Origin of the sequence: Streptomyces sp. H39-S7 (genome assembly GCF_027158205.1) — a bacterium.
In the GTDB taxonomy this organism is placed as follows: domain Bacteria; phylum Actinomycetota; class Actinomycetes; order Streptomycetales; family Streptomycetaceae; genus Actinacidiphila.
Genome location: NZ_JAPVLU010000033.1, coordinates 2,222 through 59,892 on the forward strand (window position 1 = coordinate 2,222; position 57,671 = coordinate 59,892).

The 57,671-nt window shown below is 74.0% G+C and carries 31 protein-coding genes and 2 pseudogenes (1 of these 33 cut by a window edge); 11 read left to right on the plus strand and 22 right to left on the minus strand.

Going from position 1 to position 57,671, the window contains the following annotated elements:
• The 11 genes and pseudogenes from O3X23_RS28035 to O3X23_RS28095 all read right to left on the minus strand — a co-directional run.
• Positions 1-657, minus strand: a 657-nt coding sequence (locus O3X23_RS28035; protein ID WP_269274367.1) for an ABC transporter ATP-binding protein, incomplete at its 3' end; no start/stop codon positions are given.
• 1 nt (position 658) lies between these two features.
• Positions 659-1,522 (minus strand): hypothetical protein, encoded by an 864-nt coding sequence (locus O3X23_RS28040; RefSeq protein WP_269274368.1) that lies wholly within the window; start codon positions 1,520-1,522, stop codon positions 659-661.
• Positions 1,523-1,679: 157 nt separating this feature from the next.
• Positions 1,680-4,808: pseudogene (locus tag O3X23_RS28045) on the minus strand (type I polyketide synthase); the annotation flags it as partial.
• Positions 4,809-4,873: 65 nt separating this feature from the next.
• On the minus strand, positions 4,874-10,300 hold the full coding sequence (locus O3X23_RS28050) for a type I polyketide synthase (protein ID WP_269274370.1): 5,427 nt from the start codon (positions 10,298-10,300) through the stop codon (positions 4,874-4,876).
• A 38-nt stretch (positions 10,301-10,338) separates the two neighbouring features.
• Positions 10,339-22,260 (minus strand): annotated as a pseudogene (locus O3X23_RS28065) (SDR family NAD(P)-dependent oxidoreductase).
• A gap of 192 nt (positions 22,261-22,452) precedes the next feature.
• On the minus strand, positions 22,453-22,701 hold the full coding sequence (locus O3X23_RS28070; protein WP_138350835.1) for a phosphopantetheine-binding protein: 249 nt from the start codon (positions 22,699-22,701) through the stop codon (positions 22,453-22,455).
• Between the two features lie 31 nt (positions 22,702-22,732).
• Positions 22,733-23,761 (minus strand): methyltransferase, encoded by a 1,029-nt coding sequence (locus O3X23_RS28075; protein WP_269274371.1) that lies wholly within the window; start codon positions 23,759-23,761, stop codon positions 22,733-22,735.
• 80 nt (positions 23,762-23,841) lie between these two features.
• On the minus strand, positions 23,842-25,674 hold the full coding sequence (locus O3X23_RS28080) for a non-ribosomal peptide synthetase (RefSeq protein WP_269274372.1): 1,833 nt from the start codon (positions 25,672-25,674) through the stop codon (positions 23,842-23,844).
• Between the two features lie 3 nt (positions 25,675-25,677).
• The gene (locus O3X23_RS28085) at positions 25,678-26,484 is read right to left on the minus strand and encodes a hypothetical protein (RefSeq protein WP_269274373.1); all 807 of its coding nucleotides are present in this window, start codon (positions 26,482-26,484) and stop codon (positions 25,678-25,680) included.
• 113 nt (positions 26,485-26,597) lie between these two features.
• A complete protein-coding gene (locus tag O3X23_RS28090; RefSeq protein ID WP_269274374.1) occupies positions 26,598-27,368 on the minus strand; it encodes a thioesterase II family protein in 771 nt (256 codons plus the stop codon).
• Positions 27,369-27,377: 9 nt separating this feature from the next.
• A complete protein-coding gene (locus O3X23_RS28095) occupies positions 27,378-28,901 on the minus strand; it encodes an amidase (RefSeq protein WP_269274375.1) in 1,524 nt (507 codons plus the stop codon).
• A gap of 236 nt (positions 28,902-29,137) precedes the next feature.
• Between O3X23_RS28095 and hypE the strand changes: the two genes are divergently transcribed.
• Complete coding sequence (gene hypE / locus O3X23_RS28100) at positions 29,138-30,145, plus strand: hydrogenase expression/formation protein HypE (protein WP_269274376.1); 1,008 nt, start codon at positions 29,138-29,140, stop codon at positions 30,143-30,145.
• 11 nt (positions 30,146-30,156) lie between these two features.
• Here hypE and O3X23_RS28105 read toward each other — a convergent pair whose 3' ends face one another.
• A complete protein-coding gene (locus O3X23_RS28105; RefSeq protein WP_269274377.1) occupies positions 30,157-31,524 on the minus strand; it encodes an MFS transporter in 1,368 nt (455 codons plus the stop codon).
• Between the two features lie 109 nt (positions 31,525-31,633).
• Here O3X23_RS28105 and O3X23_RS28110 point away from each other — a divergent pair, with 109 nt between their 5' ends.
• The 5 genes from O3X23_RS28110 (at position 31,634) to O3X23_RS28130 (ending at position 41,406) form a co-directional block, all read left to right on the plus strand.
• Positions 31,634-33,169: a helix-turn-helix transcriptional regulator gene (locus tag O3X23_RS28110; RefSeq protein WP_269274378.1), complete on the plus strand. Its 1,536-nt coding sequence runs from the start codon at positions 31,634-31,636 to the stop codon at positions 33,167-33,169.
• A 294-nt stretch (positions 33,170-33,463) separates the two neighbouring features.
• On the plus strand, positions 33,464-34,465 hold the full coding sequence (locus O3X23_RS28115; protein ID WP_269274379.1) for an AfsA-related hotdog domain-containing protein: 1,002 nt from the start codon (positions 33,464-33,466) through the stop codon (positions 34,463-34,465).
• An 80-nt stretch (positions 34,466-34,545) separates the two neighbouring features.
• Positions 34,546-37,290, plus strand: a complete 2,745-nt coding sequence (locus O3X23_RS28120) for an AfsR/SARP family transcriptional regulator (RefSeq protein ID WP_269274380.1) — start codon at positions 34,546-34,548, stop codon at positions 37,288-37,290.
• Positions 37,291-37,372: 82 nt separating this feature from the next.
• Complete coding sequence (locus O3X23_RS28125) at positions 37,373-39,637, plus strand: ATP-binding protein (RefSeq protein ID WP_269274381.1); 2,265 nt, start codon at positions 37,373-37,375, stop codon at positions 39,635-39,637.
• The gene (locus O3X23_RS28130) at positions 39,628-41,406 is read left to right on the plus strand and encodes an AMP-binding protein (protein WP_269274382.1); all 1,779 of its coding nucleotides are present in this window, start codon (positions 39,628-39,630) and stop codon (positions 41,404-41,406) included. Before O3X23_RS28125 ends, O3X23_RS28130 begins: the two co-directional genes overlap by 10 nt.
• A gap of 14 nt (positions 41,407-41,420) precedes the next feature.
• On the opposite strand, the gene O3X23_RS28135 is transcribed toward O3X23_RS28130, so the two are convergent.
• Positions 41,421-42,374 (minus strand): polyprenyl synthetase family protein, encoded by a 954-nt coding sequence (locus O3X23_RS28135; protein ID WP_269274383.1) that lies wholly within the window; start codon positions 42,372-42,374, stop codon positions 41,421-41,423.
• A 327-nt stretch (positions 42,375-42,701) separates the two neighbouring features.
• On the opposite strand from O3X23_RS28135, the gene O3X23_RS28140 reads away from it, so the two are divergent.
• The 3 genes from O3X23_RS28140 (at position 42,702) to O3X23_RS28150 (ending at position 44,747) form a co-directional block, all read left to right on the plus strand.
• The gene (locus tag O3X23_RS28140; RefSeq protein ID WP_269274384.1) at positions 42,702-42,950 is read left to right on the plus strand and encodes a hypothetical protein; all 249 of its coding nucleotides are present in this window, start codon (positions 42,702-42,704) and stop codon (positions 42,948-42,950) included.
• 126 nt (positions 42,951-43,076) lie between these two features.
• A complete protein-coding gene (locus tag O3X23_RS28145; protein ID WP_269274385.1) occupies positions 43,077-43,838 on the plus strand; it encodes an SAM-dependent methyltransferase in 762 nt (253 codons plus the stop codon).
• A complete protein-coding gene (locus O3X23_RS28150; RefSeq protein WP_269274386.1) occupies positions 43,839-44,747 on the plus strand; it encodes a hypothetical protein in 909 nt (302 codons plus the stop codon). It begins immediately after the preceding gene.
• On the opposite strand, the gene O3X23_RS28155 is transcribed toward O3X23_RS28150, so the two are convergent.
• From O3X23_RS28155 to O3X23_RS28165, 3 genes are all read right to left on the minus strand, one after another.
• The gene (locus tag O3X23_RS28155; RefSeq protein ID WP_269274387.1) at positions 44,712-44,933 is read right to left on the minus strand and encodes an MbtH family protein; all 222 of its coding nucleotides are present in this window, start codon (positions 44,931-44,933) and stop codon (positions 44,712-44,714) included. The two genes, O3X23_RS28150 and O3X23_RS28155, sit on opposite strands and share 36 nt — an antisense overlap.
• 47 nt (positions 44,934-44,980) lie before the next feature.
• On the minus strand, positions 44,981-47,830 hold the full coding sequence (locus tag O3X23_RS28160) for a helix-turn-helix transcriptional regulator (protein ID WP_269274388.1): 2,850 nt from the start codon (positions 47,828-47,830) through the stop codon (positions 44,981-44,983).
• Between the two features lie 240 nt (positions 47,831-48,070).
• Positions 48,071-48,916 (minus strand): metallophosphoesterase family protein, encoded by an 846-nt coding sequence (locus O3X23_RS28165; protein ID WP_269274389.1) that lies wholly within the window; start codon positions 48,914-48,916, stop codon positions 48,071-48,073.
• Between the two features lie 350 nt (positions 48,917-49,266).
• Here O3X23_RS28165 and O3X23_RS28170 point away from each other — a divergent pair, with 350 nt between their 5' ends.
• On the plus strand, positions 49,267-49,989 hold the full coding sequence (locus O3X23_RS28170) for a 4'-phosphopantetheinyl transferase family protein (RefSeq protein ID WP_269274390.1): 723 nt from the start codon (positions 49,267-49,269) through the stop codon (positions 49,987-49,989).
• Between the two features lie 41 nt (positions 49,990-50,030).
• On the opposite strand, the gene O3X23_RS28175 is transcribed toward O3X23_RS28170, so the two are convergent.
• The gene (locus O3X23_RS28175; RefSeq protein ID WP_269274391.1) at positions 50,031-50,180 is read right to left on the minus strand and encodes a hypothetical protein; all 150 of its coding nucleotides are present in this window, start codon (positions 50,178-50,180) and stop codon (positions 50,031-50,033) included.
• Positions 50,181-50,401: 221 nt separating this feature from the next.
• On the opposite strand from O3X23_RS28175, the gene O3X23_RS28180 reads away from it, so the two are divergent.
• Positions 50,402-51,433, plus strand: a complete 1,032-nt coding sequence (locus O3X23_RS28180; protein WP_269274392.1) for a LuxR C-terminal-related transcriptional regulator — start codon at positions 50,402-50,404, stop codon at positions 51,431-51,433.
• A gap of 30 nt (positions 51,434-51,463) precedes the next feature.
• Here O3X23_RS28180 and O3X23_RS28185 read toward each other — a convergent pair whose 3' ends face one another.
• The 5 genes from O3X23_RS28185 to O3X23_RS28205 all read right to left on the minus strand — a co-directional run.
• Positions 51,464-52,312 (minus strand): 4'-phosphopantetheinyl transferase family protein, encoded by an 849-nt coding sequence (locus O3X23_RS28185; protein WP_269274393.1) that lies wholly within the window; start codon positions 52,310-52,312, stop codon positions 51,464-51,466.
• Between the two features lie 63 nt (positions 52,313-52,375).
• Positions 52,376-52,636, minus strand: a complete 261-nt coding sequence (locus O3X23_RS28190; RefSeq protein WP_269274394.1) for a phosphopantetheine-binding protein — start codon at positions 52,634-52,636, stop codon at positions 52,376-52,378.
• Positions 52,633-54,570 (minus strand): HAD-IIIC family phosphatase, encoded by a 1,938-nt coding sequence (locus tag O3X23_RS28195; protein ID WP_269274395.1) that lies wholly within the window; start codon positions 54,568-54,570, stop codon positions 52,633-52,635. The genes O3X23_RS28190 and O3X23_RS28195 overlap by 4 nt, the downstream gene beginning before the upstream one ends.
• Positions 54,571-54,682: 112 nt before the next feature.
• A complete protein-coding gene (locus O3X23_RS28200; protein WP_269274396.1) occupies positions 54,683-55,702 on the minus strand; it encodes a 3-oxoacyl-ACP synthase III family protein in 1,020 nt (339 codons plus the stop codon).
• Positions 55,699-57,671, minus strand: the 3' portion of a protein-coding gene (locus tag O3X23_RS28205) for a type I polyketide synthase (RefSeq protein WP_269274397.1). 1,069 nt of this gene lie beyond the right edge of the window; 1,973 of the gene's 3,042 nt are visible here — the last part of the coding sequence; the start codon falls outside the window, past its right edge; its stop codon occupies positions 55,699-55,701. The genes O3X23_RS28200 and O3X23_RS28205 overlap by 4 nt, the downstream gene beginning before the upstream one ends.

The window sequence follows — 57,671 nt, forward strand, 5'->3', positions numbered from 1 at the left end:
GGAGTCGGTGAACGTCCGCAAGGACTCCCAGAACGTGCGCCGGCTGCCGACGTCCATGGCGGAGGTCGGCTCGTCGAGCACCAGGAGCTGCGGGTTGCCGATCAGCGCGCACGCGAAACGGGCGCGCTGGCGCTGGCCGCCGGAGAGCTTGGTGCCGCGGCGGTCGACGATGTCCTCGATGTTGGCGCGGCGCAGCACCTCGTCGAGGGGCAGCGGCTTCTTGTAGAGGGAGGAGATCATCTCCAGCGTCTCGCGGACGGAGATGTCGTCGATCAGCGAGCCCTCCTGGAGGACGGCGCTGACCAGTCCTTCCCGTACCGCGAGGTAGGGGGCCCGGCCGAAGATGCTGATGTCACCCGAGGTGGGGTGGGACAGGCCGAGGACCATGTCGATGGTGGTGGACTTGCCCGCGCCGTTGGGGCCGAGGAGTGCGACGACCTCGCCGGGGGCGATGGTCAGGTCGATGCCCTTGACCGCCTGGACCTCGCCGTAGACCTTGCGCAGCCCGGTGACGCGGATGGCCGGTTCGGCCGCGGACTTCGGGTCGACGGCGGCGTCGGCGGGGGTCTCGGCGGCGTCGGCGGCTACCAGGACCGGTGCCGCCGCCGGAACGGTCCCCTCTGCCCGGGCGGCGGTGGTCTTCTCTGTGGTCTTCATGTCACATCCGGATCTGTCGGGAGAGGTCCTGTGCGGTCAGCAGCTCGGCCAGCGCCGTGGCGGCGCCTTCGTCACGCAGCAGGTCGGTGTGATCGCAGTCGAACCGGAGTTCACGGGCCACGGCTCCGGCCGCGCCGTCCGGGTCGGTGGAACGCAGCCGGTTGAGTCCGCTGAGCGGGCTTCCGGAGCTGAAGGCGACGGCGTCGGTCCATGCGGTGGCGGCCGAGGAGTTGAGCTGGCCGGCCGCGACGACGTAGGCGACGAAGGAGGTGAAGGACTCGGTGAACTCGGTCCTGCTCTCGGGTTCCAGCTCGATCTCGTCGAAGGCGGCTTCGCTGATCTGCCGGAAGAGCCCGACGAGCACCGGGCCGATGTGCCCGAGGTTCTCGGGGTCGGCCTCCAGCGTCCGCCGGGCGGTCTCCTGGGCCTCGGCGACCGGTTCGGCGCCGATGATTCCGGCGAACAGCTCGACGGAGTTGTGGAACTGCCACAGCAGACCGAACGCGTTCGCCGGCTCCGGGTCGAACAGGACGAGCTGGGGCGCTCGTTCCTGCCACTGCGCTATCCGGCCGGCCAGGGCGGCGGCGTACACCGCTCCGGCGCAGAAGCCGAGTACGGCACCGACCGGCCGGCCGCTCGCGCGGACGTCCTCGAACCAGCGGTCGAGGTACTCCTCGCCCGACGGGCCGATGTCGGTGGCGATGGCCTGCGGCATCGTCTCCCAGACCGGGTGGCTGGTGGCGGTGAGGCCGACGATGTCGGCGAATCGCGCATCGGGTCGCCCGGTGGCTGTGAAGTCGACGGCGAGCACCAGGTCTCCTGGGCCCTTGCCGCCGATTTCCCACCATGCATCGGATTTCTCCACCAACCGCCCCTTCCGTTCCCTGCTGCTGTCCCGTGCACCCGCATGGGGAGTGCTTCCGATGCTAGAAGCGGGCAATTGCACTGAGATCCCCTAGCGGAACCCCTAGCGCCCCCTACTCGTCGGGGGCACCCGCCGCGACCGCTTCCACGATCTCCAGGAGGTGCTCGGCCAGCTCGTCGGGCGTCTCGTACTCGTAGATCACGGCGGCGGACAGCCGGGCGCCGACGGCCGCGCCGATCCGGTCGCGGAACTCCACGGCGAGCAGCGAGGAGAAGCCGAGGTCGATGAACTCGCTGTCGGCCTCCACCTCCTCGGCGGACGCGTGGCCGAGCACGGAGGCGGTGACCGTACGCACCAGGTCCAGCAGGAGTGCTTCGCGGGCCGTTCCTTCGGCGGCGTGCAGTCGCCGCTGGAACTCCAGCGGGTCGTCGGCGGGTTCTCCCCCGGCTACCGCTGGGAGGTGCCCCCAGGTGGTGTCCGGAACGTCCACCGGGTTGCTCGGCGCTCCGGGTCCCGCCGAGGCGCGGCCGGCGGCCGCCAGCCAGTAGTGCTGGTGCGGGAAGGCGTAGGTGGGCAGGGGGACACGACGGGCACCGGTGCCCTCGAAGAGCGCGGCCCGGTCCACGGCGGCGCCGCGCATCCGCAGCCGGGCGGCGGCCTCGGTGACCGCTTGCGGCTCGGTGCGGTCCCTGCGCAGTACGGGGAGGACGGCGGCGGTCGCGGGCGCGGTCAGGCAGTCGCGGACCAGCGCGGACAGGACGGCGTCCGGGCCCAGCTCGACGAAGGTGGTGGCGCCCTCGGCCTCCAGGCTGCCCACGGCGTCGGCGAAGCGCACAGTCTCGCGGACGTGCCGCACCCAGTGGTCGGGACTGCGCAGTTCCTGCGCGGTGACGGGCTTGCCGGTGAGGGACGACACGATCGCGATCGTCGGCTCGAGGTACGTCAGCCCTGCGGCCACCCGTCGGAACCCGTCGAGCATCGGCTCCATCAGCGCGGAGTGGAAGGCGTGGCTGACGGTGAGGTGCTTGGTCCTGCGGCCCAGCTCGCGGAAGTGCCCGGTGACCGCCTCGACCGCCGCCTCGTCACCCGAGATCACGACGGAGTGCGGGCCGTTGATCGCCGCGATCCCGACTCCCGGCGTCAGGTGCTGCGCCAGCACCTCCGCCTCGGTGGCATGGAGGGCCGCCATCGCGCCGCCTTCAGGCAGCGCCTGCATCAGCCGGCCGCGGGCGGCGACGAGCGCAGCCGCGTCCTCCAGCGACCAGAGGCCCGCGACGTGCGCGGCGGCCAGTTCACCGATCGAGTGCCCGGCGAGCAGGTCGGGCCGCACCCCCCAGGACTCCAGCAGCCGGTAGAGGGCCACTTCGAGGGCGAAGAGCGCGGGCTGTGCGTAGCCGGTCGTGTCCAGCAGCGCCGCCGGCGCGCTGCCCGGCTCGGCGAACAGCACGTCCTTCAGGGGTGTTCCGAGGTGCGGGTCGAGTGCGGCGCACGCGGCGTCCAGGGCCCGCGCGAACGCCGGTTGTGCGGCGTGCAGTTCACGGCCCATCCGCGGCCTCTGGCTGCCCTGACCGGTGAAGAGGAAGGCGGTACGGCCGCTCCCCTGCGTCTCCTGGACCACGGCCGGGCCCTGGCCGCCCGCCGCGAGCGCGTCCAGCGCCGTCAGCAGGTCCGCCCGGCTGTCGGCGACGACCGCCGCCCGGTGGCCGAGCTGGGTGCGGGACGTGGCCAGGGACAGGCCGATGTCGGCGGCCGACAGTTCCGGGTGGTCGGTCGCCCAGGCGTGCAGCCGGGCCGCCTGCGCGCGCAGCCCCGCCGGACCCTTGGCGGAGAGCAGCCAGGGCACCGGACGCGGTGCACCAGCTTCCGGGGTCTCCCCGGTCTCGTCCGGCTCGTCCTGCGGTGCTTGCTCCAGGACGACATGGGCGTTGGTCCCGCTGATGCCGAACGCGGAGACCGCCGCGCGGCGCGGCCGGCCGCTGTCGGGCCAGGCGCGGGCCTCGGCGAGCAGTTCGACGGCGCCCGCCGACCAGTCGACGTGCGGGCTGGCCTCGTCGATGTGCAGCGACTTGGGCAGCACGGCGTGGCGCAGCGCCATCACCATCTTGATGACGCCGGCGGCGCCCGCGGCGGCCTGGGTGTGCCCGAGGTTGGACTTCACCGAGCCGAGCCACAGCGGCTGGTCGGCGGGCCGGTCCTGGCCGTAGGTCGCGATGAGCGCCTGCGCCTCGATGGGGTCGCCCAGGACGGTGCCGGTGCCGTGCGCCTCGACGGCGTCGATGTCGCCGGTGCTCAGCCCGGCGGCGGCCAGCGCCTCCAGGATCACCTGCTGCTGGGACGGGCCGCTGGGGGCGGTGAGGCCGTTGCTCGCGCCGTCCTGGTTGATGGAGCTGCCACGCACCAGGGCGAGGACGGGGTGGCCGTTGCGGCGCGCGTCGGAAAGCCGCTCCAGGAGCAGCACGCCGACGCCCTCGCCCCAGCCGGTGCCGTCGGCGGCCTTCGCGAACGGCTTGCAGCGGCCGTCGGGGGCCAGCCCGCGCTGGCGGCTGAAGTCGATGAACGTGTCGGGGGTGGCCATGACGGTGACGCCGCCGGCCAGCGCGAGCCCGCATTCGCCGTTGCGCAGCGCCTGCATCGCGAGGTGCAGCGTCACCAGCGACGACGAGCAGGCGGTGTCGACGGTGACGGCCGGGCCCTGCAACCCGAGCGCGTACGAGACGCGTCCGGACAGCACGCTGCCGGCCGTGCCGGTGCCGAGGAAGCCTTCGACGCCGTCGGGGATGGACGCCCGGTCCGAGCCGTAGTCGTGGTACATGACGCCCGCGTAGACGCCGGTCCGGGTGCCGCGCACGGTTGCCGGGTCGATCCCGGCGTGCTCGAACGCCTCCCAGGACGCTTCGAGCAGCAGCCGCTGCTGCGGGTCCATCGCCAGCGCCTCCCGCGGGCTGATGCCGAAGAACGCGGCGTCGAAGTCCCCGGCCCCGGCGAGGAAGCCGCCCTCCTTGGCGTAGCTCTTGCCGAGGGCGTTCGGGTCGGGGTCGTAGAGGTTCTCGACGTCCCAGCCCCGGTCGGTCGGGAAGCCGCGGGCGCCGTCGCCACCGGCGGCCAGCAGCTCCCACAGCTCCTCGGGCGAGGTGACCCCGCCCGGGTAGCGGCAGCTCATGCCGACGATGGCGACGGGTTCGCGGGTCCTGTCCTCCAGGTCCTGGATGCGGCGGCGGGCCTGGAGGAGGTCGGTGGTCGCCCGCTTCAGGTAGTCGCGGAGCTTCTGTTCGGTGTCCGTGGTCATGCGTGCTTCAGCTCCTTGGAGACGGCAGGCGGGCGAGCGGGAGGGGACGGGGTCGGTCGGAGCCGTCAGTCGGAGCCGATCTCGCCGTCGAGCAGGGCGAACAGCTCGTCGTCCGAGGCCTCGTCGACGGTCGCCGCCTCGTCCCGGCCGGCGGGCGCGGGCGCTGCCGCGTCGTGCCAGCGGGACATCAGCGCCTGGAGGCGCACGGTGACCTTGGAACGGGTCAGCTTGTCCAACCCGTCGGTGCTCAGCAGTGGTTCGAGCTGTTCCAGGCTCGCGAGCAGCGCGTGGGCGGGATCGTCGTCGGCGGGGGCCAGCGCTTGCAGCAGGTGGTCGGCCAGCTCCAGCGGCGTCGGGTGGTCGAAGACGAGCGTGGCGGGCAGCCGCACCCCGGTCTCGACGACGAGCCGGTTGCGGAACTCCACGGCCGTCAGCGAGTCGAAGCCGAAGTCCTTGAACGGCTTCTCCGCCTCGACCGGCTGGTCGGCGGCGAAGCCGAGGACGGCCGCGACCTGCTTGCGGACCAGCCCCAGCACCAGCTGCGGCCGTTCGCCGGCGGGCAGCGCCGCCAGCCGCGCGGTGAGGCCGCCGTCCGCACCCCCCGTCCCGCCGGCCGCCGCCGCGCGCCGTACCGGGCCGCGCACCAGCGACCGGAACATGCCGGGCACCTCGCCGCTCATCGCGCGGCCCAGGGCCCGGGTGTCCAGGCCGACCGGCACCAGGAGCGCCCGGTCCGCGGTGACCGCCGTGTCGAACAGCGCGAGGCCCTGCTCCCGGCCGAGGGCCAGGACACCGCCGCGCGCCATCCGCTCGACGTCGGCCCCGGTCAGGGCCGAGCCCATGCCGCCGGTCGCCGGGTCCCACAGGCCCCAGGCGAGCGCGGTGGCGGGCAGGCCGGCGGCCCGGCGCTGCGCGGCCAGGCCGTCCAGATAGGTGTTGGCGGCCGCGTAGTTGCCCTGCCCGGCGCCGCCGAAGACTCCGGCGGCGGAGGAGAACAGGACGAACGCGTCCAGGTCGAGGTGCGCCGTCAGCTCGTGGAGGTGGCCCGCGGCGTCGGCCTTCGGGCCGAGGACGGACGCGACGCGGGCGGGGGTCAGCTTGCCGATGACGCCGTCGTCCACGATGCCCGCGGTGTGCACGACCGCGCTGAGCCGCACGCCCGCCAGCAGCGTGGCCAGACTGTCGCGGTTCGCCACGTCGCAGGCGGCGACGGTCACCGCCGCCCCGGCCGCCTCCAGTTCCGCGACCAGGGCGTCCGCGCCGGGCGCCGCCGGGCCGCGCCGGCTGACCAGCAGCAGGTTCCGCACGCCCCGGGCGGTGACGAGGTGCCGCGCGATGAGCGCGCCCAGCCCGCCGGTGCCCCCGGTGATCAGTACGGTGCCGTCGGAGCGCCAGGGGGCGGCCGCGGACTCCTCGATGGTCGCGCGGACGAGTCGGGGAGCCCACAGCATGCCGTCGCGGACGGCGAGTTCGGACTCACCGGCCGCCAGAACTCCGTCCGGGACGGTCCCGCCGTCGCTGTCCAGGAGGACGATGCGGCCCGGGTTCTCCGCCTGGGCGGCCCGAACGAGGCCGGTCACCGCCGCTTGGCCCAGATCCGTCACACCCTCGCCGGGTGTCACGGCCGCCGCACCACGGGTCACGACGAGCAGCCGGCCGTCCTCGTTCGCCTCGTCGGCCAGCCACTCCTGCACTTCCGCCAGGACCGTGGCGACCGCGTCGGCCGCGGATCGACCGGCCGGTGCCGTCAGCACGACCGGCGCGGGTCCGTCGACCGGGGCAGCGGGGGTGAGCTGCTTCCACTCGACGGTGAACAGCGCGTCGTCCGTCGTGCCCGGCGCGCCCGGCTGGGCCGTGGACACCGGCCGCAGGGTGAGCGTGCCGATGGACGCGACCGCGCCGCCCTCGGCGTCCGCGACCCGCACCGAGACGCCACCGGGGGTGGCGGCCGGGGCGAGCCGTACCCGCAGCGCCTTGGCGCCCGAGGCGTGCAGGGTCACGTCCGACCAGGCGAAGGGCAGCCATGTGGCGTCGGGATCCGCGTCGGCCGGGCCGCCCATCAGGCCGGACCCGCCCAGCGCGACCGCGTGCAGGGCGGCGTCCAGCAGGGCCGGGTGCAGACCGAACAGCCCGGCCTGCGACTCCTCCTTCTCCGACAGCGCGACCTCGGCGAAGACCTCGTCGCCGCGCAGCCAGGCGGCCCGCAGACCCTGGAAGGCCGGACCGTACTCCAGGCCGCGACCGGCCAGCCCGGCGTAGAGCTCGTCCACCGCGACCGGCTCGGCGCCGGCCGGGGGCCACTGCGCCAGATCGAACCCGGCGGCGGGGGCGTGCTCGGTGAGCGTCCCGTCGGCGTGCCGCGTCCAGGCCCTGCCCTCCGGCGCGCCCTCCGGCCGCGAGAAGACGGTCACGGCCCGCTGCCCGTCACCGTTCAGCCGCACCCGCACCTGGACGGCGCCCGTGGCGGGAACGACCAGCGGCGCGTGCAGCGTCAGCTCCTCCAGCGTGCCGCAGCCCGCGAGGTCTCCGGCGTGCACGGCGATCTCGACGAGCGCGGTGCCGGGCACGAGCACGGTGCCGTTGACGGCGTGGTCGGCCAGCCACGGGTGGGTGGCGAGCGACAGCCGCCCGGTGAACAGCAGCCCGTCCGACTCCGGGATGCCGACGGCGGCGCCGAGCAGCGGATGGTCCGCCGCGTCCTGGCCGAAGTCGGCGGCGTCGCCGCTGGGCAGGGCGTTGGACGTGAACCAGTAGCCGCGGTGCTGGAAGGCGTACGTCGGCAGGTCCACGAGACCGGCGGCGGCCCGGCCCGCGAAGAACGCCCGCCAGTCGACGCCGACTCCGCGCAGGTGCAGGCGGGTGACGGCCTCCACCAGTGTCCGGGCCTCGTCACGGTCCCGGCGCAGCGCGGGGACCAGGACCGACGCGGCCGGGTCCGTCACGCTCTCGGCGCCCATCGCGCTCAGCACGGCGTCGGGCCCCAGCTCCAGGAACGCGGTGACGCCCCGCTCCTCCAGCGTCGTGACGGCATCGGCGACGCGCACGGTCTCCCGGACGTGCCGGACCCAGTACGCAGGGTCCGTCAGTTCCTCGGCGGTGGCGGCCCGGCCGGTCAGGGTCGACACGATGGGGATGGCGGGCGCGTTGTAGGTGAGGCCGGCGGCGACGGCACCGAACGCTTCGAGCATCGGCTCCATGTGGACGGAGTGGAAGGCGTGGCTGACGGTGAGGCGCTTGGTCTTGCGCCCCAGCTCGTCGAAGTATGTGACGACCTGCCCGACCGCGTCCTCGTCGCCGGAGACGACGACGGATGTCGGGCCGTTGACGGCCGCGAGGCCGACACGGTCGGAGAGCTGCGGCAGCACCTCGGCCTCCGTGGCCTGGATCGCCGCCATCGCACCGCCGGACGGCAGTTGCTGCATCAGCCGGCCGCGCGCGGCGACCAGCAGCGCCGCGTCCGCCAGCGACCACACGCCCGCGACATGCGCCGCCGCCAGCTCGCCGATGGAGTGGCCCGCCAGTACCTGCGGGCGGATACCCCAGGCGGCGACCTGCCGGAACAGCGCCACCTCCAGGGCGAACAGCGCGGGCTGGGTGTAGCCGGTCGTGTCCAGCGATCCGTCGGCCCCGCCCGTGAACAGCACGTCCTTGAGCGGACGGTCCAGGTGCGCGTCGAACGCCGCCGCGACCTCGTCGAGCGCCGCCGCGAACACCGGGAACGCGGCGTACAACTCCCGCCCCATCCCGGGCCGCTGGCTGCCCTGGCCGGTGAACAGGAAACCGAGCTGCCCCGATCCGGGGCCGTCGCGCAGGACGCCCGGGGCGGTCTCGCCGTCGGCGAGGGCCGCGAGCGCGGTGAGCAGCCCTTCGCGGTCCCCGGCCACCACGCCCGCCCGGTACGGGAAGGCGGAGCGCGTCGTGGCGAGGGCCGCGCCGAGGGTGGAGGGGTCGGCGGCGGATCCGTCCCGCAGGTGCTCGTGCAGGCGGCGGGCCTGGGCGGTCAGCGCCTCCGGAGTCCGGGCGGACAGCAGCCACGGCACCGCGGGCAGTGCATCGGGCGCGCCCTCGTCCGCCGCTTCCCCGGACGGGGTCTCCTCGACGATCACATGCGCGTTCGTGCCGCTGATGCCGAAGGAGGAGATGCCCGCCCGGCGGGTCCGCTCCCCCGCCGGCCACGGCCGGGGTTCGGTCAGCAGCTCCACGGAGCCCGCCGACCAGTCGACGTGGCTGCTGGGCGCGTCCACGTGCAGGGTGCGGGGCAGCTCCTCGTGGTGCAGGGCGAGCACCATCTTGATGACGCCCGCGACACCCGCCGCCCCCTGGGTGTGCCCGAGGTTGGACTTGATGGAGCCCAGCCACAAGGGCTGGTCCTGCGGGCGCTCCCGGCCGTAGGCGGCGATGAGCGCCTGCGCCTCGATCGGGTCGCCCAGCCTGGTGCCGGTGCCGTGCGCCTCGACGGCGTCGATCTGGTCCGCCGACAGCCGGGCGCTCGCCAGCGCCTGCCGGATCACGCGCTGCTGGGAGGGACCGTTGGGCGCGGTGAGCCCATTGCTCGCGCCGTCCTGGTTGACGGCGCTGCCGCGGACCACGGCCAGCACCCGGTGCCCGTTGCGGCGGGCGTCTCTCAGCTTCTCCAGCAGCAGGACGCCGACGCCCTCCGACAACCCGGTGCCGTCGGCGGCCTCCGCGAACGGCTTGCAGCGGCCGTCGCCGGCCAGCCCGTCCGCCCGGCTGAACTCCAGGAACGTTCCGGCGGAGCCCATCACCGTCACCCCGCCGGCCAGCGCCAGCGTGCACTCCCCCGCCCGCAGCGCCTGGCCGGCGAGGTGCAGGGCGACCAGCGCGGACGAGCAGGCCGTGTCGACGGTGACGGCGGGGCCCTCCAGTCCCAGCGCGTAGGAGACGCGACCGGACAGGACGCTGCCCGCGACGCCGGTCATCATGTGGCCGGCGACCTCGGCGGGCATCTTCTGCAGCCCGCGCAGGTAGTCGGAGCTGCTGACGCCGGTGAAGACCGCCGTCCGGGTGCCGGCCAGCGCCACCGGGTCGATCCCGGCGCGCTCCAACGCCTCCCACGACGTCTCCAGCAGCACCCGCTGCTGGGGGTCCATCGCGAGGGCTTCGCGGGGGCTGATCCCGAAGAACTCGGCGTCGAACTCGGCGGCGTCGGCGAGGAAGCCGCCCTCGGGGGCGCCGTCGCCCGCGGCGCCGCCCTTCTCCCGTTCGCCGCCCTTCTCCCGTTCGCTGTCCTGGAACTGGGTGAGGTTCCAGCCGCGGTCGGTGGGGAACGGCGTCAGGCCGTCCGCACCGGCCGCGAGCAGTTCCCACAGCTCCTCGGGCGAGGTGACGCCGCCCGGGAAGCGGCAGGCCATACCGATGATCGCGATCGGTTCGCGCTCCCTGTCCTCCGCGTCCCGCAGCCTGCGGCGGGCGTCGTGCAGGTCAGCGGCGACCCGCTTGAGCGTGTCGACCAACTGCTTCTCGTCCGCCATCAGTTCTCCGTAAGGTGTCGAAGCTTCCAGGACAGCTCTCAGGCGATGCCGAGTTCGTCCGTGATGAATGCCAGGACCTCGTCGGTCGTGGCGTCCTGCAGTCGTTCGTTGACGTTCTCGCCGCTGTCGCCGCCCGCGCCGGCACGCAAGTTCCTGAACCGGGAGAGCAGTTCCTCCAGGCGGGCGGTGACGGCGGCGTGGACGCTGTCGTCGAGGGACACCTCCGGCAGGTAGCCGTCGAGGCGGTCGAGTTCGGCGAGTACGGCGTCGGCCGGGTCGGTCTGCTCGGGGGCGAACTCGCCGTGGAGCAGCCGGGCCAGCGCCAGCGGGGTCGGGTGGTCGAAGACGGCGGTGGCGGGCAGCCGGACACCGGTGGCGGCGCCGAGCCGGTTGCGGAACTCCACGGCGGTCAGCGAGTCGAAGCCCAGCTCCTTGAAGGAGCGGGTGGCGCCGACCGCCGAGGTGCCGGCGAAGCCGAGCACCGCCGCCGCGTAGGACTGCACCAGGTCGAGCAGCACGGTCTCCCACTCGTCGGTGGGCAGTGCGGCGAGCCGCTTGCGCAGCGCGTCGCCCTGGGCGCCGTCCTCGGCCGCCGACGCGCCCCGGGCGGTGCGCCGGGACGGGCCGCGCACCAGCGAGCGCATCAGCGGTGCCACGGGTCCGTCGCCCGCCTGCGAGCGCAGGCCTGCGGTGCTGAGGCCGATCGGGACGAGAGCGGGCTCCGTCCCGCCGACTCCGGCGTCGAACAGGGCCAGGCCCTGCTCGGGGGTGAGCGGCCGGATGCCGGAGCGGGCCAGCCGCGCCAGGTCCGTGCTCTCCAGGTGCCCGGTCATGCCGCTCGGCTCGGCCCACAGGCCCCAGGCGAGGGAGACGCCGGGCAGCGCCGCGGCCCTGCGGTGGGCGGCGAGGGCGTCGAGGTAGGCGTTGGCCGCCGCGTAGTTGGCCTGGCCGGCGTTGCCGAAGACCCCGGCGGAGGAGGAGAACAGGACGAACGCGTCCAGTTCCGTGCCGGCCGCGACCGTCAGTTCGTGCAGGTGGCGGGCGGCCTCGGCCTTGGGGGCGAGCACCGCGAACAGCTTCTCGGGGGTGAGCTTGCCGAGCGTCGCGTCGTCGAGCACCCCGGCCGCGTGGACCACACCGCGCAGCGGGCGCTCCTGCGGAACGGCCGCGAGGAGCGCGGCGACCGCGTCGCGGTCGGCGACGTCGCAGGCGGCGACGGTGACGGTGGCGCCCGCTGCCTCCAGCTCGGCGGTCAACCCGGCCGCGCCAGGCGCCTCGGCCCCCCGCCTGCTGGTGAGCAGCAGATGCCGCACGCCGTGCTCGCCGACCAGGTGCCGGGCGACGAGCGCGCCCAGACCGCCGGTGCCGCCGGTGATCAGGACGGTGCCGTCGGACTGCCACGGCGCCAGGGCGTCGGCCCGCGCCTCGGCCCGGACCAGCCGGGGGGCGAGGATCTTCCCCTCCCGCAGCGCGAACTCCGGCTCGCCGGTGGCCAGGGCCGCCGCGAGCAGCGCCCGGGAGGGAATGCCGGTGCCGATGTCGGCGAGGACGATCCGGCCCGGGCTCTCGGACTGCGCGGAGCGGACCAGGCCGTGGACGGCGGACTGCGCGAGGTCGGCGATGTCCTCACCGGCCTCGGCGGCGACCGCACCGCGGGTGACGACGACGAGCGTGGTGCCGTCGGTGCGCGGGTCGGCGAGCCACACCTGTAGGTCGCCGAGGGCCTGCATGACGGTGTCCTCGGTGCCGCTCTGCCAGTGCACGGGCGTCAGGACGGTGTCGATGGAACCGTCCAGCTCGTCGGTGCTGAAGATCTCCGGCAGGCCGGGGAAGAGCGGGTCGTCGCCGAACACCGCCCAGTCCCCGGCCGGTTGCGGCTGGTCGCCCGGGGCCGTCACGGCGGTCCACTCGACGCGGAACAGCGAGCCGCGGAAGGGGTCGGAGCCGGCCGGGCCGAGCTGGGCGAGCGCCTCCAGGGGGAGGCGGCGCAGCAGCAGGGAGTCGACGGCGGCGACCGGCGCCCCGGTGGCGTCGGCGACGTTCAGGGTGACGGCGCCGGTGCCGGGCGCGGCGGCGATCCGGACCCGCAGGGCGGAGGCGCCGACGCTGTGCAGCGCGACACCGGACCACGCGAAGGGCAGCCACGGCCCCTCGCCTTCCTCGTTGTCCAGGCCGTTCATGATTCCGGGGGCGCCCAGCGCGATGGCGTGCAGGGCGGCGTCCAGCAGCGCCGGGTGCAGGGCGTAGTCAGCGGCGGCGGAGACCGCCTCGGTGGGCAGCGCGACCTCGGCGAAGAGCTCGCCGTCCCGCCGCCAGGCCGCCCGCAGACCCCGGAAGACCGGCCCGTAGTCCAGGCCGGCGGCGCCCAGGTCCGCGTACAGGCTCTCGGTCGTCAGCGCCTCGGCGCCGGCCGGCGGCCACTGGGTGAGGTCGGGACCGGGTGCCGGGGTGTCGGCCGCCAGCAGACCGCTCGCGTGCCGGGTCCACGGGGTGTCCTCGTCGCTGTCCTCGGGCCGCGAGAAGACGGCCACCGGGCGGTGCCCGTCGGCGGCGGGCTCGTCGACCAGGACGCGCAGCTGGATCTCGCCGCGCTCCGGCAGGACGAGCGGCGCCTCCAGCGTCAGCTCCGCCAGCGTGCCGCAGTCGGCCTCGTCACCGGCCCGCACGGCCAGTTCGAGCAGCGCGGTGCCGGGGACGAAGACGACACCGCCGACCGCGTGATCGCCCAACCAGGGCTGGGACTTGAGGGAGAGCCGGCCGGTGAGCAGGTGACCGTCGCGGTCGGGCAGCGCGACTGCCGCGCCGAGCAGCGGGTGCCCTGCGGGCGTCTGGCCGAGCCCGGCCGGGTCCACGGACCCGGAGACGGCCTCCAGCCAGTACCGCTCGCCCTGGAAGGCATACGTCGGCAGCTCGGTGCGCTCCAGCGTGCGGCCGGCGAAGACCGCCGGCCAGTCGGGGCGTATGCCGTGCGCGACCAGCCGCCCGAGGGAGGTCAGGACGCGGGAGGCGCCGCCGTCGTCGCGGCGCAGCGTGCCGGTGACGATGCCCTCCACGGCGCCCGCGGCTCCGGCGGCGGCCACGGTGTCCTGGACACCGACGGTGAGCACCGGGTGCGGGCTGCACTCCACGAACACCGTGTGACCGGTGAGGGCGAGCGCCCGCACGGCCGGCTCGAACTTCACGGTGTGGCGCAGGTTGCGGTGCCAGTACGTGGCGTCCATCCCGCTGCCGTCGATCAGCCGGTCCTCCAGCGTGGACTACAGCGGGACCCGTCCCACCCGCGGCCGGACAGGGGCGAGCACGTCCTCCAGCTCCTCGCGCAGCGACTCCACGTGGGAGGAGTGCGAGGCGTAGTCCACGTCGATGCGCCGCGCCCTGATGGTGCGCCGCTCGCAGGTGGCGAGCAGTTCGTCGAGCGCGCCGGGGTCGCCGGAGACGACGGTGGACGACGGCCCGTTGTTCGCGGCCACCGAGATCTGTCCGGGCCAGGCGGTCAGCAGCTCCTCGGCCTCGGCGACGGGCAGCGGCAGGGAGACCATGCCGCCGGTGCCGGCGAGGCCGACGAGCGCGAGGCTGCGCAGGGTGACGACGCGGGCTGCGTCCTGGAGGCTGAGCGCCCCCGCGACGCACGCGGCGGCGATCTCGCCCTGCGAGTGGCCCACGACGGCGGACGGCCGGACGCCGAGCGACTCCCAGAGCGCGGCGAGCGAGACCATGACCGCCCAGAGGGCGGGCTGCACCACGTCGACACGCTCCAGGGACGCGGCGCCCTCGACACCGCGCAGCACGTCCAGCAGCGACCAGTCGGTGAACTCGTCGGCCGCTGCCGCGCAGGCTTCGAGGCGTGCCCGGAACACCGGCGAGGTCTCCAGGAGTTCGGCGGCCATGCCGATCCACTGCGAGCCCTGGCCGGGGAAGACGAAGACCGTCTTGCCGGGGGCACCCGCGACGCCCTCCTCCACCCCGGCGGCGGGAACGCCGTCGGCGATGTCCTTCAGCGCCTGGATCAGGGCGGGACCGTCCGCCCCGACGAGCACCGCGCGGTGCTCGAAGGGCGTGCGGGTGGTGGCCAGCGCGTGCCCGATGCTGCCGAGGGCGGTGGCGCCGAGTTCGGGCCCGCCCGCCAGGTGGGCGTGCAGCCTGCGGGCCTGGGCGCGCAGCGCGATCTCGCTGCGGCCGGTGAGCAGCCACGGCACGGGGGCGGTGTCGGTGGCGGTGAAGGGCGCGAGGGTGTCCGGTTCCTCCACGGTCACCGGCTCGATCGCCGGCGCCTCCTCCAGGATGACGTGCGCGTTGGTCCCGCTGAACCCGAAGGCGGAGACGCCCGCCCGGCGGGCGCCGGACCCACCGCGCGGCCAGGGCCGCGCCTCGGTGAGCAGTTCCACGTTCCCCGCGGACCAGTCGATGTGCGGGCTGGGCTCGCCGACGTGCAGCGTCGCCGGCAGCTCCTCGTGGCCGAGCGCGGTGACCATCTTGATGACGCCCGCGATACCCGCCGCGGCCTGCGTGTGACCGAGGTTGGACTTCACCGAGCCCAGCCACAGCGGCTGGTCCGCGGGCCGGTCCTGGCCGTAGGTCGCGATGAGCGCCTGCGCCTCGATCGGGTCGCCGAGCCGGGTACCGGTGCCGTGCGCCTCCACCGCGTCGATGTCGGCGGCGGCCAGCCCGGCGGAGGCGAGCGCCTGGCAGATGACGCGCTGCTGTGAGGGGCCGTTGGGGGCGGTGAGCCCGTTGCTGGCACCGTCCTGGTTCAGGGCGCTCGCACGCACCACGGCGAGGATGTCGTGCCCGTTGCGCTGCGCGTCCGAGAGCCGCTCGACGAGGATCATGCCGACGCCCTCGGCCCAGCCGGTGCCGTCCGCCGTGGAGGCGAACGCCTTGCAGCGGCCGTCGGCGGCAAGACCCCGCTGGCGGCTGAAGTCGACGAACGTGTCGGGGGTGGCCATGACGGTGACGCCGCCGGCCAGCGCCAGCGTGCACTCGCCGCGCTGCAGGGCCTGGATCGCCAGGTGCAGGGCGACCAGGGACGAGGAGCAGGCCGTGTCGACGGTGATCGCCGGACCCTCCAGGCCCAGTACGTACGAGACGCGCCCCGACAGCACCCCGGCGGACGTTCCCGTCCCGAGGAAGCCGTCGACGCCCTCGGGCAGTTCGCCGAGCCGGGTGCCGTAGTCGTGGTAGATCACCCCGGCGAAGACACCGGTCGACGTGCCGCGCAGCGTGGCCGGGTCGATCCCGGCCCGTTCCAGCGCCTCCCACGACGTCTCCAGCAGCAGCCGCTGCTGCGGGTCCATGGCGAGCGCCTCACGCGGGCTGATGCCGAAGAACGGGGCGTCGAAGTCGGTGGCGTCGTACAGGAACGCGCCCTGGTCGGTGTACGTGGTGCCGGGGCGCTCGCCCGTCGGGTCGTACAGCGACTCGACGTCCCAGCCGCGGTCGTCGGGCAGCCCGGCCATCGCGTCGGTGCGGGTGGAGAGGAGTTGCCACAGGTCCTCTGGGGAGCGCACCCCGCCGGGGAACCGGCAGCCCATGCCGACGATGGCGATGGGTTCGTCACCGGAGATCGACGTGGTGGCCACCGGGCCCGCGCTGTTGGCGGCCTGGTCCCCGACGAGGTCGCCGACGAGCTCGGTGCGCAGGAACGTGGCGAGCACGTCCGGCGCCGGGTAGTCGAAGACGAGCGTGGCGGGCAGCCGCAGGCCGGCCGCGGAACCGAGCCGGTTGCGGAACTCCACACCGGTCAGCGAGTCGAACCCGAGGTCCTTGAAGGCCCGGGACGGGTCGATGGCCTCGGCGCCGGAGTGGCCGAGAACGGCCGCGACATTGCCGCGCACCAGGTCGAGGAGGAACTCCTCCTGCTCGGCGAGGGTCATCGCGGCCAGCCGCGGACCCAGCTCCAGCGCGGCCCCGCCGGTGGCGGCACGGGCGGCACGGCGGGCCGGGGCCCGTACCAGCGCCCGCAGCAGCGGCGGCACCTCGTCGGGCGCGGCGGTCGCCGACAGCTCCAGGTGCAGGGGGACGAGGGCGTGCGCGGCCAGACCGACGGCCGTGTCGTACAAGGCCAGGCCCTCGGCGCTGCTGAGCGCCGCAGCGCCGGAGCGCGCCAGCCGCTCCCGGTCGGCCGCCTCCAGGACGTCGGCCATGCCGCCGCCCTCGGAGGCCCAGGCACCCCAGCCCAGCGACAGCGCGGGCAGTCCCGCGCCGCGCCGGTGCGCGGCGAGCGCGTCCAAGTAGGCGTTGGCGGCCGCGTAGTTGCCCTGGCCGGGGTTGCCGAACGTGCCGGCCGCCGACGAGAACAGCACGAACGCGGCGAGGTCCAGACTTCGCGTCAGCTCGTGCAGGTGGCGTGCCGCGTCGGCCTTCGGGCCGAAGACCCGGTCGACGCGCTCGGGAGTGAGCGACGCGAGGATGCCGTCGTCGAGCACACCCGCCGCGTGCAGCACGGCCGTCAGGGGGTGCGCCGCCGGGATCGCGGCAAGCGTGGCGGCCAGCGCGTCGCGGTCCGCGGCGTCGCAGGCGGCGACGGTGACGGTGGCGCCCGCTTCCGTGAGTTCGGCCGCGAGTTCGGCCGCCCCCGGCGCCTTGAGGCCACGGCGGCTGGTGAGCAGCAGGTGGCGTACGCCGTACTCGGTGACCAGGTGGCGGGCGAGCAAGCCACCGAGGGCGCCGGTGGCGCCCGTGATCAGCACCGTGCCCTCCGGGGCGAGCGGCGCGGACACGGTCAGGACGAGCTTGCCGGTGTGCCGGGCCTGCCCCATGTGGCGGAACGCCTCGGGCGCCTGCCGGACGTCCCAGGCGGTGACGGGCAGAGGGGACAGGGCGCCGCTGTTGAAGAGCTCCAGGAGGGCGGCGTACATCTCCTGGATCCGCTCGGGACCCGCGTCCATGACGTCGAACGCCTGGTACGCGACGCCCGGGTGCTCGGCGGCCACGGTCTCCGCGTCCCGGATGTCCGTCTTGCCCATCTCGACGAAGCGTCCGCCGCGCGGCAGCAGCCGCAGCGACGCGTCCACGAACTCGCGGGCGAGGGAGTCCAGCACGACGTCCATGCCGCGCCCGCCGGTCGCGTCGAGGAAACTCCGCTCGAAGTCCAGGGTGCGGGACGAGGCGATCCGGTCGTCGGTCAGACCGAGGCCGCGCAGCGTCCCCCACTTGCCGGTGCCGGCCGTGCCGTACACCTCGGCGCCCAGGTGGGTGGCGAGCTGGACGGCGGCGATGCCGACGCCACCGGCAGCCGCGTGGATGAGGATCCTCTCGCCGGCCCGCAGTCCGGCCAGGTCGTTGAGCGCGTAGTACGCCGTCAGGTAGACCACGGGCGCGGCGGCGGCCTCGGCGAACGTCCAGCCGATCGGCATGGGCGAGACGAGCCGGTGGTCGACCACCGCGAGCGGCCCGAACGCACCGGAGAACAGCCCCATCACCCGGTCGCCGGGAGCAAGACCTCTGACGCCGGGGCCGGTCTCCACGACCACACCGGACGCTTCGAGACCGAGCCGGCCCGCGTCGCCCGGATACATGCCGAGCACGTTCATCACATCGCGGAAGTTCACGCCCGCCGCGCGGATCGCGACCCGGATCTGGCCCTCGGCGAGCGGCTCGGCCGCCTCGGGGAAGTCGGCGACGAAGATGCTGTCGAGGGTCCCGCTCTCGGTGAAGTCCAGCCGCCAGGGGGCCGTTTCGGAGGAGGGGGGAGGCGTGCGCAGGCTGTCGGCGGGCGAGCTGCGCAGAAGGCGCGCGGTGTGCGCCTGGCCGGCGCGCAGCGCCAACTGCGTCTCGTCGGCGGCAATCGCGGCGGCCACGGCAGGTGCCAGGGCCGCGGCCGAGGCCGGGGTGCCGTCGATGTCCACAAGGATGATGCGGTCCGGATATTCGGACTGCGCGGAACGCGCCAGGCCCCACACCGCCGCCGCACCAGGGTCGGCGACGGCGTCGCCGGGAGCGGCCGCCAGGGCGCCGCTGGTGACGAGCACCAGCCGGGAGCCTGGGGGCTGATCGGCGTCCAGCCACTGCTGGAGGAGCGCCAGGGCGCTGTGCACGGTAGCGCTGATCGACGGGGAGGCGGGGGCGGTTCGGAGGGTGGTGAACTGGGCCAGGGTCAGCGTGGCCTCCTCGGTGCTGGCCGCCAGGACCTCCCCCGCCTCGGTCAGCGCATCGGCAAGAGCGAACGGGTCGTCGCCGATCAGGGTCCAACTGTCGCCGGTTATATCGGGTACAGGGGTGTCGGCGACCTGGAACGGGGTCCAGTCGAGCCGGAACAACGACTCGTGGTGGCCGGCGCCGCCGGCGTTCGCCGTCAGCTGGTCCACCATGAGGGCGCGCAGCACCAGCGAACCCACCGACGCGACCGGGGAGCCGGCCGCGTCGGCCAGCTGAAGCGCCACACCGCCGCCGGAGGCCGCGGGCGACACCTTGATCCGCAGAGACGTCGCGCCCGCCGCGTACAGGGCGACGTCCGACCAGGCGAAGGGCAGCTGCGGCACGCTGCCGTCCTCGACGAAGTCGCCGAGGCTGATCGCGTGTAGCGCGGCGTCCAGCAGCGCCGGGTGCAGCCCGAACGAGTCGGTGTCCGGGGCGTCCTCGGGCAGTGCGATGTCAGCGAAGACGTCGTCCCCGTGCCGCCAGGCGGCCCGCAGGCCCTGGAAGAGCGGGCCGTACTCCAGGCCCGACGAGGCCAGATCGCCGTAGAGGTGACCGATGTCGATCGCGCCGGCGCCCGCCGGTGGCCACTGCGCGAGGTCGAAGGCGGGGTCGGGGGCCGGCACCGAGGCGGTGAGGAGGCCGTCGGCGTGGCAGGTCCAGAGGGCGTCGTCGGGCGCGTCCTCAGGCCGCGAGAAGACGGTGACGGGCCGCAGCCCGCCCGCGTCGGCCTCCCCCGCCTGCACGCGGAGTTGGACGGCACCCTGCTCGCCCAGCCCCAGCGGCGCCTGGAGCGTCAGCTCCTCGACGGTGCCGCACCCGACCTCGTCACCCGCCCGTACGGCGATCTCGACGAGCGCGGCGCCGGGGACGATGACCGTGCCGGAGACGGCGTGGTCCGCCAGCCAGGGGTGGGTGGAGAGCGAGAGCCGCCCGGTGAACAGCACGCTGTCCGTGTCAGGGAGCGTGATCGCCCCGCTGAGGAACGGGTGTCCGCCGGACCGCAGCCCCAACCCGGTCGCGTCACCGGTGGACGCCACCGTGCGCGGCCAGTACTGCCGGTGCTCGAAGGCGTAGGTGGGGAGGTCGACGGGGGTGTGGCCGGTACCGAAGAAGGCCGGCCAGTCGATGCGGCCGCCGCGGGTGTGGAGGGTCGCGAGGGAGGTGACGAAGACCTGTGCTTCGTCGTGGTCGCGGCGGAGGGTGGGGATGAGGGTGGTGGTGTCGGTGGCGGAGTCGGCGGCCATGGCGGTAAGGACCGCGTCCGGGCCGAGTTCCAGGAAGGTGGTGATGCCCTGGTCCTGGAGGGTGGTGATGGCGTCGGCGAAGCGGACGGCTTCGCGGACGTGCCGGACCCAGTAGGCGGGGTCGGTGAGCTCCTCGGCGGTCGCGGCGCGACCGGTCAGCGTCGAGACGATCGGGATCGAGGGCACGCTGTACGTCAGACCGGCGGCGATGGTGCCGAACTCTTCGAGCATCGGCTCCATGTGCAAGGAGTGGAAGGCGTGGCTGACGGTCAGCCGCTTGGTCTTCCGGCCCAGCTCGTCGAAGTGGGCGATGACTTGAGCCACTGCCTCTTCGTCACCGGAGACGACGATGGAGGTAGGCCCGTTGACGGCCGCGATCCCCACCCTCTCCGTCACCTGCGGCAGAACTTCCGCCTCCGTGGCCTGGATCGCCGCCATCGCACCGCCGGGAGGCAGTTCCTGCATGAGCCGGCCACGAGCGGCGACCAGCAGGGCCGCGTCCTCCAACGACCAGACGCCCGCGACATGAGCCGCTGCCAGCTCACCGATGGAGTGACCGGCCAGCACCTGCGGCCGGACCCCGAAGGACTCCAGCAGCCGGAACAACGCCACTTCCAGCGCGAACAGCGCGGGCTGCGTGAAGCCCGTCTCGTTCAACCGGTCGCCGTCATCCGCGAACAGCACCTCAAGCAGCGGCAGTTCCAGACGGTCGCCGAACGCCGCCACCACCTCGTCCAGCGCTGAGGCGAACGCAGGGAACGCCGCGTACAGCTCGCGTCCCATCCCCGCCCGCTGGCTGCCCTGCCCGGTGAAGAGGAATCCCAGCGGCCCGGAGCCGGCCGTCCCGCGTACCGTGCCGGCGGCGGTGCCGCCTTCCGCGAGGGCGGTCAGGCCGGCGATCAGGCCGTCGCGGTCGGCGGCGACGATGCCCGCGCGGTGGGTGAAGGCCGAGCGGGTGGTGGCGAGCGCGGATCCGACGGCCGCCGGGTCCAGCTCCGGGTCGGCCAGGACGAAGGCGCGGAGCCGGGCGGCCTGCGCCTGGACGGCGTCCGGCGTCTTGCCTGACAGCACCCACGGCACCACCGGCACTACCGGCATCACCGGAAGATCAACAGCCGCCACGTCCCCGGCCCCGGACTCCGCCGGGGCCTCCTCCACGATCACGTGCGCGTTCGTCCCGCTGATCCCGAACGACGACACCCCCGCCCGCCGCGGACGCTCCCCCGCCGGCCACGGCTGCGCCTGCGTCAGCAGTTCCACGGACCCCGCCGACCAGTCGACGTGCGAGCTCGGCGCGTCCACGTGCAGGGTGCGGGGCAGTTCCTCGTGCCCGAGCGCCAGCACCATCTTGATGATGCCCGCGACACCCGCAGCAGCCTGCGTGTGCCCCAGGTTCGACTTCACCGAACCCAGCCACAGCGGCCGGCCCTCCGGGCGGTCCTGCCCGTACGTCGCCAGCAGCGCCTGCGCCTCGATCGGGTCACCCAACCGGGTGCCCGTGCCGTGCGCCTCGACGGCGTCGATGTCCTCGGCCGAGAGCCGGGCGCCGGCCAGGGCCTGCCGGATGACGCGCTGCTGCGAGGGTCCGTTGGGGGCGGTCAGCTGGCTGCTCGCACCGTCCTGGTTGACCGCGCTGCCGCGCACAACGGCCAGTACGTGGTGGCCGTTGCGGCGTGCGTCGGAGAGTCGCTCCAGGACGAGGACGCCGACGCCTTCACCCCAGCCCGTTCCGTCGGCTGCGTCGGCGAACGGCTTGCAGCGGCCGTCGGCGGCGAGGCCGCGCTGCTGGCTGAAGTCGACGAAGGTGTCGGGGGTCGCCATGACCGTCACGCCGCCCGCGAGGGCCAGCGAGCACTCGCCCTGGCGCAGCGCGGAGGCGGCGAGGTGCACGGTGACGAGGGAGGAGGAGCAGGCGGTGTCCACGGTCACGGCCGGGCCTTCGAGGCCCAGGGTGTAGGAGACGCGGCCGGACAGGACGCTGCCCGCGGTGCCGGTGCCCAGGAAGCCCTCGACGCCTTCGGGGACGACCGTGCGGTCGGTGCCGTACTCGTGGTACATGATGCCCGCGAAGACGCCGGTCGAACTGCCGCGCATGGTCGCGGGGTCGATGCCCGCACGCTCGAACGCCTCCCAGGACGCTTCGAGGAGCAGGCGCTGCTGGGGGTCGGTGGCCAGCGCCTCGCGGGGGCTGATGCCGAAGAACTCGGCGTCGAACTCCGTGGCATCGTGGACGAAGCCGCCTTCGCGGGAGTACGTCTTGCCGGACGCCTCGGTGTCCGGGTCGGGGTCGTAGATGCCCTCGATGTCCCAGCCGCGGTCCGACGGGAAGTCCGATATCGCGTCGCCGCCCGCGGCGAGCAGGTCCCACAGTTCCTCGGGATTGCGCACACCGCCGGGGAATCTGCAGGACATTCCGATGATGGCAATGGGTTCGCGCTGTTTGTCCTCCTCCGCGCGGAGGCGCCGGCGAGTCTCTTTCAACTCGGCCGTAGCCCGCTTGAGGTAGTCGAGGAGCTTTTCTTCATTCGACTCTTTCGACACGTGGGCCACCTCATGAGGAAGAACTGGAACAGCCATTCGTTCCGGCCACGCTATTTCGGCCCTTACGGACCAACCACCCCTGCCCACCCCTATCCGGTGACGGCGGTCAGGGGTGGGCAGGGGTGGGCAGCGGTGGATGGAGGGTTTCCCGGAAACACCTCGGGGGCCGCGGCACCCCGCCAAGGATGCCGCGCCCCCGATGTGTTGCTGAAAGCCCTCTTCTGCCGGTCAGCCGACCGGGACCAGGAGCCCCGACAGGGTGCCCCACAGGGCCCCCGGCGTCTCGAACGTCTCCATGGCCAGCGCGTCGTCGGTGAACTTGACGTCGTACGCGTTCTCCAGCGCGATCAGGAGGTCGACGATGCCGAGGGAGTCGAGGCCGAATTCCCGGAGGTCGAGCTCGGGGGTGAATTCAGCGTCCTCCGGCAGGAATGAGAGATGGGGCCTGACGATTTCTTCGAACTGGGCGTCCCACATGTGATGCTTCCTTTCCGTCCCGTCGGTACCGTCAGTCCCGGGCCAGGATCATTTCGACCACGCTGTGCTCCGTGGACAGGTGCTTGATCGAGCGGATTTCGAAGCCGGCGCCTTCCGCCTGCTTGCGCATGTCCGGCTCGGAGCGGATACGGGTGCCCTCTTCGCAGACGACCATCTGGAAGAGCGAGCGGATCGCGGACGCGTTGTCGTGTCCGAGCAGCGGCTCGATGACGAAGAGCACCGGCTCCGCAGCGAGGCCCTCGGAGTCCTCGACGGTGCGGACCATGGCCTTGCGCACGGTCTCCAGGATCTTGACGCTGCTGTCCGGGCTCCAGTTGTGCAGCACGTTCTTGAGGAAGTACGCGTCGCCACCCGCCGGGACCTCCGCGAAGAAGTCCGACTCGACGAACGTCAGCCGGCGGATGAGGTCCTCGTTGCCGGTGGCGGCGAGTTCCTTGGTACCGCGCTCGGCGACGTCGCCGCGGTCGGCGACGACGCCTTCGACGTCGGGGTGCGCGCCCAGGATGCCCTTGAGCAGGTGGCCGGTGCCGCCGCCGATGTCGACGACCTTGCGGATCCAGGAGAAGTCGAAGTCACGGGCGAGCTCGGCGGCGGCCGGGCGGGTGATGTCCGCCATGGCCTTGTCGTAGATCTCGCCGGCGTCGGTGTCCTGGTCCATGTAGGCGTAGATGGAGCCGCCGTACTCGGACTGGGAGGCGGGCTTGCCGGTCTTGACGGTCGTCAGCAGGTCGCGCCAGACGTCGTAGTACATCTCGCCGCCGAGTACGCACCAGTAGCGCATCGACTCCGGGTGGTCGTCGCGCAGCGGCTGCGACGTCTCGGTGTGCTCGAAGGTGCCGTCCTCGTTCTCCTTGAAGACACCGACGATGCCGAGCACCCGCAGCAGGTACAGCACCCCGTCCGGGTCGGAGTCGGTGAGCTGCGCGAGCTCCGCGGGCGACTTGGGACCGTCCGCGAGGTGGTCGGCGATACCGAGCCGGGCGGCGACGCTGAGCGAGCGGGAGATCCACCCCATGCCCGCGAGTTGCAAGAGCGACATCGTGTTCATCCTCTACTGGTTGACGACAGAAGGGCAGGAGGGACCTACGGGAGCTGTGGAAGCTGTGGGAGCTATGGGTCCTACGTGGTGGAGAGCGAAGGGGCGGGGGCGGGGGCGGCGGAGTCTTCTGAGACAGCCGCGGCCAGCCGCAGCGCGGTCCGGTGGTCGACCACGTCCTGGAGGCTGAAGCGGACCCCGCTCCTGCGGGCCTTGTTGGCCACCTGGGCGGCGCCCAGGCTGGTGCCGCCCAGCGCGAAGAAGTCGTCGTCGACGCCGACCCTGGCCGCGCCGGAGTACCGGGCGAACAGCTCGCACAGCAGTGTCTGGGGCTCGGTCCACGGCGCGCGGAACGCGGTGAGGGAGGCGAAGCGGGGTACCGGCAGGGAGCCGGCCTCCAGCTTGCCGTTGGCGTTCAGCGGGAGGGCGTCCAGGGTGAGGATCACGCTGGGGACCATGTAGTCGGGCAGCGTCTCGGCGGCGTACGCGGAGAGCCGGCCCACGTCGATGCCGCCCTGTGACGCCGGCACCACGTAAGCGATCAGATGCGCGTCACCGCCGCGCTCCTGATGGACCGTCACCGCGGCTCGCCCGACCTCCAGCCGGCGCAGCAGCGCGGACTCGATCTCGCCCAGCTCGATGCGGAAGCCGCGGATCTTGACCTGGCCGTCGAAGCGGCCGAGGAATTCCAGGGTGCCGTCGGCGGAGCGCCGTACCCGGTCGCCGGTGCGGTACATCCGCGATCCGGGGGCGCCGAACGGGTCGGCGACGAAGCGTTCCGCGGTCAGTCCCGGCCGGTTGAGGTAGCCGCGGGCCAGTTGGCCGCCCGCGATGTAGAGCTCGCCGGTCTCCCCCGCCAGGACGGGCCGCAGCGAGCCGTCCAGGACGTGGAGTTCGCTGGTGTGGGTGGGGCGGCCGATGGAGACCGCGCCGGGCGGCAGCTCGTCGGTGGGCGCAAGGATGTGCACGCAGCAGCCGACGGTGGCCTCGGTCGGGCCGTACTCGTTGACGACGGTCACGCCGGGGTTGTCCTTGCGGAACGTCGCGACGGTCTCGGAGAGCAGCAGCTCACCGCCCACCACGAGTTCGCCGGTGGGCGCGGACTCGGGCGGCAGCGTCGCGAGCAGCGCCATGTGCGACGGGGTGACCTTCAGGAACGTGGGCCGCTCGCGCACCTCCTCCAGCGGGCCGACCTGGACGCGGCCACCGGAGATCAGCGGCGCGTACAGGGTGGTGACCGTCATGTCGAAGGCGACGGAGGAGTGCAGCAGGGCCCGGCCCGCGGCGCTCGGGTAGGTGGTGCGGGCGTAGTCCAGGTAGGCGGCCAGCGGGCGGTGGGTGACGACGACGCCCTTGGGGCGGCCGGTCGATCCCGAGGTGTAGATGACGTACGCCGGGTTGTCCGGGCGCAGGGGCGCGATCCGGTCGGGGTCGCGGGGGTCGGTGGCCGGCGCCCCCGCGATGCGGGCGGCGGTCTCCGGGTCGTCGAGCGCGATCACCGGCTGGTCGCCGGTGGCGGTGCCGGCTTCCGCGGCGGTGGTCACGAGCAGCGCGGGCCGGGCGTCGGCCATCATGAACGTGAGGCGTTCGGCCGGGTTGTCCAGGTCGAGCGGCAGGTAGGCGGCCCCGGCCTTGAGCACGGCGAGGAACGCGACCACCAGGTCGAGCGAGCGGCGCATCCCGACGGCGACGAGCTGCTCGGGGCCCGCGCCGCCGGCTATGAGGTGGTGCGCGAGACGGTTCGCCCGGGTGTTCAGTTCGGCGTAGGTGAGCTCCGTGCCGCCCCCGGAGACGGCGATGCCCTGCGGTGTTCGCCGTACCTGCGCCTCGATCAGGGCGGGCAGCAGCCCGCGGTCCGTGCGGTCGTCCGTGCCGGTCCCGCCGGGACCGGCGTCGATTCCCCCGTGGTCAGCCATGGGTCACCTGCCTGCGGTCGTTGATTCGGTGCGGTCGCCGGAGAGCAGCTCCGACAGGGCGCGGGCGACGCCGTTGATGCGCAGCAGGTCGTCGTGGTCGACGTCGAAGCGGAGCTCCCGGCCGACGGGGTACGACGGCGGTCCCGAGGTGAGGGCGGTGCCGCGGGCCCACAGCGGCAGCGGGTCGATGGCGGAGGCCGCGGCCAGGTAGCCGACCAGCGAGCCGAAGACCCCGGCGAGGTCGTCGCGGATGTCGTCGTCGAGTTCGAGGCGCTCCGCGGCGGTGCCGACCGCGCGGGTGAAGATCAGGGCGAGTTCGGGGCCGACGGCCGGGAGGTCGTCGGCGTAGCGCCGTTCGATCTGCCGTCCCGCCTCGTGGAACGCCGTCAGCTCCTCGGGCATGAGCAGTGACGCGAGGGAGTCGCCGGCGGCGTGGAAGTCCTTGTACAGCCCGGCGGTGTTGGGCAGTTCCGGGTCGAACAGCACGAGAGCGGGGGTGTCCTGCCACGCACCGATCCGTTCGGCCAGCGCGGCGGCGAAGACCGCTCCCGCGCAGTAGCCGAGGACGGCGGTGACGCGGCGGCCGCTCTCCCGTACGTCGGTGAGCCACCAGTCGACGTAGCCGTCGAGGGCGACCGCGTCGTCCGCCGTCGGCGGGAGCGTCGTCCAGAAAGCGGCGGCGGGCGGGTCCAGTCGGGGGGCGAGGTCGGCGAAACTCGCCTGGGTGCGCCCGCTGGTGCTGAAATCGACCGACAGAATCAATTCGTCCCGGTCGCCTTTTGCCAGCGATTTCCATGAAAGGAGACTCACGTGATTCCCTATCCAGCCGATTCCAGGAATTCTTCCGTTGGCACGACGCTAGACGAAAGGTGCTGACGGGCGGACCCCCTACGGCCGCCCCCCCGCACCCCTAACCGTCCCGCTCAGCGCGCGACCGCGACGCCCATCCGCCGGGTGATGGCGTCGAGTACTTCCTTCGGCCGGTCGGCGAGGTAGAAGTGGCCGCCGCCGGGGAACACCTGGACCTCGCACGCGCCGGTGGTGTGGTCGCTCCAGGCCGCGGCCTCGGCGAGCGTGGTGGTCGGGTCGTCGTCGCCGACGAAAACGGTGACGGGGCAGTCGACCCGCACCCCCGCGTCCGCACGGTAGGTCTCGACCGCCTTGTAGTCGTTGCGGATCGAAGGGAGGGCGAGCCGCATGATCTCCTCGTTGCCCAGCACCCGCGCGTCGGTCCCGCTGAGCTTGCGCAACTCCGTGATCAGGCCCTCGTCGTCCTTCTGGTGCACCCGGTCGGGGCGGGTGCGGGACGGGGCGCGGCGGGCGGAGGCGATCAGCCGGGCGGGCGCGGGCAGACCGGCGTCCGCCATGCGGCGGGCGACCTCGAAGGCCACCGTGGCGCCCATGCTGTGCCCGAAGAACGTCAGCGGCTCGTCGGCGAACTCCCGCAGGTCCTCGAAGACCCGGTCCGCGAGCTCACCGATGGTGTCGAGGAGCGGTTCCTTGCGCCGGTCCTGCCGGCCCGGGTACTGCACGACGAGTACGTCGATGTCCGGGGCGAGCGCCTGCGACACGGGGAAGTAGAAGCTCGCCGATCCGCCGGCGTGCGGGAAGCAGACGAGACGCGGGGTGCCGGCGAGGGCGGTGTGGTAGCGCCGGATGGACTGGTTGTCCGTGGTACGGGTGGTGCTGGTCATGGTGTCTCCTCACAGAGGGGGCGGGGTGGGCAGCAGTGGGCCCTGGTCCACCGGGAGTTCGGGAAGGAAGCCGAACAGCATCGAGGTGAGCCCCCACATCCCGGTGAACTCCGCGACCTCGGCGTCGTCGACGTCCACGCCGGTGTCGCGCAGCGCGGCGGCGAGCCACCGCTGCTTCTCCGGGTCGCCCGGGGACGCCTGCGGTTCCGCGACCGGTACGGCGGCGGGCAGCGATCCGGCCGCGAGGTCGGGGCGGCGCAGGTGCCAGTTGGTGGCCGACTGGTAGACGTCGGCCAGCGCCGCGAGGCCGAAGTCGCTCCACGGCAACCCCGCGAGCTGCAGCGACAGCGGCATCCCGTCGCCGCCGAAGCCCATCGGGACGGCGACCGCGGGGAAGCCGACGGCGCTCCACAGGCCGGGCAGCCAGGAGACGGTGCCCAGCGCGGCGGGGTCGTCGTAGCGGGGTGCGGTGGTCGGCCAGGTCGGGGTGGCCATCGCGTCGAGCCCTTCGAAGCGCTCGCGCAGGCTCGCGGCGGCCGCGGCGCGGACCCGCTGGGCGTGCAGGTAGGTCGGCGCGCCGACGAGGCCGCCGAGGACGGCGGTCCGGCGGAACGGCCGCCCGTACTCCGCCCAGCGGGTGCGCAGTCCGGCGCCGTGCAGCTCGAACGCCTCCGCGAGGAGGGTGATGAACTGCGCCGCGAACAGCGGGTACACCTCGGGCAGTTCCACGGTGACGATCTCGGCGCCGGCTTCCCGCAGCTCCTCCAGGGCTCCGGCGAACGCCGCCGCGCAGTCCTCCGACAGCTGCGCCGACTCCTCCAGCGCCTTGGCCGGCACGCCGATGCGGGAGCCGCGCAGGTCGGCGCGCCAGGCGGTGGCGTCCGCCCGGCCCGCGAGTACCGCGAGGGTGCTCGCGCACTCCCTGACGTTGCGGGCCAGCGGGCCGACGACGTCCAGCGACCGGCTCAGCGGGCGGCAGCCGCCGTCGGGGACCAGGCCGGGGGTGGGCTTGAAGCCGGTGACGCCGCACAGCGCCGCCGGGATGCGGATGCTGCCGTTGCTGTCCGTGCCGAGGCCGACGTCGAACAGCTCGGCGGGCAGCCCGTTGGCGCTGCCGCAACTGGATCCGCCCGTCCAGCGGTTGATGTCCCACGGGTTGCGCGGCACGGGGAAGTCCAGTGCCGGGTCGGGCCGGCCCAGCGCGTGCTCCGCCATGGTCGTGCGGCCCAGCGGTACCGCGCCCGCCGCCCGCAGCCGGGCGACCGGTACGGCGTCGCGCCCGGCCCACCACTCCGTGTCGTGCACCCGGCTCTGGCAGCTCGCGGGCGCGTCGCGGGTCGCGAAGACGTCCTTCACGCCCAGCGTCAGCCCGTGCAGCGGGCCGGTCTCCGCGCCGGCCGCGACGGCCGTGTCCAGTCGCTCCGCCGCGGCGGCGGCCTGTTCGGTGAACCGGCCGAGGTACGTGCCGAGCACCGGGTCGAGCCGGTCCGCGCGGTCGAACGCCTCTGCCACCCGGGTCCTGACGTCAGCCATTCCCGTCCATCCTGTCCTCGGCCGATCCCCGCGAATACGGATTCCGATTCTAGGTACGGGGAATTGTGGCCCAGACCCCCTTTCCCGCCCCCTAGCACCCCCTGTCGTTCTGCTGTCAGAACTTCCCCCGACTACCGTGAACCCGTCCGGAGGGAACAGGGTGCGACCGTGCCCGTCCGGGCTCAAAAGGCCTTTCTGGCCGGTTCACGGCGGTTCACGGGGAGCCTTCCTTGATAATGGATGTGAATTCCTGGCCGGTCGGCGAGGTCGCGCTCGCCGACGACTCCGGAACCGGCCCGCGGCAGTTGACGAGCCTGGTCCTGGACGTCCTCGGACCGGGGCTCGCGCCCGGTGGACCTCCGCCGCTGTCCGGTGAGCCGCTCGCCGTCCGCACCGGCTGCTACGTTGTCGACCCGCCGTTCTTCGGCAACGGCGACCTCGGCCGGCTCGCGGTGGCCGGGACCGTCAACGCGCTCATCGCGACCGGGGCCGACCCGTACGCCCTGTCGCTCGGGCTGATCGTCGAGGCCGGGACGCCGCTGCACCTCCTGCGGCGGGTGGCGGAGTCCGTCCGGGACACCGCCCACGAGGCCGGGATCGCCGTCGCCGCCGTCGACACCCGGGTGGTGCGCGCGGGCGACGCCGACCGGCTGTTCCTCACCGCGACCGGCATCGGCGTCCACCGCCGCCCGCCGCTGGCGCTGAGCGCCGTGCGGCCCGGCGACCGCATGCTGGTGACCGCGCCGCTCGGCAACCACGCCGTCCATCTGCTGTCGCTGCGCGCCGGACTCGGCTTCGAACACCACGTGCCCAGCGACTGCGCCCCGCTGACCTCCCTGCTGAACGGGCTGCCGCCGGACGCGCTCCGGGCCGCCGCCCCGATCACCTCGGGCGGGCTCGCCGCGACGCTGCGCGCCTGCGCGACCGCCTGCGGCCTGACGCTCCGGATCGACGAGGGGGCACTCCCCGTCCAGTACGAGGCCCGGCCCGCCTTCGAACTCCTCGGCCTGTCACCGCTGCACGCCGCGAACGCCGGCTCGTTGTGCCTGTTCGCGCCGCCGGCGGCGGCCGACGCGGTCCTCGCGGCGCTCCGCTGCCACCCGTACGGCCGGCAGGCCGCCATCGTCGGGACGGTCACCGAGGACACCGCCGGGGCCGTCGAGCTCCGCTCCCCCGACGGGCCGGTCCACCGGCTGCCCGCCGGGGTGCCGCCCGGCAGCGCGGAACCGCCCCGGTTGCGCTGAACCAGGAGCGTTCAGGCCGCCGCGACCAGCCGGTCGTAGCCGCGCAGCAGTGTCAGGGCGGCGGCCGTCGCGAGGACGGGAAGCAGGGTGAAGCCGAGCAGGACGCCCAGTTCCGCCGTGGAACTCTGCCCGGCGGACCCGCCGTCGGTGGACGACGCGTAGCCGAAGACCTGGAGGACCAGCCCGTAGAGGAAGGGCGCCAGGGCGAGGCCGAGCATCTCGCCGGTGGTGAAGACGCCGGAGAAGACACCGGCCTGGCGGCGGCCGGTGCGTTCGGTGTCGTGGGCGGTGCGGTCGGTCAGCATCGCGTACAGGAAGAGCAACTGGCCCGCGTGCCCGGTGCCGGTCACGGCGATGGCGAGCGCGACCACGGCGAGCGGCAGGTCGGGCGAGGCGAGCAGGACGGCGCAGCCGGTGATGAAGAGCCCGCAGGCGGCGGTGTAGCCCCGGCGGTTGCCGATCCGGGAGGCGAGGCGCGACCAGAGGGTGACGGTGAGCAGGTTCGGCAGGACGAACGCGCCGACGACCAGCCCGGTGGCGTCCGAATCGTGCAGCACGTGGTCGGTGAAGTACGGCGCCCCGACGAGCAGGAAGCCGGTCGCGAGCGACTGGACGACGCCGCAGCGCAGCAGTGCCCTGACCGGCGCGTTGGCGCGGGCCACGGCGACCTGGTGGCGCAGGCTCGGCTCGCTCGCCAGGACCCGGTCGCCGCGGGTTCCGGCGGTGCCGAGGAAGGCGCCCACCGCGCCGGCGGCGATGACGAGCGCGCCGAACAGGCCGACCCAGCGGTGTCCGGGGATGCCCCCGCCGCCGGCGTCCGCGATGGCGGGGCCCGCCGCGCCCGCGAGGAGGGCGGCGATCCCGATGACGGCCACCCGGCCGCCGACCAGGCGCAGTTGGTCCTGGCGCCGGGTGGTGATCTCGGCGGGCATGGCCGCGTACGGCACCTGGAAGAACGCGAAGGCCGTCGCGGAGAGCAGGAATCCGGCGCCGGTGAACCAGGCGCCCGCCGTGCCGGCCGCGACCCCGGAGAACATGAGCGCGAACGTCAGGGCGGCGGCGAGACCGCCGAGCAGGACGTACGGCCGGCGCGCTCCCCAGCGCGTACGGGTGCGGTCGCTCGCCCGGCCGACCAGCGGGGTGAGTACGGCGTCCCACAGCTTCGGGAGGAGGACGACCGTGCCGGCCAGGGCCGCCCCGATGCCGAGGGTGTCGGTCAGGTAGGGCAGCAGCAGGAGGCCGGGCAGGGTGTTGAACGTGCCGGTGACCAGCGAGCCGGAGGCGTAGCCGAGGCGCAGGCGCGCCCCTGGGACGGCGGGCGCGGCCGGCGGTCGGGGCCGCGGCGGCAGGACAGCTTGTTCGGGTTCGACGGCCGTCATGACGTGCTCCTCCGGCATCGGTCGGGGACGTGGCGGGATGCCGCCAGGCCCACTTGCCCCCGAGCCTGACCAACGGGCAGCCTTGGCGTAAGTCAGGGAATTCCCCCACATGGCACTTCCTGTCGTGCAGGTTCCGGACAGGGGAACGCTCTTGGCCGGGCCCGCGGGTGCGGGCACGCTGCGAGAGCCGGGACCCCCTGGAACCACCGAGGACAGCGAGGACAACGTGCCGCCTGTGGAGACCGCCCTGTCGCAGGCCACCGGCTCCGCGCCGGTCGGCCGTCACCAGGAACTGCTCGTGCTGGAGGAGTCCTTGCGGCTCGCCCGGACGTCGGCGCGGATCGTGTCGCTGGCCGGTGAGCCGTGGGTCGGCAAGTCCCGGCTGCTGGCGGAGCTGATCACGGCGGCGCGCGGCGACGGCTGGACGGTGGCGGCGGGCCGGGCCGGACGGCTCGGCGGGGCCGTGCCGTTCGAGGTGTTCGTCGACGCGCTCGACGACCAGCTGGCGCGTATCGGCCCCGGCCTGGCCGCGCGGCTGGGCCCCCGGGAGGCGGACCGGCTCGCCGGGGTCTTCCCCGCGCTGGCCGCCGGGCGGCCGGAGCCGGCCGCGGCCGCCCCAGCCGACCCGGACGCGTACTGGCTGATCCGCGCGATGCGCACCCTGATCGGGCGGGCGGCGGGCGGGAACGGGCTGCTCCTCGTCCTCGACGACGTGCACCGCGCCGATCCGCTGTCGCTGCAGCTCCTGGACCACCTGGTCCGGCATCCGCCCGAGGCGCCGGTGCTCATCGCGCTCGCCTACCGCGACTCCCCCACCGCACGCCATCTCTCGTCGCTGCGCACCCTGCGGGCCCACGGCGCCGTCCCGTCCTGGCGGCACGTCGACGTGGCCCCGCTCGCGGAGCGGGACGCCGCCGCGCTGCTGCCGGCCGGGCTCGACCCGGTCCGGCGCCAGTTGCTGCTGCGCGACGCGGCCGGGGTGCCGGGGCTGCTGCACGCCCTGCGGGACGCGGGCCGGCTGCCGGTCAACCCCGACGCCGCGTCCGTGGACTTCCGCGCGCTGTCCCCGGATGCCTGGCGGACCGCCTGCGCCGCCGCCGTGCTCGGCGACCCGTTCACTCCCGGCCTCGTCGCCGAGGTGGCCGAACTGCCGCTGGAACGGGTGCTCGGCGCACTCGACGACCTGCAGAGCGAGGGTCTGGTCCGGCCCGACGGCCATCTGCGCCGCTTCCGCTTCCGGCACCCGGCCGTCGCGGGCCTCGTCCTGCGCGCCACGGACGCGGGTTGGCGGTACGGCGCCCAGGGCCGCGCGCTGCGGGCGGCCGCACCGCCCGCCGCCGCGCCCGCACCGCCGTCCCGCAGGCCGATGCCGCTGTCCGCGATGACGGACGCGATGGACGAGGAGCCCCTGACGGCCGGCCTTCCGGACGGGCCGGATGCCGTCGGGCTGGCGTCGCTCAGCCGCCGCGAGGTCCAGGTCGCCGTGCTCGTCAGCGCGGGCTTCACCAACCAGCAGATCGCGGGCCGGATGCAGCTCAGCCCCAAGACCGTGGAGACGTATCTGAGCCGGATCTTCAAGAAGCTCGGTGTGGTGTCCCGTACCCAGGTCGCCCATCTGGTGGGGCGCGGCGGACGCCACCTGTAGCGGGATGCTGGCGAAGGCCCCGCCCTGGGGTCCGGGGGAAGACCCGGGGGCGGGGCTCGCGGGCGCCCGGGGCTCCCCTGCGGGGGAGTAAGGGAGCGGGGGCAGCAGTACGAGCGTGCCCCTGACCTCATGGGCTTCGCTAAAGCCTCACCGGAGGATCAACGGGTGGAGTTCCGGCCGTGCAGCTTGCTGCCACCGCTCCCGGCTGGCCCGGACCCCCCTGGCTCCGGAACCTTGGACGAGGAGACTCCCGACGCCGCATCCGCGGGGAAGAGGCCGGACCAAGGAGACGCCATGACCGTAGAGAGCGCGGCCACCGCCGAACCGGCACTCGGCAACGGCACCCGCCACCTCATCCACTGCCCGCCGTCGTGGGACCACTACCTGCTGGACGCCCCGAGCGTCGGGGAGGAGCACTTCGTCCTGGCCGGTGAGCTGCCGCGGGCGCATCCGCTGTTCAACGACGGTCCCGGCCACTTCCACGACGCGCAGATCGTCACGGAGACGATCCGGGAGATCGGCGAGTTCGTCGGACACCGCTACTTCGGGGTGCCGCAGGACCGGCCGGGTCTCTTCTTCGACTTCCACCTCAACCTCACCGAACTGCGCGCCTGGCGCACCGACTGGGCCGACGCGTCGGTGCCGGGCGCGGCAAGGGTGACGACGAACATCCGGGCGAAGCCCGCGAACACGATGAACGGCGTGCCGCGCGGCCTCGACTTCCACATCGAGGTGAGCATCAACGACCTGCCGTGCTGCACCGGCACGGCGGGGCTGGTCTTCCTCATGCCCCAACTGCACCGCAACCACCTGGCCCACAACCGCCAGGCGCTGCGCGCGGCGCCGGAGCTCGACGACGCCCCGGACGGGGCGCCGCTGCCGGTGGACCCGGCCGAGGTCGGGCGCTGCGCGGTCTCGAACGTCGTGGTCAGCGAGCCGTCGGAGTCCTCGCGGGGCCGGTTGACGACGTGGGTGCTGACGGACAACCCGAATCCGGTCTTCGCTCCGGAGGGCGGCCATCTGTCGGGGACGCACCTGCTGGAGTCGTTGCGCCAGACGTCGCTGCTCGCGGCCGGCCGCGCCTTCGGGCTCGCCCCGGCACGCAGCACGCTGGCCTCCTCCGAGGTGCACTTCCGCAGCTACGCGGAGCCCGGTCTGCCGCTGCGGTGCACGGCGGTGCCGGGGGCGCTCGGGCGGGACGAGTACGGCCGGCCGGCTGTGCCCGTCACCCTGACGGTGACGCAGCGGCGCCGTGCGGTGGCGGAGGCCAGGACCACCGTGGTCCAGGACTTCTGACCCGGCGCCACCGGAGGTGCCGAGGACGTACGGCGCCGGATCATGCACGCGAGCACGCAGAGCGGGACGGGGGTAACGCGATGAGATTCTGGATTCTGGGCCCGATGGAGATCGGTGGGGACGACGGGTCGCCGGCCCGTCCGGACGGCGCCGCCACGCCGGCCGTCTCGTTCACGCCGCGCGCCGCGAAGCTGCGCGTCGTGCTGGCCGCCCTGCTGGTGCGGGCGAACGAGGTGGTGTCCGTCGAGAGCCTGATCGACGAACTGTGGCAGGACAACCCGCCGCGCACCGCCACCACCACCCTCCAGGTCTACGTCTCCCAACTGCGCAAGCTGCTGCACTCCGCCGACCCGGAGCACGGCCGCGACACCCTGCTGACCCGCCCGCCCGGCTACCTGCTGCGGCTGGATCCCGGCCGGCTCGACCTGACCGCGTTCGAGGAGCTGCACGCCCGCGGCCGCAAGGCCCTGGAGGCGGAGGACTGGGTGTCCGCCGCGGAGCTGCAGCAGCGGGCCATCGCGCTGTGGCGCGGGCCGCTGCTCTCCGACACCCCGCACGGCCCGCTGCTGGGCGGCGCGGCGGTGCGGCTGACCGAGGCCCGGATGACGGCGCTCGACCAGCGCGTCCGCGCGGACCTCCAGCTCGGCCGGCACCGCGGACTCGTCGCCGAGCTGCAGTCCCTGGCCTCGGAACACCCGCTGCGCGAGGAGTTCCACGCCCACCTGATGGTGGCGCTGTACCGGACCGGCCGCCAGGCGGAGGCGCTGCGCACCTTCGGGCGGGTGCGCCGCACCCTCGTCGACGAGCTCGCCATCGAGCCCGGCCCCCGCCTCCAGCGGCTGCACCGGCGCATCCTGGCCGGGGACGCGGGGCTGCTGAACGCGGGGAGCAGCGGCGGCGGGTCCGGATCCGCGGCCGCGGAAGCGCCGGCGCCGTCCGCTCCGGAGCGGACGTCCGGGACGGGGTTCCAGGCCGTCACCTCGCTGCCCGCCGCCGACGGAGCGTTCACCGGCCGCGACGCGGTACTCGCCGAGGTGGGACGGCTGCTGCGCGACGCGCCGGCCGGGACCAGCGTCGCCCTCACCGGCAAGCCCGGCGTCGGCAAGACCGCGCTGGCCGTCGAGGCCGCGCACCACAGCGCCGACGCCTTTCCCGACGGACGGATCTTCCTCGACCTGGAGCCCGACCCGGGACAGCCGCTCGGCGCGGCGGACGCGATGGCCCGGCTGCTGCGCCGCGCGGGTACCCGGGTGGTCCTGCCCGCCGAGGCGCAGGACCTCCAGGACGCGCTGCGGGATCTGCTCACCGGCCGGCGGATCCTGCTGGTCCTGGACAACGCCACCTCCGAGGCGCAGGTGCGCCCGCTGCTGCCCGCGACCGCGGGCTCCACCGCGCTGATCACCGGCCGCCGGCTGCCCGCCGGGCTCGGCGGCGTCCGCCCGGTGGTGCTGGACGCCCTCGACCCGGAGGAGTCGCTGCGGCTCTTCGACGCGCTGGCGGGGCCCGGCCCCGCGGCCGCGGAACCCGCGGCGGCCGCCGAGATCGTGGACCTCTGCGGCCATCTGCCGCTCGCCGTGCACATCGCGGCCGCCCAACTGCGCGCCCGGCCGCACTGGACCGCCGGCTCGCTCGCCGCCCGGCTGCGCGACGAACGCTCCCGGCTGACCGAGCTCCAGCTCGGCGACCTCGACGTCCGCGGCACCCTGATGGTCGCCTACCTGGACTCCTCCCCCGCCGCGCAGCGCGCCTTCCGCCTGCTGGGGCTGCTGCCCGCCGGCCCGTTCGGGCTGTGGGCGGCCGCCGCCGTCCTCGGTCTGGAGGAGGGCGAGGCCGGCCGCGTCGTCGAGCAGCTGGTCGACGGGCGGCTGCTGGAGGCATCCCTGCACGACGGCCTCCGCCAGGGCCGCTACCACTTCCACGCCCTGCTGCGGATCCTCGCCACCGAACTCCTCGCCGCCGAGGAGACCCCGGAGTCGGCTCGTGCCGCCACCGAGCGGATGTGCGAGGCGTACACCCGGGCCGCCGAACGCGCCGACGCGGCGCTCACCCCGCGCCCGGTGACCGGACCGGTGGCTGTCCCCGGTCCGGTCACCGACCACCCGCAGGAATGGTTCGCGCGGGAGCAGCCGGCCCTGGTGCACGCCGTCCGCGCGGCGCACGCCGCCGGACTGTGGTCCGCCGCACTGCGCCTCGTCGACGCCATGACCGGCTATCTGGAGGCGCACGCCTCGTGGGCGGACTGGCACTCCACCCACACCCTGGCGCTCGACGCGGCCCGGCACAGCGGCGACCGGCCGGGCGAGGCGCGGATGCTGCGTTCGCTGGGGGACCTCGCCTGGCAGAACCGCCGGCTCACCGAAGCCACCGACCTGTACACCCGGGCCCGCGACACCGCCCTGCTCTGCGACGACGCGTACGAACGGGGCCGCGCCCTGGTCGGCCTCGCCGACCTGCACCTGGACGCCGGCGACACGGCCGCGGCTGCCGCCCTGCTCGAACCGGCCCTGGCCGCCCTCGCCACCCCGGCGGGTGCCCGCGGCCGCTACGACGCGCTGCGCGCGCTGGCGCTGCTCGCCCTGGAGGTGGAGGGCCCGGAAGCCGCCCGCGCCCGGTTCACCCAGTGCCTCGACCTCGCCACGTCGCTCAAGGACCGCCGTCTGGAGGCTTACGCCCGCCGCGCCCTGCGCGCGCTGCGCGGCCCGGCCCCGCCGGCCGGCCGGCCCGTCGACCTCGAAGTCCGGCCGGGCGTCTGGCGCCTGCGCGCCCCGGCACCACGCCGCACGTCCCTTCCGGCCCTCGGCCGTCTGACGGCCCTTACCGCCTGAACCGGCCGGCCGGTGCCAGGTTTTAGCACCGCTTTGGCCAGCAGGCCGACCATGACCGCGTCCTATGAGGGCAGGGGGAACGATGCCGGTATCGCAGCAGGAACGGAAAGAGCGGCAGGAACGCCCGCAGGCCGGTCCAGAACGGTACGGGCCGCGCCGGAGCCTGGTCGGACGGGAGACGGAGACGGTCGTGCTGGGCGGGCGGCTGCGGGATCCGTCGGTGCGGCTGCTGACGCTGACAGGGCCGGCCGGGGTCGGGAAGAGCCGGCTCGCCGCGGAGGCCGCCACCGGGGCGGCGGACTTCTTCGACGAGGTGCGCTGCGTGGACCTGGCGCGGGAGGCGCTGCCCGGCCGGGTGCCGGACGGTCACGTCCTGCTCGTCCTGGACGGCTGCGACCAGCCGGACCTGCCCCCGGTCGCCGGCATAGGTGAACTCCTCGCTTCCAACGACCGGCTGGTGGTGCTGGCCACCGGCCAGGAGCCGCTGCGGATCTACGGGGAGCGGCTGCTGCCGGTCGCGCCGCTGCCGGTGCCGGGGACGGCCGGGACGGCGGAGCCCGACGTGCAGGAGGTGCAGGACGTTCCGTCGGTCGCGCTGTTCATCCGGCGGGCCCGTGACGCCGACCCCGGCTTCGCGCTGACGGCCGAGAACGTCGCGGCCGTCGCGGAGATCTGCACGCTGCTGGAAGGGCTGCCGCTCGCCGTCGAACTGGCCGCGGGGCGGCTGCGGCTGTTCCCGCCGCACGTCCTGCTCGCCCGGCTGCGGCAGCGGACCACGATCCTGGCCGGTGGTCCGGTGGACGCGCCGGAACGGCACCGGTCGCTGACGGCACTCGCCCGGTGGAGCTGCCGGCGGCTGGACCCGGAGCAGCGCGCGCACCTGGTGCAGCTCTCCGTCTTCGAGCGGGGATTCGGGCTGGCGATGCTGGCCCGGGTGGGCGCCGAGGACGTGCTGGAGAGCCTCCTCGACGGGAACCTGCTGACCGTGGTCGACCAGGAGCCGGGCGAGCCCCGGTTCGCCGTTCCCGAGCCGGTGCGGTCGTTCCTGCTCACCGAGTTGGACCGGGCGGGCGGAACGGACGCGGCGCTGGACCGGCACGCGAGCGAATACCAGCGGCTGGTGGCGGCCACGGAACCGCGGCTGGCCGGCACGGAACAGGAGAAGTGGCTCGGTGTCCTGGCCGCGGAGAGCGGCAACATCAGCGCGGCGCTGCGGCGGCTGCGGGCCCGGGGCGAGCGGGAGGCCGTCGCGGCGCTGGTCACCGCGTGCCGGCAGCCGTGGCTCGTCCAGGGGCGGCTGCGCGAGGGCCTCGACTGGTGCGACGCGCTGGCGGAGGACGGGCCGGATGACGGCGGCCGCACGCTGCCGGAGCCGGTGCGGGCCCGGCTGGTCGACCTGTCGGGGACCTTCACGGCGGCCCTCGGCGACGCGGACCTGGCCGTACGGCGGCACCGCCGCGCGCTCGCGCTGTGCAAGCGGCTCGGCGACCGCCGGCAGGGCGCGCTGGTGACGGCGCGGATGGGCAGGGCACTGCTGCTGCTGGGAGATCCGTCCGGCGCGCAGGCGGCGCTGGGCCCCGCGCTGGCCACCCTGGAGTCGCTGGGCGCGGCGGGACCCGCCGCCGAGGCGGGCACCGCCCTGGCCGGGGCGCTGCGCGCGCAGGGCGAGACCCGCAAGGGCAGGGAGCTGCTGGACCGCGCGCTCGACGCGTACCGGCGGATCCGCGACCCCCGCGGACTGGCGACCGCGCTGCGCGAGTCCGCGGCCTTCGCCGAGGACGCCGAGGACCTGGACGGGGCGGGGCGGGCGCTGCGCGAGAGCCTGCGGCTGTACGACTCGATCGGCGAGCGCACCGAACTCCCCGCCACCCTGGAGTCCTTCGCCCTCCTGCTGCTGCGCGCCTCCCCCGGCCAGCAGCCGCGCGCCGTCCGGCTGATCGCGGCCGCCGACGGGCTGCGCCGGAGCTTCGGCGGCAAGGTGCCCGACGAGCGGTGGGGCGTGCTGGAGGAGGCGCTGGCGGGGCTGCGCGAGCGGCTGCACTGGACCGGTTTCGCCACCGCGTGGGCCGAGGGGCTGCGGCTGGCGCCCGGCGCGGCCGTGGCGGAGGCGCTGGCGGCGGCCGTCCCCGCCCCGCACGCCGAGCGGAAGAGCCCGGCGGCGCAGCCGCTCACCCCGCGCCAGGTGCAGGTCGCGATGCTCGTCTCCGAGGGGCTGACCAACCGGCAGATAGCCGGGCAGCTCGCCATCTCCGAATGGACGGTGGTCAACCACGTCCGGCAGGTGATGCGCCGTCTCAACTGCACCTCGCGGGTGCAGGTGGCCTGGTCGGTCGGCCGATGGCCGTGACCGGGCGCGCAGCGGCGGACGCGTCGGAGCGGGCGGGCGGGCACCTGTCGGGGCTGCTGGCCGCCGTCACACCGCCCGAGGACGTGGCGGCCCGGTTCCGGGCCGAGGGCTGGTGGCGGGACGAGACGTTCCTGCACGACCTGTACCGGACCGCGGCCACCGACCCCGGCCGGCCCGCGATCGTCTCCCAGCGGGTCCACCGCCCCGCCGACCGCCGTACGGTCACCGTCAGCTACGCGCAACTGGCCCTGTACGTCGACCGGTTCGCCGCCGGGCTCGTCGCGCTCGGCATCGGCGCGGGCGACCCGGTCGCCTTCCAGTTGCCGAGCTGGTGGGAGGCGGCCGCGCTCACCCTCGCCTGCCTGCGGGTGGGCGCGCTCGCCGTCCCCGTCCTGCCGACCGTGCGCGCACACGGCCTGGAACGGATCCTGGAGGGCAGCCGGGCCAGGATCTGTGTCGTGCCCGACGTCTGGGAGGGCTTCCCGCACGCGCAGGCCCTCGCCGACCTCGCCCCGGCGCTCCCCTGGCTGCGGCACCGCGTCGTGATGGGTGACGCCGCCGCGACGGGCGCCCTCGACTTCGCCGGGTACTTCCTGCGCACCCCGCACGAACGCGGGCCGCACGCGCGGCGGTTGAGGCTGCGCTCGGACCGGGCGGACCGCATCAGCCTGATGATCACCGTCATGAGCCTGGGCGACACCTACGCGGCCGCTCTCCACACCCCCAACACCCTGTACGCGAACAGCAGCACCCAGCGGGACCCGGAAGGGCCCGGAAGGCGACCGGGCGAGGTCTTCTACTCGGCGCTGCCGCTCACCTCCCTCGCCTCACTGCTGTACAGCGTCTGCTGGCCGCTCGCGGTCGGCGGCACCGGCGTCTACCAGGACGTCTGGGATCCGGGCAGCTGCCTGGACCTGCTGGCCGCCGCCGGTGTCAACCAGGCGTACGCGGCGCCCGTCTACTGGTCCGAGGTGCTCGCCGCGCAGCAGCACCGCCCCCGTGAGCTCGGCGCCCTGCGCCTGCTGCTGTCCGGCGGCCGCACCAGCACACCCGCCCCACTCCTCGCCGACCTGCCGGGGGCCCTGGGCGCTCCGGTGCGTACCGTATGGGGCGCCCCGGAACTGGGCATGGGCACGGTCACCCGCGGCGACACCCCGGCGGAGCGCAACGCCGAGAGCGACGGGCGCCCGCTGCCGGGCCTGGAGGTCTCCGTGGTGCCCGCCGAGGGCGTCGGCGACGCGCAGACGTCACAGCTCCGGGTCCGCGGCCCCTCCGTCTGCCTGGCGACGTGGCAGCGCGGCGGCGGCCCGGCCCCGCTGATCACCTGGGACCACGACGAGGGCTGGCTCGACACCGGGGACCTCGCCAAGGCCGACGGCCTCGGCGGCGTCCAGGTGATGCGGCGGGCCGGCGAGCGGCTGGGCGGCATCTTCCTGGTGCCGGTGGCCGAGTTGGAGGAGCGCCTGCTGACCCATCCCCGGGTGCGCGAGGCCGCGGTGGTCGGCTACGTCGATCCGGAGTACGGCGAGATGCCGTGCGCCGTCGTGGTGCCCACCACCGAGGCGGAACCGCCCGGCCTCGTCGAACTGCGGGACCACCTGGCCGGGCGCGGCGTCGCGGCCGCGTTCCTGCCGACGCGGCTGGAGCTGGTCGGTTCGCTGCCCAGGGACGACCGGGGCGAGCTGCGCAAGGAGGGCCTGCGCAGCTGGCTCTCCCGCATCCGGCCCGGCGTGCCCCGCCCGGTCCCGGTCCCCGCTTCCGACGCCTAGGCCGTGTCTCCGGGCTACTGCGACAGGCCGGAGAGGCGGATCGCGAACGCGGCGAGTTCGTCGCGCCAGCCGGGGGCGAGCGGCGCGGCGTCGACGACGCGGTCGGCGCGGGCGACGAGCTGGGAGATGATCCGCTCCGCGGTGTCCCGCTCCTCCGTGCCGAGCAGCACCTCGCGCAGCATCTGCGCGTCCCAGTCGTACCCCGGCCCGCCCTCCAGGAAGCCGCGCAGCCGCCAGGCGGCGTGCAGCGGGCGGGCGTACTCCCGGTACGGGGCGGTGAGGTCCGGCCGGCCGGCCAGCGCGGCGCCGAGCAGCAGCGGGTGGTGCAGGGCGTACCAGCCCGCCCCGCACCCGCCGGCGCAGCCCGCGATGCAGCGGCCGGGCCACGGGTCGTCCAGGTACTCCGTCGCGCACGCCGCGTCGGTGTGGGCGCCGATGACGCGTTCGGTGCGCAGCTCGTCCCACAGCTGCCACGCGGCGGCGGGCAGCCCGGACGCGAGCCGGTCGGCGTAGGCGAGCGCCAGATCGCCCGCGAGCACCGCCGTGCCCTCGCCGAAGCGCCGGGACTCACCGCGCCAGCCGCTGCGCTCGTGCTCGGCGGCGTGGCTGACGTGCAGGGTGGGGATGCCGTGGCGCAGCGGGGCGTTGTCGCGGATGTCGCTGCGGATCAGGAAGCAGGTGTCGAGCAGTTCCAGCGCGGCCGCCGCGTCGACGATCGCCGTCGAGGTGGGGTCGCCGCCCGCGGCGAGGTAGCCGGTGACGCAGACGGCGGGACGGACCCGGTCGCCGCCCGCCCGCACCAGTTCGGTGATCGAGCCGACCAGGCTCGCCGCCCGGGGGTTCACCGCGTGCCAGCGGTCGAACTCACCGGCCAGCAGGCCGCGCAGCCGCTCCTCCACCTGGTCGAGCAGTGCGGCACGCAGTTGCCCGGGGACGCGTGTCTTCGGCGGCAGAGAATGCGTGGTCATGGTGAGCCTCCCTGATTCGGCTGCTCCGAGCCTTCCGGGGGCCGTCGGTGCCGCTCAAGGGCGGTGGGCGGCCGGCCGGGGAAACGGCCGCGCGAGACGTGGTGGAGAGCCTGTTCCCTGCCATTCGCGGGAGCGTCGGGCGAGGGGTTGCCATGTGCTTGCCATGGCGCCGCGCCGGCGGGCCGGGTCTGCGGCCCCGGTCGGCGGGTCCACGGCACAAACCCCGCGCATACCCGGCTTTAGCGCGGTGTCGGTTCATGGGTGTGCTGCTCGACGCGGGCAGACCGGGCACCACGCCCGACCCACAGCACTGCTGCAGGAGGACTCGTGTCCAACAACTCGTCGAACAACAACAACGACTCGAACAACAACAACAGCAACAACAACTCCAACAACAACGCGAACGTGAACAACAACGCGACCACGAACTTCGCGGACAACAACAGCAACATGAACAACAACAACGACAACGCGAACAACAACAGCAACAACAACACCCCTCGCCTGCAGAGCGTCGTCCCGGCCGACCTCGCGCAGATCCTCGAGGACATCGACGCGGACAACGGCGACGCGTGACACCGCCGGGGCGGTGCGGTCCTGACGACCGCACCGCCCCGCGCACCCGCACCACCGCCGCACCGCGCCACCGCGCCACCGCGCCACCGCGCCACCGCGCCACCGCGCCACCGGGAAGGAACCGCGATGAATCGCATCAGGGTCGTCGGGCTCGGCGTCCAGGGGATCGAGCAGCTCACCCTCGCCGGACTGCGCCAGCTGCGGGAGGCCGAAGCGGTGCTGCACCTGGTCGACCCGGCCGTCGACGTCCGCGAACTGACGGACCGGCCCACCGAATCGCTGCACGCGCTCCACCTCGCCGGCGCGCACGACCACGACCCCTTCGGGCGGCTGCTCGCCCGCATCCTGGACCGGGCGCGGTCCGACGGCGACATCGCCGTCCTGCTGCCCGGCGATCCGCGGCTCGGCGTCACGGTCGTCCAGCAGCTCCAGCGGCTGGCCGATGCGGGTGAACTGTCCCTGCACGTCGAGCCCGGCGTCTCCACCTTCGCCACCACGGCCAACAACCTGGGGATCGACCCGCTCGAACGCGGCACCCTCGTCGTCGACGCCAACCGCCTGCTGCTCTTCCAGCAGCTGCCGAACCCCGCGTTCAACACCTTCGTCTACCACGTCGGCGGCGCGGACCGGGCGGAACTGCTCCAGCGGCTGCTGCTGCGCGCGTACGACGCCGAGCACCCCGCCTGCCTGGTCGAGCCGGGCCACGCCGCCGACGGCACCGCGGCCGTCGGCTGGGGACGGGTCGGCTCGCTCGGCGAACTGCTCGCCAACGTCTTCTTCGCGAGCCCGCTGTACCTGCCGGCCGCCGTCCCCCGCCGGGTCGACCGCGCCGTCCTGGCCCTGCTGACACCGTTCGAGCCGGAGCCGGCCGAACCGGCCACCTGGTGAATGAGCCCCCGGACCACCGCGGTTGACGCACGCGTACCCGCCGACGCCGTCTTCCCTGGCGACGCCGCCGCCGTGGCCGCGTACCGGGACCAGCGCCGCCTGCTGCAGAAGGAGGCGGTCCTCGGGCGCGGCGAGCTGATCGAGAGCGTGCTGCGCGGCCGCCGGGCGGCACTCGCCGGACTCCGCGGGACCCCCTGGCTGCGGCGGCTGATCGACAGCACCCACCGGCAGGTCCGGCAGGTGATGGCGCGCCCCGAGTACGCGGACGTCCTGCCGCTGCGCCGCTCGATGCTGACGTTCCTCGCCGAACTGCCGCTGCCCATCCCGGCCGACAGCGTCATCCTGCGCCACCCCACCCACGCCTCCGCCGCCGAGATCCTCGCCGGACTGCCGGAGCTGCGGCACCGGCGCGCGGAGGTGGCGCGGATCTTGTCCGAGTCCTCCCTCCAGGAGACCGGCACCCCGTTCCGCACGGTGGACGACGACCGTGGCAACGCGATCGTCCTGGGCCAGGACGCGCCCACGGTCGACGCGCTGGCCGGCATCGCCCACGAGCTGGGCCACTGCCTGTACGAACGGGCCCGCCCGGGGCGCTCCGTCCGGTCGCAGTTCGCGTCGGAGCGGCTCGCGCACTGCCTGGAGGAGCGGCTGGTCGCCGCGTACCTGCGGGAGCGCGGCAGCCCCGAGGAGTGCCGCGCCTGGTGGTCCTACCAGCGCCGGGTGGACGCCCACAACCTGTACTTCTTCCGGCTGGAGCGGGCCCTGATGTACGACCGGCCGGACTCGGTGCCGGAGTTGATGCCCGAGTCGACCACGTCGTTCCGCGAGTCGCTGTTCATCCTGCCGGGGTACCAGGTGGTCTACGCCCGCGCGTCACTCGCCCGGCTGCCCGCCCATGGCGGCGCGTAGGCTCACCGGCCGCATGTCCGTCCAGTGCGCCCCGATGTGGTCCAGGCAGGCCTGCCGGCCGCTCTCCTCCAGGACGATCCGCCAGCCGGCGGGCACGTCGTTGGCGGCGGGCCACACCGAGTACTGGCCCTCGTCGTTGACCAGCGCCAGATAGGCGGCGTCCGGGTCCTCGAACGGTGTGCTCAACTTCTCGTCCTCTCACGTGGTTACGGGGTGCCGGTTCCGGGGTGAGCTCACGCCACCTCGGTGACGCTGAGCTGGAGGTCCACCGGCAGCTCCTGCCGGCTGCTGATGCTGAGCTTGCGGTAGACCCGCGTCAGGTGCTGCTCGACGGTGCTGACGGTGATGTAGAGCTTCATCGCGATCTCCCGGTTGGTGTGCCCGTGGACCGCGAGCATCGCCACCCGCTTCTCGGAGTCGCTGAGCTTGGCCTCCAGGTCCGCGTAGGCCGCCACCGGCGGCGGGTCCTCCGGCATCCCGCCCGCCGCGCTGTGCCCCGGGAGGGTCTTCTCGCGCAGTGCCTCGGCCCCGCACTCCTGCGCCAGGTGCCACGCCCGCCGGTTCACCATGCTGGCGCGGGTGGGCTCGCCCAGCTCCTTGAGCGCCTGGCCGAGCTCCGCCATGGAGCGGGCCAGCTCGTAGCGGTCGCCCGACCTGCGCAGCTCGTCCACGGACTTGGCGAGCAGGATCTGCCGCTCCCGGGGCTCGCGGGTCGCGGCGCGCACCCGCAGCGAGATGCCGGCCACCCACGGGTTGGCGGCGTCGCGGGTGGCGAGCTGGTCGGTCACGAAGCGCTCCGCCTGGTGCGCCTCGCCGAGCTGCAGCAGCGCCTCGGCGGCGTCGGTGCGCCAGGGCAGCAGCAGCGGCCGGTCCAGGCCCCAGCGCTTGGTGCGCCGGCCGATGTCCAGGAAGTCGCCGAGCGCGGCGTGGTAGCGGCTGGTCGCCAGGTGGTACTGGCCGCGGGCCCGCAGATAGCCGAGCCCGTGGAAGCTGCCGGCCAGCCCCTCGGGGACCGGCTGGCTGAGCACCCGGGCGGCCGCGTCGTAGTGGCCCATCGCCGTACGGGCGCGGACCAGGATTCCCGCCACCCCGCACAGGAAGACGCTGCCACCGCGCTCCGGCACCAGCTTGAGGGCGTGCGCCGCCCGGTCCTCGGCGCCCTGGAGGTCGCCCTGGCGCAGCAGCGCCTCGGCCCACAGCGACGTGAACAGCGCCTGCCAGCCAGGCGCTTCGCGGCGGGCGGCCTCCTCGCCGATGACCTGGCTCCAGTGGACGGCACGCTGGGCGCCGCCCAGGTGCAGCAGGACCCGCAGGGCCTGCACGATGGGCTCGACGGTGGCCCCGGCGAGCGTCGTGCCGCGCAGGAACAGCTCGGCGTCCTCGGCGGCCGTGCCGTCCTGGGCACCGTCCGGGATCGCCCACAGGGCGGCCGGCGCGACGGGCACCGTGGCGGCGTTGACGCTGGAGTGCACGGCGGTGGACGGCGCCGGGGAGCCCATCGCGCGGGTCCGCCCGCCGGACCAGCGCGGGAAGGCGGACAGCCCGTCCAGCGGGTCGTCCCGGTGCCCCGACAGCTGGGCGCCGGGTCTGCCGCCGAGCGCCGAGCCGAGGGACGAGACGGTCGCCGAGCCGTGCTGCGGCTCCTGGCGGCGGCCCGTGTCGCCGGTCGCGGCCGCGAGCCGCGCGAGGACGTCGCCAGCCTCGTCGATGCGCCCCTGGGCGGCCAGCAGCCGGGCGAGCGGGCCCATCCGGGCGGGGGCGAGCCGGTCGGCCCGCAGCGCGTCCAGCGGCTCGGTGAGATGCCGTTCCGCGGCGCCCGGGTTGGTCCGCCAGGACACGGCGGCCAGCCGGGTGCGGAACTCCGCGCGCTGCTCGTCGTCGCCGCACCCCTGGTACGCCAGCTCCAGGCAGGCCGAGGCCGGTACGGCCTTGCCGTCGGCGAGCAGTTGCTCGGCCGCCGCCCGCAGGACCGGCACCGCCCAGTCCTCGTCCGCGTGCTGCGCGGCGAGCAGCTGGCCCGCGACGGCCGCCGCGGGCATGCCGTACTGGTGCGCGAGCCGGGCGGCCCGCCGGTGCAGTCCGGTGCGTGCGGCCGGATCCATCCGGTCGAGGAGCGAGCGGCGCACCGCGGGGTGCCGGAAGCGGAAGCTCTCCAGAATCCCGGCGGCGTTCAGCGCGGCGACCCCCTGGACCGCCGCCGGGGTGGTGATGCCCAGCAGTTGCGCCGCCAGTTCCGCCGTGCCGGTCCGGCCCAGGACCGCCAGCGCCTCGGCCAGTTGCGTGGTCCGCGGTCCGCAGCGGTACAGGCAGGCCAGCACGGCCTGGGTGAACGCGCCGCCCGCCTCCGGCTCCGGGATCTCGCCCGCCGCGGAGCCCCGCCGGGCCACCCGGTACTCCTCGACGAGGGCGCGCAGCAGCAGCGGGTTGCCGCCGCTGACCGTCCAGAAGTGCCCGGCGTGGTCGGAGAGCCGTTCGTCGCCCGCCGCGTCCGGTGGCCCGGCCGGCTCCTGCGCGAGGACTTCGGCGACGGCGTACCGGCCGAGCCGTTCCAGCCGCACGCGGGTGAAGTTGGGCTGCCGCAGCAGCTCGGTGCCGAACACCGGGTCGTCGCTGCGCTCGTGCGCCGGCTCGGTCAGCACCAGCAGGATCCTGGCGTTGCGGGCCCGGCGGGCCAACTGCAGCAGGTAGCGGCAGGACAGGTCGTCCACCAGGTGCAGGTCGTCGACGCAGATCACCACCGGCGTCCGCGTACTGAGGTCGTGCACGGCGTCGCTGAACGCCTGCATGGCCTCGATCCTCGACGGTCCCTGGTTCTGGGCCGGCTCCGGGAGGGTCCCGGGCGGCGCGCTGCTGACGAGCTGCCCCAGCACGCCCAGCGGCAGGGCGCGTTCCGCGGCGGATCCCATCGCGCGCAGCACGACGGCGCCGGCCTTCTCGGCCGACTCGGCCACGGTGTCGGCGAGTTCGCTCTTCCCGCAGCCGACGGCGCCTTCGACCAGCACGATCCGCGCGTGTCCTGCTATGCATCCGGCCAAGGCCGCGTCCAGTAGCGCCAGTTCCGCCTCACGATCGATCAGCACCATCTTCGCCCCACTGTCCCCGTAATCCAGTGCGGTCCGCGCTCCCGCCGGCCGGAATAGCCGGCCGTTTTCTCCGGAAGAAGCACGTGGGCACTGGCGAAATTGAAACGGAGGATTCTCCCCGTTGAATCAGGAATCCAGTGTAGGCAGGTAACTCGCGCCCCACGGTGGCCGGAAGTTGCCCTGCAGTAAGTACTCCAGCGGCACCCGAGCGGTGATCCGCTGTGGTATCGGGCAGCCCGCTCAGAGGGTTGTGGCGGGCTCCGGAAGGATCTGCCGCGGCACGTTCCTGGGGTGGCCGGGAGTGCGCCATTCGCGCGGGTAGCCGACCGAGACTTCCTCGAACCGCACCCCGTCGTACCAGGTGGTGCGCGGGATGTGCAGATGTCCGTAGACGACCGCCGCGGCCCGGAACCGGATGTGCCAGTCCGCCGTCAGTTCCGTTCCGCACCATTGGGCGAATTCGGGATAACGCAGGATATTCGTCGGGTCCCGCACAAGAGGGAAGTGGTTGACGAGTACGGTCCGCAGTTCGGGATCGCAGGCTTCCAGCCGTTGTGCGGTCTCCGCGACCCGGGCCCGGCACCAGGCGTCCCGCGACGGGTACGGATCGGGGTGCAGCAGGAATTCGTCCGTGCAGACGATCCCGGCCTCGTAGGCCTGCGCCAGCGACTCCTCCTTCGTGGCCGCGGTGGGGGTGCGGAAGGAGTAGTCGTACAGCAGGAAGAGCGGGGCGACGACGACCGGGCCGCCGGGGCCGCTCCAGACCGGGTACGGATCCTCCGGGCTGTGCACGCCCAGCGACCGGCAGACCTCCACCAGGTGCCGGTAGCGGGCCTCGCCGCGCAGTTGCGAGGTGTCGCCGTGCGGGGTCCACAGGTCGTGGTTGCCCGGCGCCCAGACGACGTGCGCGTAGCGCAGGCTCAGCAGTTCCAGGGCCCATTCGATGTCGTCGAGCACCTCGCCCACGTCGCCCGCGACGATCAGCCAGTCCGCCGGGTCGTCCGGGCGCAGCTCCTCGAGGATCTTCCGGTTCTCCGGATGCGCGACATGCAGGTCGCTGATACCCAGCAACTTCCCTTGAGACATCCGATGAGGGTAGAACGGCGAGGAGTGGGGAAGAACCCCTAAATCCGGGCGGGGTACCCCCTGACCCCCGACCCCGCGGGCGCCCCACGGGCCGCCCTGCCATGGCGTGTAGCAACCGCATGGCAAGCTCCCGCGCGCCCGTACCCGCCGACCGGCAGGCTCTCTCCCCATTCCCTCGCGGATAGCAGCCGGCGGGCATGGATCGGGGCTTCGGCCTGCCCTGTCGCCGCCGCCGGAGCCGCACGCGTTGTCCCGTCACCCCCCGGGAGGCCAGCGTGGAAATTGCTCGCCCCACACCGGAGCGAGCACGCGGCGGACGCCGACGAGGCGTCGGACGAAACGGGGCTCCCATGATCGCGAAGCTGCTTCCCTCGGAGGTCGTCGCCGTGGACGCGACGACGGACCCGCCCGAGGCGACCCTGTTCCCGGAGGAGACGGAGCAGATCCGCAACGCGGTGGAGAAGCGGCGGCTGGAGTTCACCACGGCGCGCTGGTGCGCCCGCCGCGCCCTGGCCGGTCTCGGCCTGCCGGCGATGCCGATACTCCCCGGCACCCGCGGCGCGCCGCAGTGGGCCCCGGACGTGGTCGGCAGCATGACGCACTGCAACGGCTACCGTGCCGCGGCCGTGGCCCGTACGCGTGACATGGCGGCGATCGGGATCGACGCCGAACCCAACGACACCCTCCCCGAGGGCATCCTGGAGTCCATCGCGCTCCCCCAGGAGCGCGGCTGGGTGCGGCAGTTGACGCGTACCGCGCCCGAGGTGTGCTGGGACCGGCTGCTGTTCAGCATGAAGGAGTCCGTCTACAAGGCCTGGTTCCCGCTCACCGGCCGGGAGCTGGACTTCGAGGACGCGCTCATCACGGTCAACCCCGCGGCGCGCACCTTCCGCGCCCGGCTGCTGCTGCCGGCGTCGGCGCTGCAAGAGGGGGACCCCACGGGTTTCAGCGGGCGCTGGTCCGCGAACGGCGGCGTGCTGGTCAGTGCGATCGCCGTGCCGGCGACGGTTCCCGCGACCGCGGGGGCACAGCAGAACGCTCCCTACCGGGAATTGGTAGGGAGCGCCGCTTAGGCCGAGCCGAACGACCGGGGATGGTCAGTCCCCAGGGATGGTCAGTCCCACTCGTCGTCATCAACATGTACGTGCCCCGTGTGGTACGTCACGGGAGCGCCGATGGCGTCCCCCGCCTGACGTTCCATGCTCTGCGCCTCTGCCGGGGAGTACCCGACCGCCAGCGCCGCGACCGCACTTGCGACGAGCATCGCCCGCACGGTCACACTCTTCAAACTCGCCGAAACCCTCATGTTTCCCCCAAAACGATCGGTCTGACGGACTTCACTGCTGTGCTGTCGTCACTCGAGGCTCACTGGAGCCACTGTCCGACCCGCACACAATGCCCAGGTTCGAATCCCCGCTCCAAGCCCAAGCCGATGGCCTAAGCTTGCATGGCAGCAACTTCACAGCTCACGGGGGAGCGCCACGGATGGCCGGAAGCGGCAATTCCAGTTCGGAGTTCGCCGAGTTGGACGACTTGAGCGCTGCCGCTTACGGGGCCGCCGTCGAATACGGACGGTTCGACCGGGCGGACATCGCGGAGCGGCTCTCGCTCACCACACCCGAGGTCGACCGGGTGGAACACGTCCTGCGACTTCTGCATCTCCTGCAGCCGATGCCGGGTGACCCCGACGTGTTGGTCCCGGTGGGACCGGACGTCGCGGCCGCGGATCTGGTGGGGTCCGCCGAGCACCAGATCCGGGACCTGCAGCAGGCCGTCACCGATGTGCGGTCGAAGCTGCTGTCGCTGATGCCGCGGTACTTCGAGGGACGCCGGATGCGCAACCGGCTGGAAGCCTTCGACGTGATCAGCGACAAGGACACCATCCAGTCGATGATCAACCACCTGACGCAGCAGTGCCGCAAGGAACTGCTCACGGTGCAGCCCGGCGGCGCCCGCTCGTCACCGTCGCTCGCGTCGGCCCGCCAGCGCGCGCTGAACACGCTGGACCGCGGGGTGCGGATCCGCACCATCTACCAGCACACAGCCCGCAGCGACCTCGCCACCAGGGCGTATGTCCGGGACATCTCGGCCGAGGGCGCCGAGGTCCGCACCGCTGACGAACTCATCGACCGCATGATCATTTACGATCGGGAGACCGTCTTCCTGCCGGAGCGCAAGTCGGCCTCGAAGACCCCCGGCGCGGCGATCGTCCGCGAACCGACGCTGGTCGCCTTCCTGTGCGCGGTCTTCGAGCACCTGTGGGACGGCGCCACCCCGTTCAACCCCGACAGCCAGTCCACCTCCTCGGGGACCGACGACCTGCGCGCGTCGATCATCCGGCTGATGGCCAAGGGGTACAAGGACGAGATGGTCGCCCGACGGCTCGGCATGTCGGTCCGCACCTGCCGCCGCCACATCTCGGAGATCACCGAGCAGCTCGAGGCCACCAGCCGGTTCCAGGCCGGGTTCAACGTCGCGCTGTCCGGCATGCTGGACCGGTTCGGCCTGCAGGACTGACGACCGCGGGGACCGTGCCGCAGAGAAACGTCACTCCTCCTCGTTGAGCGCGGCGGTGATCGCGTCGGCGGCGTCCTGGTCGAGCATCGTCGTGATGTCGGTGTCCAGCACCGCCCCGAAGCCGGCGTCGTACACCGCCGCGCTCACGCAGTAGCCGGTGTCGAGCACGAAGGTGCGGAACGCCCACTCGGAGCCGGTCCCGGCCGTGCCGTCCGGGCGCTGCACCCGCACCGGCTTGCCGTCGGGGCCGAACCCGAACTCGCTGAACCGGAACTGCATGCCCTGCCCGATGGCCTTGCTGTACGCCTCCTTGAGCGTCCACAGCCGCACCAGGCTGGGGTTGCGCTGCTCCTGTTCCAGGGAGGCGAGGGTGACCAGTTCGTACGGGGTGCAGACGTGGCGGCCCAGACCGCTGCCGTACATCTGCCGGTCGGTCCGCTCGGCGTCCACGCCGATCAGGCCGCGGGTGGTGAGGCCGACCAGCAGCAGGTCCTCGGTGTGGCTGAGGCTGATGTCGATCTGGTCGCAGCCGCGCAGGTACGGACGTCCGGTCGGCCCGTAGGCCAGCTCCAGGTCGTCGGGGTCACCGTTGAGCACCGCGCCCGCGGCGTACTTGAGCAGGATCCGCGAGGCCGCGTAGCGGCCGCGGACGGCCGGGTGCGCGAGGTCGAGATAGCGCGACCAGTCCCGGCCGAGCAGCGCGCGCAGCTTGTCGCCCTCGGGCAGATCCGGTTGCAGGTCGGCCAGTCGGGCGTAGATCAGTGCGGTCCCGTAGGCCCTCAGATCGGCGCGGACCCTGTCCCAGGCGGCACCCCTCGCGCCCACCTCGACCGGCTCGCCGAGGGGTGGGCCGAGAGTGGAGTTCCCGGGGACGGTCATCCTTGCTCCTCCAAAGGGTGGTTCGACAGCGGCGGGTGTTCTCGGTGCGCGGTGGCGCGGGCTCTAGGGCGACGTGGCTCGGGGGCGGTCGGCGGCTCCGACCAGGGCGTGGATCTGCTGGAAGGTGCGGGCCTCCAGGACCGCTCTGACGGGCACCCGGCGGCCGGTCTCCTCCTCCAGGAGCGATACCAGCCGCAGCAGGTGCAGCGAGTCCCAGCCGTCGACGTCCGCCAGGTCGGTGTACGCGTCCCGGTCGGACAGGGCGAGCCCCAGTTCGGTGCGCAGCAGCCGGAGGAAGCCGCCCAGGTCGTCGATGCCGCTCATCCGCGGCTCCCTTCCGGTCGGTCGTGCCCGTCGTGCCCGTCGTGTCCAGCGAGTCGTGCGAACTCCGCCTCGATGGCGAGGTGTTCCGGCACCGGGGGAACCGTGCGCAGGTCGTGGCGGAACACGACACCGTCGCCGTCCTCGCCCACCTCCTCGAAGCCGAGCGAGGGGTAGAAGTCCCGCACCCGGTGGTTCTTCGCGGTGGGCCGGTACCGGGCGTGCACCGCGGCCAGCCCGGCGTCCCGCGCCCGTTCCAGCAGGACCGCGACACAGCCCTGCTCGATGCCCCTTGCCAGAACGCGGCAGCTCAACCAGATGTTGTCCAGATGCAGTCCGTCGGCCGCACGATGGCCGAGTACCGCCCCGACGAGACCGTTGTCGCCGAACCGGTCGGCCGCACGCGCGACGAGCAGCAACTGCCCCGGATCGGCGGCCCGTGCCTCCAGGTCCGCCTGCGCCGACCGCAGGCCGGTGAGGTTGAACTGGTTGGTGCGCCGGGTGAGCTGGGCGAGGCGGGCGAACTCGTGCCCGAGGGGCGCGCCCAGTTCCACGCTCACCTTCAGCTCGCGCAGGAAGTCCGCGTGCGAGCCGCTGCCCTCGCGCAGCTCCCGGCGCTCGCGCTCCACCCGGTACTGCCCGGTCCTGGCCCGGTCCTCGTCCGTCAGCCGGGGCGTGTCGAACCAGCCGTCCGCCAGCAGCCTCGTCACGTGCAGGGCCGGTTCGTCGTCGAGCGGGACGACGGCGACCTGCGGGGCGCCGTGCCGCACCTGGGCGCGCTCGGCCGGGGAGTCGTCGGCGAAGACGAGGGAGTCGAGGCCGATGCCGAGGCCGTCGGCGATCTCGGCCACATTGCCGTCCTTGGGCCGCCAGTTGGCGTTGATCTGGACGAAGTCCGTCTCGCGCAGCACCATGTCGGGGTGGTCGCGGAGCACGGCGAGCACCGGCTCGGCGTCGTTCTTGCTGCTCACCGCGAGCAGCACGCCCTGCGCGCCGAGCTGTCGGATGATCCGCTGGAACGCCCCGAAGGCCTCACCGCGCAAGGTGCCGGCGGCCGCGATCCCGTCCGCTCCCGCGTCGCCCAGGATGCCGTCCCAGAGCGTGTCGTCCAGGTCGAGCACCAGGCACTTCTTCGTCATCCCGCGCAGCGACCTGGCGAGGTGGGCGGCTTCGCGGGCGTAGGCGGCGAGCAGCGGCGCGGTGTACTGGGCCCTGGCGTAGCCGGCCAGCCGGGGGTCCGAGACGGGGCCGGTGTCGGCGATCAGCGGGTCGAGGTCGAGGACGGCGAGGCCGGGGAAGCGCTCGGTCAGCCGCAGCAGGGCCGCGTTGAACTCGCGCCACACCGCGCCGAGCCGGGCCCGGGACCGGTGGTCGACGAGCTGGTGGGTGTGGCGGCGCGGCAGCGGCAGGGTGTTGAGCACCAGCGTGCCGGGGCGCTCGGCGTGGTGGGCGGCCAGGCCGGTGAGGCGTTCCAGTACGTCGTCGGCGGCACGGGACAGCGCGGCGACGTCCCAGGGCGACGGGACCTCCGCGAAGACGGTCTCGGCGTCGAGCAGGCAGAGCGAGAGGTCGGCCGCCAGCCCGTGGAAGAGCCCCTGCTCGGAGGTCAGATCGTGCAGGTAGGCGCCGTGGTCGCCGAGGACGGGACGCAGCAGCAGCCCGTGGCGGGCCAGTTCCGCCGTGAGCGGGTCGACGAGCTGGGCCACGGTCGACTGGCCGGTGACGGCGACGGTGACGACCGGGGTGTCCGGGTGGGCGGCCAGCACGGCGGCGCGGTCGAGGCCGGCGAGGAGCCGGCCGGCGCGCGGCAGATCGGTGGCGCCGGACGTGCCGGGGTCGTCGGTGAGCTCCGCGAGCAGCGGGGCGACCCGGTCGTACTCGGCCTCCAGCCGCCCGAGCGCCTTGAGCTCCCGCAGCCGTTCCAGTGCTGTTGTCATGTAACGCAATCCGTCCTTCTCGGACCTTCGCAGGCCTCTCTCCGACCTTTCCAGGTCTCCTCAGGTGCCTCTCAGGTCCCTCTCAGGCCCTCTCAGGTTTTCTCAGGTCTTTTCAGGTCTTCTCCAGGGCCAGCCCGGTCTTGATCCACTTGCTGGACTCCACCGCGACGGCGAGCGCGCGCTGGCCGGTCCGCAGTTCCGGCAGCAGTCGTTCGATCTGCTGGAAGGGCAGGGCGTTGCCGGTGTTGCCGGTGTCGGAGACGCAGCTGATCTCGCGGGCGCCGGGCACCGCCATGTGCTCGACGATGCGCTGGGTCATCCGGGTCGAGAGCTGCGGCGGCAGCAGGAAGTCCAGGTCCTCGACCTTCCAGTCCAGCAGGCCCAGGAGGTCCCAGAGGATCTCCACGGCCATGACCGGGACGCTCTCCTCGATCTCCTTGTAGTCCTCGGAGATCATCCGGCGCTCGGTGTGCCGGTCGGTGGTCCCGTACCAGTCGATGATCTGGCCGGGCGGGCGGCCGAGCCCGGCGAAGCGGTTGATCACCCCGCGCAGCGCGACGCGTTCGCCGACCGGCTCCGCGGTGAGGACGGCGGCGCCCGCGCCGTCCCCGAACAGCACGTAGTTCACCAGCTCCTCGGTGGGCATCCGGCTCAGGTCCCGGCGCAGGTCGAGGTGGCGGTTGGTGACGTCCCCGCCGATCACCAGGCCGGCGCCGCTGCCGCCCGCGATCAGGGAACGTCCCAGGTCGATGGCTTGCACCGCGCCGGAGCAGCCGGCCTGGAGCTGGTACGCGGGCAGGTAGTTGAGCCCGAGCCGGTCGGCGACCCGGGCCGCGGTCGTCGGCAGCAGGGTGTCGGGGGTCGCGGTGGTGAGGACGAGGAACTCGATGTCGGAGGGGTCGAGACCGGCGCCCGCGATGGCCAGGTCGCCGGCTTCCGCGCACAGGTCGGTGAGGCTCTGGTGCACCTCGCCGGTGGCCAGGTCCCAGGCGAAGTGCCGGGTCCTGGTGCCGACGAAGATGTCGATCCACTCCTCGCTCACGCCGAGCAGCCTCCCCAGAGTGCCGTTGTCCACCGGCGTTCCGGGCAGCGCGGTGCCGGCGGAGGCCAGGTACGTTGTCGCCCCCGTCATGGCGTACGCACGCTGACGCACTCGGTCAGGAACTCCGCGAGCGAGCCCACGGACCGCAGCGCGGGCAGCAGTTGCTGCACGGAGATCTCGCCGGCGTTCGGCAGCCGCGCCTCGATCCGGTCCTTGAGCTGCATGATCATCACGGAGTCGAACCCCAGATCCTCGTAGAACCGCGCGGAGCCCACGACCTGTTCCAGCGGGTAGTCACCGACCTCCGCGACCGCCTCGATGACGGCCGACAGCACCGGCTCCCGCTCCTGCGACAGCGCGTCCAGCCGGGCCGAAGGGGCACCGGGTTCGCCGAACTCGGGCGGCAGCGCGGCGGGCGGGCCCAGCGCGAGCGCGGGGTGCGCCGGGCGCCCGGGGGGCCTGACGGTCCGCCGTTCGGCCGGCTGCACGGTCTGCCGCCCGGCGGGCTCGGCCGGCTGGTGCCAGAAGCGGTGCCGGTCGGAGAACACATAGGGCCGCAGCCGTTCGGCGGTGCGCCGGCCCGGCGCGTAGAGCGCGTCCCACTCGGGGTCGAGCCCGGCCCGGAAGAGCGCGGCGACCAGCTCGGCCAGGTCCCGGCCCGACGCCTCGGCGCCGGGCGCCGGGTGCAGGAACGCGACGTCCCCGCGCAGCCCGGCCCGCCCCGCCAGCGGCAGCAGTTGCGGCTTCGGGCCGATCTCGACCAGATGGGTGGGGGCCAGCGCCTCGTCGAGGGCTCCCAGCGCGGACGAGAAGAGCACCGGCTCGGCCGCCTGGCCGGTCCAGTACGTGCCGTCCATCGGCTCGTCGCGCAGCATCCGCCCGTAGCGGGTGGAGGCCAGCGGCACCTGCGGGGGCGCGGCGGCGACGGTGCCGGCGGTCTGCGCGAAACGGGCCAGCGCCGGGGCCATCAGCGGTGAGTGGAAGGCGTGCGAGACCGGTACGGGCCGGGTCCGCACGCCCCGCGCGCGCAGGATCTCCGCGATGCGCTCCAGCGCCTTCACGGCGCCGGACAGCACCACGTCGGTGGGCCCGTTGACCGCCCCGAGGCCCACCCGCGGCTCGTCGTCGAGCAGGCTCCTGAGGTCGGCGGGGCTCGCGTTGACCGCCAGCATTCCGCCGCCCGCGGGCAGTTCCTGCATCAGCGCGCCCCGGACGGCCACCAGCCGGGCTGCCTCGTCCAGGCTCAGCACGCCGGCCAGTACCGCCGCCGGGTACTCGCCGATGCTGTGGCCGAGCACGGCGGCGGGCCGCACGCCGAGCTCGGTGAGGGTGCTGGCCAGGGCGTAGCCGACCGCGAACAGGGCGGGCTGCGCGTTGCCGGTCTCGTGGATCCGCTGCTCACCGCCCAGGATCAGGTCGCGGACGGAGCCCCCGGTATGCGGGGCGAGGGCCGCGTCGGCCTCGTCGAGAAAGTGCCGGTACACGGCGGAGTCACGGTGGAGCCCGGCGGTCATCGCCGGGAACTGGCTGCCCTGGCCGGTGAAGAGGAAGGCCACCACGGGCCGGCTCCACGGGCGGTGCGCGACCCCGCCGGGCAGCTCCTGCCCGGCGGCCTGCCGCAGTCCCGCGGCGAGTTCCGCGGTGTCGCGGGCGGTGAGGGCGAAGCGGAACGGCAGCCCGGTCTTGACCCGGTTGCTGCTCCAGCACAGTGCCGCCGCCTCGCCGCGCGGGCGTTCGGCCACGGCGTCCGCCTGGTCCGCGAGATTGCGGCGCAGCGCTTCCGGGGTGTCGCCGGTGAGGGTGAAGACGCCCGCGGCGCCGGAGGCCGTGTCCCGCCGGACCGTGCTCCTCGTACGCGTCCTGGGCGCGGTGGCCAGCACCGCGTGCGCGTTGGTGCCGCCCATCCCGAAGCTGCTCACCCCGGCCACGGTCTCGCCCGGCGGCAGCCGCAGCGGCGACTTCAGCAGCCGCAGCCCGCGCTCCGCGAGCCGCAGCTGCGGGTTCTCGCGGTCCGCGAAGCGGCTGGCCGGGACGATGCGGTGGTGCAGCGCCAGGGCCG

What these genes read in the sequence shown, in the direction of transcription:
- O3X23_RS28165 (WP_269274389.1), bottom strand. Translation starts at nt 48,916, where the DNA reads ATGTCTCAAGGGAAGTTGCTGGGTATCAGCGACCTGCATGTCGCGCAT.
- O3X23_RS28125 (WP_269274381.1), top strand. Translation starts at nt 37,373, where the DNA reads ATGCCGGTATCGCAGCAGGAACGGAAAGAGCGGCAGGAACGCCCGCAG.
- O3X23_RS28120 (WP_269274380.1), top strand. Translation starts at nt 34,546, where the DNA reads ATGAGATTCTGGATTCTGGGCCCGATGGAGATCGGTGGGGACGACGGG.
- O3X23_RS28105 (WP_269274377.1), bottom strand. Translation starts at nt 31,524, where the DNA reads ATGACGGCCGTCGAACCCGAACAAGCTGTCCTGCCGCCGCGGCCCCGA.
- O3X23_RS28130 (WP_269274382.1), top strand. Translation starts at nt 39,628, where the DNA reads ATGGCCGTGACCGGGCGCGCAGCGGCGGACGCGTCGGAGCGGGCGGGC.
- O3X23_RS28080 (WP_269274372.1), bottom strand. Translation starts at nt 25,674, where the DNA reads ATGGCTGACCACGGGGGAATCGACGCCGGTCCCGGCGGGACCGGCACG.
- O3X23_RS28050 (WP_269274370.1), bottom strand. Translation starts at nt 10,300, where the DNA reads ATGGCGGACGAGAAGCAGTTGGTCGACACGCTCAAGCGGGTCGCCGCT.
- O3X23_RS28175 (WP_269274391.1), bottom strand. Translation starts at nt 50,180, where the DNA reads ATGCTCGTCGCAAGTGCGGTCGCGGCGCTGGCGGTCGGGTACTCCCCG.
- O3X23_RS28145 (WP_269274385.1), top strand. Translation starts at nt 43,077, where the DNA reads ATGAATCGCATCAGGGTCGTCGGGCTCGGCGTCCAGGGGATCGAGCAG.
- O3X23_RS28110 (WP_269274378.1), top strand. Translation starts at nt 31,634, where the DNA reads ATGGCACTTCCTGTCGTGCAGGTTCCGGACAGGGGAACGCTCTTGGCC.
- O3X23_RS28070 (WP_138350835.1), bottom strand. Translation starts at nt 22,701, where the DNA reads ATGTGGGACGCCCAGTTCGAAGAAATCGTCAGGCCCCATCTCTCATTC.
- O3X23_RS28170 (WP_269274390.1), top strand. Translation starts at nt 49,267, where the DNA reads ATGATCGCGAAGCTGCTTCCCTCGGAGGTCGTCGCCGTGGACGCGACG.
- O3X23_RS28185 (WP_269274393.1), bottom strand. Translation starts at nt 52,312, where the DNA reads ATGACCGTCCCCGGGAACTCCACTCTCGGCCCACCCCTCGGCGAGCCG.
- O3X23_RS28135 (WP_269274383.1), bottom strand. Translation starts at nt 42,374, where the DNA reads ATGACCACGCATTCTCTGCCGCCGAAGACACGCGTCCCCGGGCAACTG.
- O3X23_RS28195 (WP_269274395.1), bottom strand. Translation starts at nt 54,570, where the DNA reads ATGACAACAGCACTGGAACGGCTGCGGGAGCTCAAGGCGCTCGGGCGG.
- O3X23_RS28150 (WP_269274386.1), top strand. Translation starts at nt 43,839, where the DNA reads ATGAGCCCCCGGACCACCGCGGTTGACGCACGCGTACCCGCCGACGCC.
- O3X23_RS28190 (WP_269274394.1), bottom strand. Translation starts at nt 52,636, where the DNA reads ATGAGCGGCATCGACGACCTGGGCGGCTTCCTCCGGCTGCTGCGCACC.
- O3X23_RS28115 (WP_269274379.1), top strand. Translation starts at nt 33,464, where the DNA reads ATGACCGTAGAGAGCGCGGCCACCGCCGAACCGGCACTCGGCAACGGC.
- O3X23_RS28180 (WP_269274392.1), top strand. Translation starts at nt 50,402, where the DNA reads ATGGCCGGAAGCGGCAATTCCAGTTCGGAGTTCGCCGAGTTGGACGAC.
- O3X23_RS28075 (WP_269274371.1), bottom strand. Translation starts at nt 23,761, where the DNA reads ATGTCGCTCTTGCAACTCGCGGGCATGGGGTGGATCTCCCGCTCGCTC.
- O3X23_RS28090 (WP_269274374.1), bottom strand. Translation starts at nt 27,368, where the DNA reads ATGACCAGCACCACCCGTACCACGGACAACCAGTCCATCCGGCGCTAC.
- O3X23_RS28200 (WP_269274396.1), bottom strand. Translation starts at nt 55,702, where the DNA reads ATGACGGGGGCGACAACGTACCTGGCCTCCGCCGGCACCGCGCTGCCC.
- O3X23_RS28095 (WP_269274375.1), bottom strand. Translation starts at nt 28,901, where the DNA reads ATGGCTGACGTCAGGACCCGGGTGGCAGAGGCGTTCGACCGCGCGGAC.
- hypE (WP_269274376.1), top strand. Translation starts at nt 29,138, where the DNA reads ATGGATGTGAATTCCTGGCCGGTCGGCGAGGTCGCGCTCGCCGACGAC.
- O3X23_RS28160 (WP_269274388.1), bottom strand. Translation starts at nt 47,830, where the DNA reads ATGGTGCTGATCGATCGTGAGGCGGAACTGGCGCTACTGGACGCGGCC.